Source organism: Autumnicola lenta (assembly GCF_031846515.1).
GTDB classification, from domain to species: Bacteria; Bacteroidota; Bacteroidia; order Flavobacteriales; family Flavobacteriaceae; genus Autumnicola; species Autumnicola lenta.
The window spans coordinates 1-57,671 of the sequence record NZ_JAVRHO010000006.1; the positions used below are offsets into that span (position 1 = coordinate 1).

General features: G+C 37.9%; 59 protein-coding genes and 1 pseudogene (1 of these 60 running past the window's edge). 36 read left to right on the forward strand and 24 right to left on the reverse strand.

Features of this window, described 5'->3' with window-relative positions; all coding sequences use genetic code 11:
• Window positions 1-37 precede the first annotated feature (37 nt).
• The 11 genes and pseudogenes from RM545_RS05170 to RM545_RS05220 form a co-directional block, all read right to left on the reverse strand.
• Complete coding sequence (locus tag RM545_RS05170; protein ID WP_311494257.1) at window positions 38-2,374, reverse strand: GumC family protein; 2,337 nt, start codon at window positions 2,372-2,374, stop codon at window positions 38-40.
• An 11-nt stretch (window positions 2,375-2,385) separates the two neighbouring features.
• Window positions 2,386-3,162 (reverse strand): polysaccharide biosynthesis/export family protein, encoded by a 777-nt coding sequence (locus RM545_RS05175; RefSeq protein WP_311494258.1) that lies wholly within the window; start codon window positions 3,160-3,162, stop codon window positions 2,386-2,388.
• A gap of 25 nt (window positions 3,163-3,187) precedes the next feature.
• Complete coding sequence (locus RM545_RS05180) at window positions 3,188-4,534, reverse strand: exopolysaccharide biosynthesis polyprenyl glycosylphosphotransferase (protein ID WP_311494259.1); 1,347 nt, start codon at window positions 4,532-4,534, stop codon at window positions 3,188-3,190.
• A 22-nt stretch (window positions 4,535-4,556) separates the two neighbouring features.
• A complete protein-coding gene (locus RM545_RS05185) occupies window positions 4,557-5,729 on the reverse strand; it encodes a GDP-L-fucose synthase family protein (protein WP_311494430.1) in 1,173 nt (390 codons plus the stop codon).
• 3 nt (window positions 5,730-5,732) lie between these two features.
• Window positions 5,733-6,845 carry a GDP-mannose 4,6-dehydratase gene (gene gmd / locus RM545_RS05190; protein WP_311494260.1) on the reverse strand — a complete coding sequence of 371 codons (1,113 nt, stop codon included), beginning with the start codon at window positions 6,843-6,845 and terminating at the stop codon, window positions 5,733-5,735.
• Window positions 6,846-6,913: 68 nt separating this feature from the next.
• The gene (locus tag RM545_RS05195) at window positions 6,914-7,711 is read right to left on the reverse strand and encodes a glycosyltransferase family 2 protein (RefSeq protein ID WP_311494261.1); all 798 of its coding nucleotides are present in this window, start codon (window positions 7,709-7,711) and stop codon (window positions 6,914-6,916) included.
• A gap of 78 nt (window positions 7,712-7,789) precedes the next feature.
• Window positions 7,790-8,752, reverse strand: a complete 963-nt coding sequence (locus RM545_RS05200; RefSeq protein ID WP_311494262.1) for a UDP-glucuronic acid decarboxylase family protein — start codon at window positions 8,750-8,752, stop codon at window positions 7,790-7,792.
• A 56-nt stretch (window positions 8,753-8,808) separates the two neighbouring features.
• A pseudogene (locus RM545_RS05205) lies at window positions 8,809-9,809 on the reverse strand (mannose-1-phosphate guanylyltransferase).
• An 87-nt stretch (window positions 9,810-9,896) separates the two neighbouring features.
• The gene (locus RM545_RS05210; RefSeq protein ID WP_311494263.1) at window positions 9,897-11,339 is read right to left on the reverse strand and encodes a UDP-glucose 6-dehydrogenase; all 1,443 of its coding nucleotides are present in this window, start codon (window positions 11,337-11,339) and stop codon (window positions 9,897-9,899) included.
• 1,367 nt (window positions 11,340-12,706) lie between these two features.
• Window positions 12,707-13,417 (reverse strand): outer membrane beta-barrel protein, encoded by a 711-nt coding sequence (locus RM545_RS05215; RefSeq protein WP_311494264.1) that lies wholly within the window; start codon window positions 13,415-13,417, stop codon window positions 12,707-12,709.
• A 208-nt stretch (window positions 13,418-13,625) separates the two neighbouring features.
• Window positions 13,626-13,943, reverse strand: a complete 318-nt coding sequence (locus RM545_RS05220) for a rhodanese-like domain-containing protein (RefSeq protein ID WP_311494265.1) — start codon at window positions 13,941-13,943, stop codon at window positions 13,626-13,628.
• A gap of 173 nt (window positions 13,944-14,116) precedes the next feature.
• Between RM545_RS05220 and RM545_RS05225 the strand changes: the two genes are divergently transcribed.
• From RM545_RS05225 to RM545_RS05290, 14 genes are all read left to right on the forward strand, one after another.
• Complete coding sequence (locus tag RM545_RS05225) at window positions 14,117-14,566, forward strand: MarR family winged helix-turn-helix transcriptional regulator (protein WP_311494266.1); 450 nt, start codon at window positions 14,117-14,119, stop codon at window positions 14,564-14,566.
• Between the two features lie 35 nt (window positions 14,567-14,601).
• Window positions 14,602-15,234, forward strand: coding sequence for an NAD(P)H-dependent oxidoreductase (locus RM545_RS05230; protein ID WP_311494267.1), 633 nt, complete (start codon window positions 14,602-14,604; stop codon window positions 15,232-15,234).
• 85 nt (window positions 15,235-15,319) lie between these two features.
• The gene (locus RM545_RS05235) at window positions 15,320-15,820 is read left to right on the forward strand and encodes a YceI family protein (RefSeq protein WP_311494268.1); all 501 of its coding nucleotides are present in this window, start codon (window positions 15,320-15,322) and stop codon (window positions 15,818-15,820) included.
• A gap of 331 nt (window positions 15,821-16,151) precedes the next feature.
• A complete protein-coding gene (locus RM545_RS05240; RefSeq protein WP_311494269.1) occupies window positions 16,152-17,546 on the forward strand; it encodes an anthranilate synthase component I family protein in 1,395 nt (464 codons plus the stop codon).
• 108 nt (window positions 17,547-17,654) lie between these two features.
• Window positions 17,655-18,269, forward strand: a complete 615-nt coding sequence (locus tag RM545_RS05245) for an anthranilate synthase component II (protein WP_311494270.1) — start codon at window positions 17,655-17,657, stop codon at window positions 18,267-18,269.
• Between the two features lie 57 nt (window positions 18,270-18,326).
• Window positions 18,327-19,319, forward strand: a complete 993-nt coding sequence (gene trpD / locus RM545_RS05250; protein ID WP_311494271.1) for an anthranilate phosphoribosyltransferase — start codon at window positions 18,327-18,329, stop codon at window positions 19,317-19,319.
• A gap of 44 nt (window positions 19,320-19,363) precedes the next feature.
• Window positions 19,364-20,149 (forward strand): indole-3-glycerol phosphate synthase TrpC, encoded by a 786-nt coding sequence (trpC, locus tag RM545_RS05255; RefSeq protein ID WP_311494272.1) that lies wholly within the window; start codon window positions 19,364-19,366, stop codon window positions 20,147-20,149.
• An 80-nt stretch (window positions 20,150-20,229) separates the two neighbouring features.
• Window positions 20,230-20,475, forward strand: a complete 246-nt coding sequence (locus RM545_RS05260) for a DUF6364 family protein (protein WP_311494273.1) — start codon at window positions 20,230-20,232, stop codon at window positions 20,473-20,475.
• The gene (locus RM545_RS05265) at window positions 20,472-20,897 is read left to right on the forward strand and encodes a type II toxin-antitoxin system VapC family toxin (protein ID WP_311494274.1); all 426 of its coding nucleotides are present in this window, start codon (window positions 20,472-20,474) and stop codon (window positions 20,895-20,897) included. Before RM545_RS05260 ends, RM545_RS05265 begins: the two co-directional genes overlap by 4 nt.
• Before the next feature lie 73 nt (window positions 20,898-20,970).
• Entirely contained in the window at window positions 20,971-21,597 is a 627-nt protein-coding gene (locus RM545_RS05270) for a phosphoribosylanthranilate isomerase (RefSeq protein ID WP_311494275.1), read from the forward strand.
• Window positions 21,598-21,649: 52 nt separating this feature from the next.
• Window positions 21,650-22,831, forward strand: coding sequence for a tryptophan synthase subunit beta (trpB, locus tag RM545_RS05275; protein WP_311494431.1), 1,182 nt, complete (start codon window positions 21,650-21,652; stop codon window positions 22,829-22,831).
• Window positions 22,832-22,885: 54 nt separating this feature from the next.
• Complete coding sequence (gene trpA / locus RM545_RS05280) at window positions 22,886-23,647, forward strand: tryptophan synthase subunit alpha (RefSeq protein ID WP_311494276.1); 762 nt, start codon at window positions 22,886-22,888, stop codon at window positions 23,645-23,647.
• An 83-nt stretch (window positions 23,648-23,730) separates the two neighbouring features.
• Complete coding sequence (locus RM545_RS05285) at window positions 23,731-23,883, forward strand: hypothetical protein (RefSeq protein ID WP_311494277.1); 153 nt, start codon at window positions 23,731-23,733, stop codon at window positions 23,881-23,883.
• On the forward strand, window positions 23,883-24,020 hold the full coding sequence (locus RM545_RS05290; RefSeq protein WP_311494278.1) for a 30S ribosomal protein THX: 138 nt from the start codon (window positions 23,883-23,885) through the stop codon (window positions 24,018-24,020). Before RM545_RS05285 ends, RM545_RS05290 begins: the two co-directional genes overlap by 1 nt.
• A gap of 2 nt (window positions 24,021-24,022) precedes the next feature.
• Here RM545_RS05290 and RM545_RS05295 read toward each other — a convergent pair whose 3' ends face one another.
• From RM545_RS05295 to RM545_RS05320, 6 genes are all read right to left on the reverse strand, one after another.
• Entirely contained in the window at window positions 24,023-24,682 is a 660-nt protein-coding gene (locus tag RM545_RS05295; protein WP_311494432.1) for a uracil-DNA glycosylase family protein, read from the reverse strand.
• A gap of 192 nt (window positions 24,683-24,874) precedes the next feature.
• Window positions 24,875-25,636 (reverse strand): peroxide stress protein YaaA, encoded by a 762-nt coding sequence (yaaA, locus tag RM545_RS05300; RefSeq protein ID WP_311494279.1) that lies wholly within the window; start codon window positions 25,634-25,636, stop codon window positions 24,875-24,877.
• Window positions 25,637-25,729: 93 nt separating this feature from the next.
• Window positions 25,730-26,011: a type II toxin-antitoxin system RelE/ParE family toxin gene (locus RM545_RS05305; protein ID WP_311494280.1), complete on the reverse strand. Its 282-nt coding sequence runs from the start codon at window positions 26,009-26,011 to the stop codon at window positions 25,730-25,732.
• On the reverse strand, window positions 25,989-26,234 hold the full coding sequence (locus tag RM545_RS05310) for a hypothetical protein (RefSeq protein WP_311494281.1): 246 nt from the start codon (window positions 26,232-26,234) through the stop codon (window positions 25,989-25,991). The genes RM545_RS05305 and RM545_RS05310 overlap by 23 nt, the downstream gene beginning before the upstream one ends.
• A gap of 54 nt (window positions 26,235-26,288) precedes the next feature.
• A complete protein-coding gene (locus tag RM545_RS05315; protein ID WP_311494282.1) occupies window positions 26,289-27,341 on the reverse strand; it encodes an RluA family pseudouridine synthase in 1,053 nt (350 codons plus the stop codon).
• Window positions 27,341-27,961 carry a PASTA domain-containing protein gene (locus tag RM545_RS05320; RefSeq protein ID WP_311494283.1) on the reverse strand — a complete coding sequence of 207 codons (621 nt, stop codon included), beginning with the start codon at window positions 27,959-27,961 and terminating at the stop codon, window positions 27,341-27,343. The genes RM545_RS05315 and RM545_RS05320 overlap by 1 nt, the downstream gene beginning before the upstream one ends.
• A gap of 99 nt (window positions 27,962-28,060) precedes the next feature.
• Between RM545_RS05320 and RM545_RS05325 the strand changes: the two genes are divergently transcribed.
• Together RM545_RS05325 and coaD are read left to right on the forward strand one after the other, a co-directional pair.
• Window positions 28,061-29,038 carry a D-alanine--D-alanine ligase gene (locus RM545_RS05325; protein ID WP_311494433.1) on the forward strand — a complete coding sequence of 326 codons (978 nt, stop codon included), beginning with the start codon at window positions 28,061-28,063 and terminating at the stop codon, window positions 29,036-29,038.
• A gap of 33 nt (window positions 29,039-29,071) precedes the next feature.
• Window positions 29,072-29,527: a pantetheine-phosphate adenylyltransferase gene (coaD, locus tag RM545_RS05330; RefSeq protein WP_311494284.1), complete on the forward strand. Its 456-nt coding sequence runs from the start codon at window positions 29,072-29,074 to the stop codon at window positions 29,525-29,527.
• A 178-nt stretch (window positions 29,528-29,705) separates the two neighbouring features.
• On the opposite strand, the gene RM545_RS05335 is transcribed toward coaD, so the two are convergent.
• Together RM545_RS05335 and RM545_RS05340 are read right to left on the reverse strand one after the other, a co-directional pair.
• The gene (locus tag RM545_RS05335; protein ID WP_311494285.1) at window positions 29,706-31,997 is read right to left on the reverse strand and encodes a TonB-dependent receptor domain-containing protein; all 2,292 of its coding nucleotides are present in this window, start codon (window positions 31,995-31,997) and stop codon (window positions 29,706-29,708) included.
• Window positions 31,998-32,009: 12 nt separating this feature from the next.
• Window positions 32,010-33,293: a PQQ-dependent sugar dehydrogenase gene (locus tag RM545_RS05340; RefSeq protein WP_311494286.1), complete on the reverse strand. Its 1,284-nt coding sequence runs from the start codon at window positions 33,291-33,293 to the stop codon at window positions 32,010-32,012.
• 233 nt (window positions 33,294-33,526) lie between these two features.
• Here RM545_RS05340 and RM545_RS05345 point away from each other — a divergent pair, with 233 nt between their 5' ends.
• Complete coding sequence (locus RM545_RS05345) at window positions 33,527-35,278, forward strand: M14 family metallopeptidase (protein ID WP_311494287.1); 1,752 nt, start codon at window positions 33,527-33,529, stop codon at window positions 35,276-35,278.
• Here RM545_RS05345 and RM545_RS05350 read toward each other — a convergent pair.
• Window positions 35,246-35,869: an NUDIX hydrolase gene (locus RM545_RS05350; protein ID WP_311494288.1), complete on the reverse strand. Its 624-nt coding sequence runs from the start codon at window positions 35,867-35,869 to the stop codon at window positions 35,246-35,248. The genes RM545_RS05345 and RM545_RS05350 overlap by 33 nt on opposite strands.
• Window positions 35,870-35,876: 7 nt before the next feature.
• Here RM545_RS05350 and pyrE point away from each other — a divergent pair, with 7 nt between their 5' ends.
• Both pyrE and RM545_RS05360 read left to right on the forward strand, forming a co-directional pair.
• Entirely contained in the window at window positions 35,877-36,518 is a 642-nt protein-coding gene (gene pyrE / locus RM545_RS05355) for an orotate phosphoribosyltransferase (protein WP_311494289.1), read from the forward strand.
• A gap of 2 nt (window positions 36,519-36,520) precedes the next feature.
• The gene (locus tag RM545_RS05360) at window positions 36,521-36,913 is read left to right on the forward strand and encodes an SRPBCC family protein (protein WP_311494290.1); all 393 of its coding nucleotides are present in this window, start codon (window positions 36,521-36,523) and stop codon (window positions 36,911-36,913) included.
• A 111-nt stretch (window positions 36,914-37,024) separates the two neighbouring features.
• Here RM545_RS05360 and RM545_RS05365 read toward each other — a convergent pair whose 3' ends face one another.
• Entirely contained in the window at window positions 37,025-37,756 is a 732-nt protein-coding gene (locus tag RM545_RS05365) for a biotin--[acetyl-CoA-carboxylase] ligase (RefSeq protein ID WP_311494291.1), read from the reverse strand.
• Between the two features lie 95 nt (window positions 37,757-37,851).
• Here RM545_RS05365 and rsfS point away from each other — a divergent pair, with 95 nt between their 5' ends.
• The 6 genes from rsfS to RM545_RS05395 all read left to right on the forward strand — a co-directional run bounded on the left by rsfS (window position 37,852) and on the right by RM545_RS05395 (window position 42,736).
• Window positions 37,852-38,223, forward strand: a complete 372-nt coding sequence (rsfS, locus tag RM545_RS05370) for a ribosome silencing factor (protein WP_311494292.1) — start codon at window positions 37,852-37,854, stop codon at window positions 38,221-38,223.
• A 23-nt stretch (window positions 38,224-38,246) separates the two neighbouring features.
• Window positions 38,247-40,292, forward strand: coding sequence for an ATP-dependent zinc metalloprotease FtsH (gene ftsH, locus RM545_RS05375; RefSeq protein WP_311494293.1), 2,046 nt, complete (start codon window positions 38,247-38,249; stop codon window positions 40,290-40,292).
• A gap of 99 nt (window positions 40,293-40,391) precedes the next feature.
• Window positions 40,392-41,003: an LUD domain-containing protein gene (locus RM545_RS05380; protein WP_311494294.1), complete on the forward strand. Its 612-nt coding sequence runs from the start codon at window positions 40,392-40,394 to the stop codon at window positions 41,001-41,003.
• Between the two features lie 3 nt (window positions 41,004-41,006).
• The gene (locus RM545_RS05385; protein ID WP_311494295.1) at window positions 41,007-41,810 is read left to right on the forward strand and encodes a phosphatidate cytidylyltransferase; all 804 of its coding nucleotides are present in this window, start codon (window positions 41,007-41,009) and stop codon (window positions 41,808-41,810) included.
• Window positions 41,800-42,456, forward strand: a complete 657-nt coding sequence (locus RM545_RS05390; RefSeq protein ID WP_311494296.1) for a phosphatidylserine decarboxylase family protein — start codon at window positions 41,800-41,802, stop codon at window positions 42,454-42,456. The genes RM545_RS05385 and RM545_RS05390 overlap by 11 nt, the downstream gene beginning before the upstream one ends.
• 7 nt (window positions 42,457-42,463) lie before the next feature.
• On the forward strand, window positions 42,464-42,736 hold the full coding sequence (locus RM545_RS05395; protein WP_311494297.1) for an acyl-CoA-binding protein: 273 nt from the start codon (window positions 42,464-42,466) through the stop codon (window positions 42,734-42,736).
• Between the two features lie 34 nt (window positions 42,737-42,770).
• Here RM545_RS05395 and RM545_RS05400 read toward each other — a convergent pair whose 3' ends face one another.
• Window positions 42,771-45,401: a valine--tRNA ligase gene (locus tag RM545_RS05400; protein ID WP_311494298.1), complete on the reverse strand. Its 2,631-nt coding sequence runs from the start codon at window positions 45,399-45,401 to the stop codon at window positions 42,771-42,773.
• 134 nt (window positions 45,402-45,535) lie between these two features.
• On the opposite strand from RM545_RS05400, the gene RM545_RS05405 reads away from it, so the two are divergent.
• The 3 genes from RM545_RS05405 to murB all read left to right on the forward strand — a co-directional run bounded on the left by RM545_RS05405 (window position 45,536) and on the right by murB (window position 48,299).
• Complete coding sequence (locus tag RM545_RS05405) at window positions 45,536-45,922, forward strand: DUF1573 domain-containing protein (protein ID WP_432264573.1); 387 nt, start codon at window positions 45,536-45,538, stop codon at window positions 45,920-45,922.
• Between the two features lie 171 nt (window positions 45,923-46,093).
• Window positions 46,094-47,284: a pyridoxal phosphate-dependent aminotransferase gene (locus RM545_RS05410; RefSeq protein WP_311494299.1), complete on the forward strand. Its 1,191-nt coding sequence runs from the start codon at window positions 46,094-46,096 to the stop codon at window positions 47,282-47,284.
• Window position 47,285: 1 nt separating this feature from the next.
• Complete coding sequence (gene murB / locus RM545_RS05415; RefSeq protein WP_311494300.1) at window positions 47,286-48,299, forward strand: UDP-N-acetylmuramate dehydrogenase; 1,014 nt, start codon at window positions 47,286-47,288, stop codon at window positions 48,297-48,299.
• Window positions 48,300-48,362: 63 nt separating this feature from the next.
• Here murB and RM545_RS05420 read toward each other — a convergent pair whose 3' ends face one another.
• The gene (locus RM545_RS05420; protein WP_311494301.1) at window positions 48,363-48,977 is read right to left on the reverse strand and encodes a fasciclin domain-containing protein; all 615 of its coding nucleotides are present in this window, start codon (window positions 48,975-48,977) and stop codon (window positions 48,363-48,365) included.
• 163 nt (window positions 48,978-49,140) lie between these two features.
• On the opposite strand from RM545_RS05420, the gene RM545_RS05425 reads away from it, so the two are divergent.
• The 6 genes from RM545_RS05425 (at window position 49,141) to RM545_RS05450 (ending at window position 55,272) form a co-directional block, all read left to right on the forward strand.
• Window positions 49,141-49,347 carry a membrane or secreted protein gene (locus RM545_RS05425; RefSeq protein ID WP_311494302.1) on the forward strand — a complete coding sequence of 69 codons (207 nt, stop codon included), beginning with the start codon at window positions 49,141-49,143 and terminating at the stop codon, window positions 49,345-49,347.
• Window positions 49,348-49,352: 5 nt separating this feature from the next.
• On the forward strand, window positions 49,353-50,453 hold the full coding sequence (locus RM545_RS05430; RefSeq protein WP_311494303.1) for a glycosyltransferase: 1,101 nt from the start codon (window positions 49,353-49,355) through the stop codon (window positions 50,451-50,453).
• Window positions 50,444-51,016 carry an RNA polymerase sigma factor gene (locus tag RM545_RS05435; protein WP_311494304.1) on the forward strand — a complete coding sequence of 191 codons (573 nt, stop codon included), beginning with the start codon at window positions 50,444-50,446 and terminating at the stop codon, window positions 51,014-51,016. Before RM545_RS05430 ends, RM545_RS05435 begins: the two co-directional genes overlap by 10 nt.
• Window positions 51,017-51,090: 74 nt before the next feature.
• The gene (lipA, locus tag RM545_RS05440) at window positions 51,091-51,969 is read left to right on the forward strand and encodes a lipoyl synthase (protein ID WP_311494305.1); all 879 of its coding nucleotides are present in this window, start codon (window positions 51,091-51,093) and stop codon (window positions 51,967-51,969) included.
• Between the two features lie 18 nt (window positions 51,970-51,987).
• Window positions 51,988-52,995, forward strand: coding sequence for a type I glyceraldehyde-3-phosphate dehydrogenase (gene gap, locus RM545_RS05445; protein WP_311494306.1), 1,008 nt, complete (start codon window positions 51,988-51,990; stop codon window positions 52,993-52,995).
• Window positions 52,996-53,034: 39 nt separating this feature from the next.
• Window positions 53,035-55,272 carry a tetratricopeptide repeat-containing hybrid sensor histidine kinase/response regulator gene (locus RM545_RS05450; RefSeq protein ID WP_311494307.1) on the forward strand — a complete coding sequence of 746 codons (2,238 nt, stop codon included), beginning with the start codon at window positions 53,035-53,037 and terminating at the stop codon, window positions 55,270-55,272.
• Window positions 55,273-55,370: 98 nt separating this feature from the next.
• Here the strand turns inward: RM545_RS05450 and lpxK are convergent, their stop codons facing one another.
• Entirely contained in the window at window positions 55,371-56,375 is a 1,005-nt protein-coding gene (gene lpxK, locus RM545_RS05455) for a tetraacyldisaccharide 4'-kinase (protein ID WP_311494308.1), read from the reverse strand.
• A gap of 82 nt (window positions 56,376-56,457) precedes the next feature.
• Between lpxK and RM545_RS05460 the strand changes: the two genes are divergently transcribed.
• Both RM545_RS05460 and RM545_RS05465 read left to right on the forward strand, forming a co-directional pair.
• Entirely contained in the window at window positions 56,458-57,552 is a 1,095-nt protein-coding gene (locus tag RM545_RS05460; RefSeq protein WP_311494309.1) for a Nif3-like dinuclear metal center hexameric protein, read from the forward strand.
• Between the two features lie 2 nt (window positions 57,553-57,554).
• Window positions 57,555-57,671 carry the start of a zinc ribbon domain-containing protein gene (locus RM545_RS05465; protein ID WP_311494310.1) on the forward strand. It continues 663 nt past the right edge of the window, so 117 of the gene's 780 nt are visible here — the first part of the coding sequence; the start codon lies at window positions 57,555-57,557; its stop codon lies off the right edge, out of view.

Genomic DNA, 57,671 nt, shown 5'->3' on the forward strand with positions numbered 1-57,671 from the left:
TTTTTTATATAATTCTTCACTCTCTCTACTACTCACATTAGGTTTCTGCAGTTCTAACTTTGTATGCTGTACTCTGTTTCTCCCTGGCACCATAGCCATAGCCATAGGCTTCTTGTGTTTTAATACCATTAAGAACCACCATTGGACGTTTCAGTTTGCCTGTTCTGTAAATGTCATCTAAAGTTTTAAGTTGTCTTCGACGGGTAACATTGTGCCGAACTATATATATTGTTGAATCCACATAAGGCGCCAACGCAAAGCCATCAGCCACTTTACCGACCGGAGCAGAATCGATCAGGACATAATCATATTCCTTTTTTAACTCATCAATAAGAACTTCTATCCTATTGCTGAGCATCAATTCTCCTGCATTTGGAGGAATGGGTCCTGAGCCTATAAACGACAAGCCTTTGATTTCCGGAGAGGGAACCACAATTTCGCTAGCTTCAATATTTTCATTTATGATAAAATCGCTTATTCCAAAATCATCAGATAAACCTACTGTTCTCATCAGTTTTGGAGCTCTCAGGTCAAAACTTAGAGCCACTACTTTTTTCCCGGATATCGCGAGACTGGCTCCGAGATTAAGGGTGAAAAAGGTTTTCCCTTCGCCTTTCATTCCGGAAGTAACGAGAATCACCTTATTTGCTTTACCCGCAGAAACGAACTTTAGATTGAAGCGAATTAGCCTGAACAATTCGGCCACCGGCGTAGTATTCCTTTCTCCCACCACCATTTTCTCCTTCTCACGATTATGAGCTATTTCTCCCAGGATAGGAGTATCTGTTAATTCCTGAATATCTGAAGTATCTCCAATTTTATCATTTATTTTCTCCTTTACATAGATTACTGAGAACGGCAGAAATAGTCCAAAGATCAAAGCTCCTAAATAAATAGAAGTTTTATTAGGACTTACCGGGTAATTGCCTGCCTTGGGTGCATCTATAATCCGCGAGTTGGAGACGGGAGCAGCCATAGACAGTGCTTCCTCTTCCCTCTTCTGTAAAAGGTAAAGATAAAGTCCTTCTTTAGTGCTCTGCTGCCTGTTAATCTCCAGTAAGCCGCGTTCTACAGTAGGAACCTTAGCAATTTGTGATTCATATCTCCTCGTATTTGCCGCCAGGTTTCTACTTGTAATAATAAGTCCGTTTTTAATATTTCTCAAATTTTCAAGAATATTGCTTCTTAAACTAGTAAGCTGCCTGTCGATGTCTACAACAAGCGGGTTACTTTTAGGAGTGGTCTGTAGCATCCTTTTGCGCTCCAGCTGCAAATCGTTAAACCTGGAAATAAGACCTACCAGAGTGGGATCTTGAATATTTAAAGAACTGGGAACCATGGCACCATCACCATCCTCAGTGCTTAAATAACTTTCAATAGAATTTAAGACATCTATTTGTGTTTGATATTCTGCCAGTTGCCGGTTGTATTCACTCGCTTTTTCTAAGTAAAGTTCAGCATCAGAATTTACATTTGTAAGGGCGTTTTCCCTCTTGAATTGCTCAACATTTTTCTCCACATTCGATAATTCCCCAGTGAGAAAATCAAGACGCTCATCAATCATTGCAATTGTACTTGATGCTAGTTCGTTCCTGTAAGCGACTGCTTCTCGCCTGTAGGCTTCAATTAATTGCGCAAGTATTTCTTCACCCTGTTCGGGAACAGGATGGACAATGCTTATTTCCAGAAGCCCTCCTGCCTGGGTGAGTTGCAAGACAGTTAATTGCTTGCTGTAATAATCTGCGATGGCCGCAATGTCCTGAAAATAGAAGCTTATGGTACTGTACCAATTAGAAGCGGGGATAGCAGTGGATTTTACCACGGTAAAAGTTCCCCAGGGTTTTCTTATTTTTTCTTGAAAACTATGCACGCTCTTGTCACCTCCATTCGTCTCATAAAGTTCGAAAGTCTTTTCATCCTTCATTTTTATATAAATAGGGACATTATACTCCAATGTTTCCGAATCATCTACCAGAATGGTTACTGGAAGGTTTTGTAGAAACTTTTCTTCAGATATATTTTCAGGCACCGAATATTTTACCTGCATTGACAGGTCCTGCAGAGCCTTTTCCATTAAACTGGAAGATTTTAATATACCTATCTCATCTTCAACATTTCTTATAGGTTTCACCAAACCCAGGTCAGCAATAGCCTCCATGTCTGAAGCGCCAGAACCCTTATCTTTATCTTTAACCAATAAGGTGCTGCTAATCCTGTACTCCGGCACAGCCTCATAGTTGACATACCAGTAGGCAATACCGATACATAAGATGATACCAATTAAAAACAGATACCAATATTTGGAGTAATATGAAATTACCTTATTCATATCTTTGTTTTCACTTCCTCCTGATATTAATTTATTTTCCGCCATAAGTGAAAATTTTAATTTAGATAAATAATAAATATTGATAGAACAGAGATAACCGACAGAAGGAGAGATATATTATTCCTGGTTACACTTGCCTGTTCTTTTTTGGATTTAACCGGTTCTACATAGACTACATCGTCCGGCTGTAGATAAAAATATGGAGAATTAAGCACATCCTTATTATTCAAGTTAAGTCTAATCATGCTTCTTTCCCCTTCTGCTTCCCTTATTACAAGAACATTATCTCTTTTCCCGTAGACGGTCATATCTCCCGCCATGCCTAAAGCCTCCACAATGCTGATTTTTTCTGAAGGCACTATGAAAGTGGAAGGATTTTTAACTTCACCTACTACGGTAATACTATAATTGAGATACCTGATATTGATTACCGGCTCAGTTAGATAATCCGTCAGCATTCCCCTAAGCTTCTCCTTTACCTGAGATTTTGAAAGTCCGGCGACTTCAATAGAACCAAGTACTGGAAAATCGATTCTTCCACTGTAGTCTACCAGGTATCCCTGTGTAGTGTTTTCTGACGAAGCAGTATTTCTTGCACTTCCCACTGAAGGAAGTGTCCCTCTGTTAAAAGGAGCATTTGCCAGAGGGTTAAGACTTGTAACAGTTATATCTAGAAGATCACCTGGTTTTACGTTTGGCTTTTTTGCATTGGATGTTATTCTTTCAGTATAAACTGACTCCCCTCCCAAGTCACTAAAGTAGACTAGATCTCTTGAGCCCGAACAGGAAAAGATTAATATTAAAAGACATATAAGAGCGGGTACTTTTTTCATATAGTAAAATAAATTAGTTTTTAATTTAATAAGCTTTGTCATCTCCTCTGAAAGCATTGACAACAGTTTGGAAAACTATTCTAATATCCAGAAGTAATGACCATTTTTCAATGTAAAAAATATCGAATCTTACGCGATTAATGATATCGGCTTTCCTCATAATCTCTCCACGGTAGCCTTTAATTTGTGCTAAACCGGTAATTCCCGGTTTTACGAAATGCCTCACCAGATACTTATCCACTGAAGATTCATACTGACTGGTATGGTATTTCATATGTGGACGTGGTCCTACAACGCTCATATCACCAAAAAATACATCAATAAACTGCGGTAATTCATCTATACTGGTCTTTCGCATAAATTTCCCGATTCTGGTGATTCTTATATCATTTCTTATGGCCATGGAGGTATGGGCATTACTGCTAGTAGTCATAGATCTAAATTTATGACACCAGAATACTCTCCTTTTAACTCCGTTTCTTTCCTGCTTGAAGAAAAGAGGGCCGGGAGATTCCATTTTTATTAAGACATATAGAAGTGGAGTAAGCCATGAAAGAATAAAAATTAGTACTAGTGAAGAAAAAAGAATGTCGAATGTACGCTTAGCTAAAAGAGCGAATTCGGTTTCCATTGGCAGCTTTCTCATGTTTAGTACCGGTATAGTATCGTAAAGTTCAATAGTCATTGCATGTGTGAAGATTTCTTTGTTATCTGGGATTATCTTAAGCTTTATCAAACTATTGTCAGCGAATTTCATAAGCTGCTTAATTTCATCATGAGAAAGTTTAGACACCATACAGTAAATTTCATCTACCATATTTTTTAAAACATATTCATAACAGGCCTCAATTGGTCCGAGGTAGGTAGGGCTACTGGAATAATTATGATCAAAGTAACCTTTATAGCGATACCCTAATTCAGGCTCTTCAAACACCTTTCTAATTTTCTTTAAATTTTTATCTCTTCCTATTACAATTACATTAACGTAATTACCTCCCCCCAACCGATATTTACTTCTTAACCAATAAAACATCCACCTGTATAAGGTGAGAAAAGTAAATATTACACATAAAACGTACAGCTGAAATCTTGGTGATATTCCCTGATTTTTTTCAAAACTAAAAAGAGCAAAGTAAGACAGGCCGAAAATGATATATAACTCAACCATTTTAATGAAGTTATGCATAAATTTCTCTTTTCTAGCGGTTGGATAGAAGTTGAGACTATAGGTGATAAGCAACCAAACAATGTTATAATAAAAGATATGAAATGTGTCCAAATAAGTTTCAGAAGTAAGCATGAGAAGAGTTCCATTTAATATTATTAAATGGATAGCTATAGAAATTGGAATAATGAAAGCGGACTTTTTCATTCTTGTATTATTCAATAGTTACTCAAATAGTTCTTGAATCTTCAATGGGAATTTTGGTGGAATACCAACCGTATAATCTATTTATACCTTCTGTAAGCCCCACCTGATATTTCCATCCTAAATGTTCCAATCTGGAAGAATCAGTTAACTTTCTCATTGTTCCGTCGGTTTTATTTTTGTTAAAAAATAAGTATCCCTGAAAACCTGTAATTCCCTTAATTAGATAAGCGAGGTCGTATATTGAAACCTCCTTACCGGTACCTATATTAATATGTGTATTTCGAACTTCTTTTTGAATTTGCCTTCCTTCTTTAAAAGCAATGTCTTCAAGAATGTTTGTGAATCTTTTTTTCATCATCAAAAAAATGCAGGCATCCGCCATATCCTCGCTCCATAAAAATTCTCTTTTTGGATCTCCACTTCCCCATATTTCTATATTTACCTGTCCCCCAGTTTGCTGAACTCCATATTTGTGCAGCTTTTCGATTATTTCATTTTTAGAAGATCTATCAGAAACACCTTCTATAGGCCTATAGAAAAGATCCTGTCTTAGAATTTCCCAGTCATTTTGTTCCAAAGCTTTGCCAAGGTGCATTTTTCTTATTAGTGCTGGAAGAACATGGGATCTTTCCAGGTCAAAATTATCGTTTGGACCATAGAGATTAGTAGGCATTACAGAAATGAAATTAGTACCGTATTGCAGGTTGTAGCTTTCGCACATTTTTATTCCTGCAATTTTAGCAATGGCATAAGGCTCATTAGTATATTCCAGAAGGCCGGTCAGGAGGTACTCTTCCTTCATAGGTTGGGGACATTTTTTAGGATATATGCACGTACTTCCTAAAAAAAGAAGTTTCTTAACTCCATGTAAGTAGCTATGATGTATAACATTATTCTGAATCATTATATTTTCATACATGAAATTTGCCCGATATTTATTATTAGCCAATATCCCTCCCACTTTCGCAGCCGCCAGAAAAACATAATCTGGTTTAACATTAGAGAAAAAGGCTTCTACGGCGACTGCATCTGTTAAATCCAATTCCTCACGAGTGCGGGTAATAATATTTTTATACCCTTTCCTCTCCAGATTAATCTTTATAGCGCTACCTACCAAACCTCGGTGTCCTGCTACAAAAATTTTAGAATTCGTTGCATGTCGTCTTAGTAGTTTTAATGAACCACTAGCATTAATTGATTATTCATAATAATTATACACCTCATAACCTCCATTCTGGATATGTTGGTTTTTTTGCATAAGTCTAACATCGCTTTCCATCATCTCCTTTATTAAATCCTGCAAATTATATTCTGGCACCCAGCCTAATTTCGTATTTGCTTTAGTAGCATCTCCTATAAGAAGTTCTACTTCTGTTGGCCTAAAATAACGAGGGTCTACAACTAAGATTTCTTTACCAGCTTCCAACTGAAATTGAGGATTTAAACATGATTTTACAATTCCCTTTTCTTTTACTCCCTCCCCTATAAATTCTAGTTCTATTCCTACCTCATTAAAGGCCAATTTCACAAAATCTCTTACGGAAGTAGTTCTTCCTGTAGCAATTACCCAATCTTCAGGCTCCTCTGCCTGAAGAATCATCCACATCATTCTTACGTAATCCCTGGCATGCCCCCAATCACGCCGTGCGTTAAGATTTCCCAGAAAAATTTTTTCCTGGAGTCCAAGAGCAATACGCGCAGCCGCGCGGGTTATTTTACGGGTAACAAATGTTTCTCCCCTAATCGGGGATTCGTGATTAAATAAAATTCCATTGCAGGCAAACATTCCATATGCTTCACGATAATTAACTGTTATCCAGTAAGCATACATTTTAGCCACAGCATAGGGGCTTCTGGGATAAAACGGTGTTGTTTCTGTCTGAGGAGTTTCCTGAACCTTTCCGTACAATTCTGAAGTTGATGCCTGATACACTTTTGTCCTTTTTTCAAACCCCAATAAGCGAACTGCATCCAAAATACGTAGCGTTCCAAGACCATCTGCATTTCCTGTGTACTCAGGTGTCTCAAAGGAAACCTGCACATGACTCATAGCGGCCAAGTTATATATTTCGTCTGGTTTAATTTGCTGAATAAGACGGATAAGATTTGTGCTATCGGTCATATCACCATAATGCAAAACAAAATTTCTGTTTTCTACATGAGGATCTTGGTATAGGTGATCGACCCTGTCTGTATTAAAAAGTGAAGCTCTTCTTTTCAATCCATGCACGATATATCCTTTTTTTAAAAGGAACTCGCTTAGATAAGCGCCATCCTGCCCGGTGACTCCTGTAATAAATGCTACTTTCATATTAGATAATTAATTCTTTACAATTTTCAAACCCCACCTTTTTCTGGTAATAAGAAATTCACCGTACCTTAGCTATTAATGTCATCTCCTTCGACTCTAAAAAATTTCCCGGTAGGAGATAATCTGGGAATGAGATAATGGGGTACTTTTCTAGCAATTTTAAAACAAAGAGTAAATAATCCCAAAAGGTGGTTTTTTCTAATAATCTGAAGGTCCTCCATTGATTTTTGCTTCTGAAGGTCCAGAGTTGTACTTCTGCCACCCAGGCGCATTCTTACCACCCATTCATCGAGATAAGTTTTTTTTATGTGCTCATTTCTAAACCATCTGAGAGACATCTCATAATCACCTGCTATTTTATACTGCTGGTCATAAAAACCGTACTTTTCATAAATCTCCCGACGCACGTAAATAGTTGGGTGCAGAGGAATCCAGCCAAAGAGCAGATAATTCTTTTTAAATGGATTTGAAGGGTAAATCCGCTTTACATCAAAAGTTTTTGTTTGATCTACAAAAATGCCTTTGCCGTATACCAGGTCTGCACCAGACTGTTCGAATTTTTCCACGATCTTTTCTACAGTATTTTTTCGGTAGAAAAAATCATCCGAATTGAGAATACCTATAATATTTCCCGTGGCCATTTTAATGCCTTTGTTATAAGCATCATATATCCCCATATCTTTCTCAGAAACGAAATAGGAAATATTTTTCAAAAAAGGCCGAATCTTCTGTTGTGTTCCATCAGTGGAGCCTCCATCAATAACAATGTATTCGATGTCAGAATATGTTTGATGAAATACGGAATCAATACAATCTATAATAAAATTCACATTATTATAGACTACGGTAATTATCGAAACTTTCATTGTTTAAAAATCAATTTATAGGTAGTAAGAAAGAGCGGCAGATTTTGCAAGAATTACTTGCTGCCTAAGCAAATATGTTTAAAGCGTCGGATTAGAGAATGATTTTTGTCCTAGCAGAGCATCAAAATATTGAATCGTTTTAAATAACCCCTCTCTTAATTCTATCTTTGGCTCCCAGCCATTAAGATGTTTCTTAGCTAGTGTAATATCCGGTTGCCTTTGTTTAGGATCGTCCTGGGGCAAATCCTTAAATATTAATTTGGAAGAAGACCCAATTATATTTAAAATATGTTCTGCTAATTCCAACATCGTAAATTCGTTTTGATTACCAATATTCACTGGTCCGGTAAAACCTTTTGTAGTCATCATCCTTATCAGACCTTCCACCAAATCATCTACATACTGAAAAGATCTTGTTTGTTTACCATCACCGAAAATGGTAATATCCTCTCCTTTTAATGCCTGTACTATAAAATTTGATACTACGCGACCATCGTCAGGATTCATATTCGGACCGTAAGTATTAAAGATGCGAACAATTTTCACATCAACATTATTTTGATGGTGATAATCCATAAATAACGTTTCCGCACATCTTTTTCCTTCGTCATAACAGGAACGAGGACCTATTGGATTCACGTTACCCCAGTAACTTTCTAGTTGAGGATGAATTTCAGGATCACCATACACTTCGCTGGTACTTGCCTGTAAAACCGTAGCTTTAACCCTTTTGGCCAAACCCAACATATTTATAGCTCCCATTACGGAAGTCTTTATAGTTTTAATGGAATTATATTGGTAATGTACAGGTGAAGCCGGGCACGCTAGGTTATAAATTTCGTCCACTTCAATCATAAAGGGAATGGTCACATCATGCCGAATAGCTTCAAAATAGGGGTTATCCATCAGAGGAACAATATTTTCTTTGCTTCCTGTAAAATAGTTATCCAGACAAATGACCTCGTTACCTTCATCCAGTAATCTTTTGCAAAGGTGAGAACCTATAAAGCCCGCACCTCCAGTCACTAAAATTCTTTTCATTTTATTATTTTTTTAAAGAAGAACACATAAGAGCATCCAAACATCAACCTTCTTAATTATCGTATTAAATCCGGGCAATTTTGCTCTAGGTAGGAATAGATCATTTTTACATCCTGAGAAGCTTCTTTAGATATCACTAAATTCGCATCTTTCGTAGAAATAAGAATACAGTTATTTACTCCTACAAAAAAAGTGGGTTTAATTTCTCCAAGTTGCATATTTGCATTTGAGTCGGTAGTATATCCATGAGACTTAAAATATTCATAAACAGCCTCAAAGGATCCCATATCGCTCCATTGAAAATTAGCTGGAACTACTTTAATCCTGTCGCTTTTTTCCATTACTGCGTAATCCACGCTTATAGAAGGAATATCCATCGAAGTATCAAAATCAAGACAACCTTCTTCGCTCGCCTGCCAAGCCTGGGAAGATCTCTGATAAACTTCGGGAGCAAATTTTTGTAGTTCATTAAGGAAAACACCGGCTTTAAAACAAAACATTCCACTATTCCACAAAAAATTACCTGCCTGCAGAAAGGACTGAGCACTTTGCTTATCTGGTTTTCCCGAAATGAAAGCACTTCATCTCCATCAAATTCAATATAACCATATCCTGTTTCCGGGGCAGTCGGCTGTACTCCAAATGTTACTAAAAAGTCTTTTTCAGCCAGCTCTATAGCTTTCTGAACAGCTGTAGTATAGCTTTCACCTTCCTCTATAATATGATCTGCCGGGGTTACCAGTAGGACGTCATCAGGGTCTGCGGAAAGAGCAGCAAAAGCGATTGCCGGTGCAGTATTGCGTGGAGTCGACTCAACAATGTTTAAAAAGTTATTGAGATTTAACTTTCTCAGTATTTTTTTTGAAAGCTCTTGATTAACCCTATTTCCGACTACAATTAACTGTTTTGAAAAAAGTCTATTTCTTTCGATCGCCAGTTCGAACAAAGATTTCTCCGAAAAGATTTCAAGATATTGTTTAGGTTTGGACTGTCTGGATAAAGGCCATAATCTACTTCCAATTCCTCCAGTTAAAATTACATGCGAAACTTCTTTCATAGGAAAACATTTTAGAGAATTGGCTATTAAGTAAATTGCTTATTTCACAAAATTTTTTCAAAAGGGGTGGAGACATTTTTAGATTTGCTAACTAACTAAAGCCGGCTTGGAAACAACGGAATTTTTTGTAGGCGCTGGCTTCCCAATACTCTTTATTACAAAACCAATTTTAGTGAGTTCCTCTATATTAAGTAAATTACGACCATCAAAAAGAAATGCTGGCTTCAACATATTTTCGTATATCTTTTCCCAATTATAAGTCTTAAATTCTTCCCATTCTGTTAGTACTGCAATAGCATGCGAATCTTTGCATGCCTCGTAAGGATCATTAGTTACATTAAGATTTAACCTATTGGCTTCTTTATTTCTACTTTCCAGATAATCCAAATCCTTATAAATTTGTTCTGCCTGAACTTTTGGATCATAAACCGCTATCTCTGCCTCCTCATTTAATAAATGATCTACTACATAGATGGCTGCTGATTCCCTCGTATCATTAGTATCCTTTTTAAACGACCACCCGAGAACAGTTATTTTTTTTCCAGAAACGGTATTATAAAGAGTCCTAATAATGTTTGCCGCAAATCTTTTTTTCTGGTGATCATTCATAATAATCACCTGCTCCCAATATTCGGCTACTTGCTTTAGGCCAAAAGATTTCGCGATGTAAACGAGGTTGAGGATATCTTTTTGAAAGCAGGAGCCTCCAAAACCTACAGACGAATTTAAAAACTTTGGTCCAATCCTGGAATCCATTCCAAGGGCTTTTGCGACTTCGGTAACATCTGCCCCTGTTACTTCACAAAGTTCTGACATTGCATTTATGCTGGAAACACGTTGAGCAAGAAAAGCATTGGCAGTAAGTTTCGAGAGTTCTGAGGACCAAACATTAGTAGTCAGTATTTTTGATTTTGGTACCCACTTCTCATATATATCCGATAATGCCGAAATTGCTTCTATACCGTCTTTTGTCTCAATGTCCCCTCCTATTAGCACCCGGTCTGGATGTAATAAATCCTGAATTGCAGTTCCTTCAGCCAGAAATTCCGGATTAGACAAAATTTGATACTTCACCCCATTTCCTGTATGCTTCAGTATTTCCTTTAGAGCAGCAGCAGTTCGCACGGGAAGTGTAGATTTCTCTACTACAATTTTGTCGTTCCTGGATATGCGTGCTATTTGTCGTGCACATAATTCTATCCATTTAAGATCTGCTGCCATTCCCTTGCCTATTCCATATGTTTTTGTGGGAGTATTAACCGATATAAATATCATTTCAGCTTTATCTATAGCAGTATCAACATCGGTAGAAAAAAATAAATTCCTACCTCTTCCTTCCTGAACTACAGCGGGCAAACCCGGTTCATAAATCGGTATTCTTTCTACATCCTCATTATTCCAGGCCGCAATACGTTCTTCATTAATATCCACAACAGTGACCTGAATATCAGGACATTTTTGGGCAATAACAGCCATTGTTGGTCCACCGACATAACCTGCTCCTATACAGCATATATTCTTGATTCTCATGTTGTTTTATTTGATACTTATTTCTAAATTTTTTTTCGAAGACAACTTCATAAAACAATATCTTAGATTAATCCTTTCACAAAACTTTGCTCACGGGGAGGAAATCCTAAGAAATTTATATTTACTGGTTCCTGGTTGGTGGAAAATAGGATCTCCATGGCTTCGCCGCTGTAAGTCCCATATTGGTCTTACAAGTTACAATTGCTCTGTGGGGAATATCTTAAATATAAGGACCGAAAATACAATGTGTGGGGTATAAAAAATTGATCATTTTCTTCATTACTAAGATTGTAAATTTTCCTAAGGTTCGTTCAGAAGAAATGTTAAAATTTTTTAAATATAAAAACTAGAAGAACAGATAAAATGTCATATAGCAGTAAATGTTGATATTTATTGATCAAAAACGATGATTTTATAAATATTCTATAATTTTAGAAGCTATAACACTGTTAATAAAAATAGAATAGCAATGTGTTAAAATCAAAAAATTACGCCCAATATGAAGATTTTTGCTTTGAAAACTTAATCCGTAAGAATACCTTTCGATGAAAGGTATATTTTTAACTATGAGATACTTACAAAAAATTTACAATTATTCTTAAAAATGCAAATTCCTTCAGAAGCGTAGCTAAAAGAGAACAGTTTTCTTTATTTTATTTTTGAGAATTTCAGTTGGGGCAGAGGTTTTTTATGAAGTAGGAAACCATTCCAAAAGTCGATTTATTTTGTATTTTCCCGAAGAGAATCTGAGACACTTCTTACCTATATTACATCTAAGTGTGCCTCAAATCAAGCAGAAGGAAAAAGCTGTTCTGGGTAAAGCTGCAAAATTAACCACCCAAAAATTGAAACTCTCCGGAGCCCGAATAAAGAACCTCGGGGCAAGCCCATGAGGTATGAATTGGAAAACTATTTTATAATTTCGAGGCAAGCCTCAAGAATTAAATCCTGCTTGAGGGACTAAAAGTAAGTTTAAATTTAGAATCGAAAATACTTCACAGATATTGCCCCCCAGGCAGAATAAACTTTATGCCTGGATGAATAAATCATCACACATGTCCAAATAATTTAGTATTCACTAATGGTGGAGTAGAAAAGACAGTTAATATGATGGGTGAAGATGATACCAGTGAACACTAAAGATCAGAAAGAGGTCATTGGGGGCCTCTTGAAACTTTCTGAATCTTTCGAGAAGGTAAAATCATCAGCTAACATAATTGATAGAGAATAATGAAAATAATAAAGATTTACTGTGGAGGGTGAAGTATGGTTTTACCATAGTTACATCAAAAAAACGTACTACCTATTTCTTTCCTTATGAGTCTAGATAAGAATTATGCAGTAACCATTCAGAGAATTCTTATAAGTTAAAAATAACAACCTCCACTCCTTCTGCGTGGACTAGCGGAGCTATCAAATAATTTAAAGCTAAGACTCAATAAAACATGGTGCAACCTGCCGTCGAAACTGGCCAGATTTACTCCATCTCTCTGGTTCACACCACCCGTTACTGTATTATCATTATCAACATCTATTGATTGATTTTCAGCAGTAGCCAAGCTTCGCGAGTAACGTAAATCAAGTTCAAAACGTCCTACCCCTGCCTTTAAACCAGCCTGAGCGGCTAAAGGTGAATTTTGCACTACTATAGGGTCTTTCGTATTTTGTAAGGCTCCTTCTATAATATTATTATACGCCGGCCCTGCATAAACATCTATGGGACCATACACATTATAGCCAACTAATAAAGGAATAGTGAGCTGATCAACAGTATAAGAAGATGTACTGTTCACCAAAGTAAATTCTGTCTCAGCTGAAATATACAATGCCTCTGGCCTTATGAAAAACTTACCAAACCTCATTTCAATAAAAGCACCTCCATGAAAACCAATATTGGAATCTGGAGTGAAAGTGCCAGTACTATACTGAGGAGTACCGTCAACATTAGATGACCGGCCAATAATCTCGCCCCCCATAGCATAGTTAAGCCCACCTTTTATTCCGAAGCTGAATTCCTGAGCCTGAGAAAAAGAAAAAAAGAAAAGACAAAATAGAAGTGGTAAAAAAAACTTGTTCATAAATATTAGGTTTATAAGATCCTGACTTGGGCCGTAAATATATCAATTATTCAAAATAATAGACAGTCTAAGTTTCTTTTTAACGACAAAAGAAAAACTATAGTATCTGGCGATACCTTTTTTCCGATCTTCTGTCAAAATCTCTACCAAAGATGAATAAAATAAAGCCAAAAGAGACCTTCATAGTGGGTTTGGTTAAATATCATTTTTACTCATCTCCCTCAACATCCCCTTCCCATTCCATAAAACCACCTTCAAGGTTATATGTATTTTGAAAACTTTTCTGATCCAGTATAGAACATGCCTGTGCACTACGCTTTCCGGAACGGCAATAGATATAGTAATTTTTGGATTTGTCGAGTTTTTCTACTTCATCTATAAATCCCTGTCCTTTATATATATCAATTTTCTTGGCGCCGGGAATAAAACCCTCTTCTATTTCTTCCTCTGTTCTTACATCAAGAATAACTGCATCTTTGTCCTTTTGTAATTGATCTCTCCATTCTTCCTGTGAAAGCTCTTTCATTATTTCTATGTCTTTAAAATTTCAGGTTTAAAAGTACTAAAAGCTGTAAAGATACTGAACGTTTCGTTTGACGATTTTTGTGCTTAAGAAACTTCTTTAAAATTTTAACCTTTTTTTATACGCTCATATCAAGAATGCGATATATATTTGTATATACAAATGTTGTTTAGACAATGGATATTGAGAAAATCTTAAAAACGAATAAACCCTTACCGGAAAATAAAAAACTGGTAATAAACATGATGTTGGCTACCACCAAGGCTATTACCTTAATGGCTGATGTTTTAAAACCTTTTGGAATCTCCAATCAACAGTTTAATGTATTACGAATTTTAAGAGGACAAAACGGTAAGCCCGCAAATTTGAATACCATTCAGGAAAGAATGGTCAATAAAATGAGTAACACTACACGTTTGGTAGATAAGCTCCTCGAAAAGAACCTGGTTCACCGCTGTGTTTGTGAAGAAAATAGAAGAAAAGTTGAGATAGTGATTACAGGAGAAGGCTTAGAACTACTAAAAGAGTTAGATCCTATTGTCGAAGAAGTCGAGAACAAATTCGTAAAAACTTTAAGTCCGGAGGATATTGAACAACTTAATATCCTGCTGGAGAAAATCAGATAAAAAAATTTAGTTTAACAATTGTATATACAACAGTTATGAGTACTTACATAGAAGATTTAAAATGGCGCTACGCCACAAAAAAGTTTGACAGTACAAAGAAAATCAGTTCCACAGATCTGGATAAAATCCTTAAGAGCATTCAGCTTTCAGCTTCTTCCTACGGGATGCAACCTTATAAAATATTGGTAATTGAAGATCAGGAAATAAAAGAAAAACTGAAGCCGGCAGCCTGGGGACAACCTCAGATCACCGATTCCTCACATCTGGTCGTTTTTGCCAATTACCGGACTATAGACGAGGATTATGTGGACTCCTATATCGAAAATATTAGTGCAGTACGGAACATTGCTGTAGATAAACTCACTGGCTTAAGAGATAAACTTATAGATAGTATTGTTACGCTTCCGACTGAAGATCAACATGTATGGGCTCAAAAGCAGGCTTATCTCGCCATGGGCAACCTCCTTTCAGCAGCAGCCAGTTTCCGAATCGATACCTGTCCTATGGAAGGATTTGATGCTGCTAAATTTGATGAAGTCCTTGGACTTCAGGAAAAAGGCTTGACCACAGCTGTTATAGCAACATTAGGCTATCGCAGTAAAGAAGATCCGGCTCAGGATGCCAAAAAAGTTCGGAAAAGAAAAGAACAACTTTTCGAATTCATTTAAATAAAAAATTGTCTGAAAAAAAGAATTGGCTGGAAGCCACGACTGGTACTAAAAAACTCAATAATTATTATTCAAATTTTATACTATGAAAAAGGAAATTAAAACTCAGGAAAGTAATGTAATCTGGAAAGGTAAAAAATTAGCAGGTTCTCACTCAGGAACTATAAATCTTAAAGAAGGATATTTCAACATCGAAAATAACGAGCCTACAGGAGGCGAATTTATTATGGACATGACTTCTATAAAAGTAACCGACCTCTCCGGAAAAAACAAACAACAACTGGAAGATCATCTGAAGAATGAAGACTTTTTTGGCGTAGACAAGTATCCTACGGCAAAACTGGTAGTACGAAATGTTGTAAAACAAGAAGATGGAACCTATGGCGTATCGGGTGACCTTTCTATAAAAGAAAAAACCAATCCTATAACATTCGAACAAAAATTAAACGAAGATTCAGCATCAGCAAAAGTCGTTATTGACAGATCCAAATTCAACGTGCGTTATGGCTCGGGAAGTTTCTTTTCTAATCTAGGAGATAACACTATCCACGACAATTTTGAATTGGATGTAAATCTAAAGTTCTAACAACAGAATATTTTTAAACCGCGCAAACCCAAATTGCGCGGTTTCTTTTTTCTGAAAAAGTAAAAAGAGAAAAATCTTTGTCAATTAAAATTTCATCTCTATATTTGAGGCAATGAAAACTTTTACAGTACATACTTGGTGGTGGAGCAACTTACGTCAAACGTCGTGAAGTAACATTGCTATAGTATAAAACATATACAAAAGGCTTGTCTCACGACAAGCCTTTTTTTGTTTCTTTTCTTCCTTTGTCAATATTAGTTCTTGATTTAGTGCAGGAAAAAAATAACTAACATAAAATTTACCGGATTTCCGGAAATGCAAATATTTATAGATGTACCAGCTAACTACAACCCATACAAAACTACTTGCCGATACGATCACACCTGTGAGTGTATATTTAAAGGTGCGGGATAAATATCCAAACAGCCTTCTCCTGGAAAGTAGCGATTACCACGCCAGCGACAACAGCTTTTCATATATCTGCTGTAATCCAATAGCTTCTATTAAGATCCAAAATGAAAAAATTTTTGAAAGTTTTCCGGATGGCACCCAGAAAACGACAAATATCGATCAGGACGTAAATGTCCCGCAAAAAATTCAGCAATTTTCGCAACAGTTTAAAGCTGAAAATTCAGGATTTAAATTTATCAATAATGGGCTTTTTGGTTACATCGCCTATGACGGAGTAAGATATTTTGAAGACCTGGAAATCACTAAAAAGAAAGGAGATCTCGGATTGCCGGACATGTACTATGCGGTATACCAAAATATAATTGCCATTAACCACTTCAATAACGAAGCTTATATTTTTGACCATACCTATAATACAGAAAGTAAAATTGAAGAAATAAAGCAGCTTATTAAAGTTCGTAATTTTGCTACCTATAATTTTACGCGTCAGCAGGAGCCTGTCTCTAATTTAACCGACGAAGAGTTTATAGAAAATGTGAAGTTGGGCAAAAAGCACTGTTATCGTGGAGATGTTTTTCAAATTGTGCTTTCCCGCCGCTTTTCCCAGGCATTTAAGGGAGACGAGTTCAATGTTTACAGAGCACTTCGCAGTGTGAATCCTTCTCCATATTTGTTTTATTTTGATTATGGCGATTTTAAAATCTTCGGAAGTTCTCCCGAAGCGCAGCTTGTGGTAAAAGATGGCCAGGCAGAAATTCACCCGATTGCCGGAACATTTAAACGCACCGGAAATGATGAACAGGACGCCGAACTGGCAAAAAAGCTCGCTGCAGACGAGAAGGAAAATGCAGAACATGTAATGCTTGTGGACCTTGCGAGGAATGACCTCAGCAGGCACGGCAGCAATGTAAAAGTTGAAAATTACCGTCAGATCCAGTTTTTTTCTCATGTCATTCACCTGGTAAGCAAAGTCACCGGCACAAAACATAAAAATACACCAACCATGCAGGTCGTGGCAGATACTTTTCCCGCCGGCACCCTTAGTGGCGCTCCCAAACACAGCGCGATGAAACTTATCGAGAAGTACGAAAATGTGAATCGTGATGCCTATGGCGGCGCAATTGGATTTATGGATTTCGACGGCAATTTTAACCACGCCATTATCATTCGCTCCTTTGTGAGCAAAAATCATCAATTACATTACCAGGCCGGCGCCGGGGTGGTTTCAGAATCTGTAGAAGAAAACGAATTACAGGAAGTTTATAATAAATTAGGAGCATTAACCAAAGCACTGGAAATAGCAGAAGATATTTAATTTGGGCGTTACCCTGCGGGTCGGGCTTTCGGCAGTCGCTTTTTTAAAGTAAAAACTTTAAAAAGAGCTTCACAAAGCCTCAATCCCTAACGCAAAAGAATAAACAAAATGAAAAAGATATTAGTCATAGACAATTACGATTCTTTCGTTTACAATTTAGTTCATTATTTAGAAGATCTGGATTGTGAAGTAACTGTAAGAAGAAACGATCAATTAGAACTGGAAGACGTGGAGGAATTCGACAAAATCCTGCTGTCTCCCGGTCCTGGAATTCCTTCAGAAGCAGGCCTTTTAAAGCCAATTATCGAAAAGTACGGAGCTACCAAAAGTATTTTCGGCGTTTGTCTCGGCCAACAGGCAATAGGCGAGGTTTTCGGTGGAAAATTGGGAAATCTGGATTCGGTGTACCACGGAGTTGCCACTAATATCAACCTTTGCGTAAAAGATGAACCTCTTTTTAAGGATTTACCTAACGGATTTATGGTGGGACGTTACCACTCCTGGGTAGTACTAAAAGAATTACCCGATGTTCTTGAAGCAACTTCTTACGACGAAAACGGACAGATCATGTCCCTTCGCCACAGAGAATTTGATATTAGAGGAGTTCAGTTTCATCCGGAATCTGTCCTGACTCCTGAAGGGAAAAGAATTATTAAAAACTGGGTAGAAAGTCCCTCCTTTAATCTTACCAAAGGGAAGAAAGTAGCAGACACAAATGCATAAGTTTAACCTTAAAATTGCCTCGACATTGTTCTCATTTTTGGGAGACAGAGGAGAATTATGAAAGAACTACTCAACAGACTTATCAACCACGAAACGATTTCCAAGGAAGAGGCGAAGCATGTTATTTTCAACATTTCAGATGGGGAATATAACAGCAATCAGATCGCGGCTTTTCTCACTGTTTATATGATGCGGAGCATCACAATAGAGGAGCTGGAAGGTTTTCGTGATGCGCTTCTGGAACTTTGCATTGCTATAGATTTAAACGACTATAACCCTGTAGATCTTTGTGGAACCGGTGGAGACGGGAAAAATACTTTTAATATTTCCACAACGGCCTCTTTTGTTACGGCAGGCGCAGGTGTGAACGTAGCCAAACATGGAAATTATGGGGTGTCCTCAGTAAGCGGAAGTTCCAACGTGATGGAGCACCTGGGAATAAAATTCAGTAATGATCCTGACTTTCTGGAGCGGTGTATAGATAAAGCCGGAATATGTATTTTACATGCTCCCCTTTTTCATCCTGCGATGAAAAACGTAGCACCAATCAGAAAATCTTTGGCGGTAAAAACCTTCTTCAACATGTTGGGACCAATGGTAAATCCTGCTTTTCCACGGAATCAGCTGGTGGGCGTTTTTGACCTGGAACTGGCAAGAATGTATGGATATTTATATCAAAATACCAATAAAAATTTTACAATTTTACACGCTTTGGATGGTTACGACGAAATTTCGCTTACTGGAAAAACAAAAATTATTTCCAATCATTCTGAAGCTATGGTGGGTCCGGAAGATTTTGGTATTCCGACTTTAGATCCATCAGAAATTGCCGGCGGAGGTTCCGTTGAAAGTTCTGCAGAAATTTTTATGGAAATTCTGAAGGGAAAAGGAACCGAGGCTCAAAACAACGTGGTTTGTGCAAACGCGGGGATGGCCATTGCAACTACCCAAAACGTTTCACCACAGGAAGGATTTGCAAAAGCTAAAGAATCCCTGAATTCCGGATACGGACTCCAGGCTTTAAAGAAGTTACAGGAAATAAGTCGATAATTGTCACTTTAGAGGCACGACCTGGAATTAACAGCATATAAAAAATGAATATTTTAGATAAAATAATAGCCGATAAACGCAAAGAAGTTGCATTAAAGAAAACTATAGTACCTGTTTCACAGTTAGAGAACACTGCGCTTTTTGAGCGGGAAACAATCTCTCTTGCTGATGCCCTGCGAAGCAGCAAAACAGGAATTATTGCAGAACACAAGCGAAGATCTCCTTCAAAATCTGTTATAAATCAGGATTTGAACGTTCAGGATGTGGCTTCGGGATATGAGGACGCCGGAGTTTCAGGAATGTCTGTTCTTACCGATGGAAAATACTTTGGTGGATCCCTGGAAGATTTGCTTTTTGCAAGAGCAAGTGTCAAAATGCCAATTCTGAGAAAGGAATTCATTATTGATGAATATCAGTTACTGGAAGCAAAAGCTTATGGTGCCGATGTGATTCTACTAATTGCTGCCGTTTTGGAGAAGGCTCAAATAAAGCAATTATCGGAGTTTGCAAAGAATTTAAAGCTGGATGTCCTACTCGAAGTTCACAATGAAGAAGAACTTCAGAAATCCATTATGCCGAGTTTAGATATGCTGGGAGTAAATAATAGAAATTTAAAGACTTTTGAAGTAAGTACCGACATAAGTAAAGAGCTTTCAAAAAAAATTCCAGAGGATTTCGTAAAAGTTTCTGAAAGCGGAATAAGTTCTGTAGAAGCTATTAAAGACTTGAAGAATTATGGCTATCAGGGCTTTTTAATCGGTGAAAACTTTATGAAAACTGATGATCCCGGCAAAAGTGCAAAAGAATTTATCAGGCAATTAGCACAATAAGGCTTTTTCTACTTAAACAGGTAAAAATAATTTGTAACTTTACGTAGTGTATTTTATATTCTGCACGTAAAACTTTAGAGATGGATACGAAATTAACATTGAGCCTAAATAAGACGGTGATTGAAAGAGCTAAACAATATGCCAAAACGCAAAACGTAAGCCTGTCAAAAATGATCGAATCATACTTGGCTGCTGTCACAGAGAAGGAAGAAAAAGAGAAGCAAAACACTCCGTTGGTGGAGAGTCTAATGGGAGTTATTGATTTGGACGCAGATTTTGATTATAAAAAAGGCTATAGCGATTATTTACTGAATAAATACAAATGAGTAATTTATTTGTAGACACAAATATTGTGATTGATTTATTGGCCAAGCGTGAACCTTTTTGCCAACCAGCCGGCAGACTTTTTTCACTGGCAGATCAGGGAAAGCTTGACCTTACAATCTCTTCCCTCTCCTTTGCTAATACAAATTACGTCCTGTCCAGGTTAAAATCTGCTAAAGAGGCACGGAGAATACTTAGAAAATTTAAAGTGCTGGTGGAATTACTTCCGCTAAACGATAAAATAGTAGAATTGGCATTGAATGATGAAAATTTTGCAGATTATGAAGATGCTTTACAATATTATACCGCGCTGGAGTTTAATCAAACAATCATTATCTCCAGAAATCTGAAAGATTTTAAAAGTGCAGAAATACCCGTGATGACGGCAGACCAATACTTAATACACAGAAAAAGTAGCCAATAGACGTTTTTCTAGTAAATAAAAAAATTAAAGCGAACCTCATAAAATGACAAATATCAAGCTTAAAATATGCGGAATGAAGCAACCGGAAAACGTTCGGGAAATTGCTCTGCTTCAGCCAGATTATATGGGGCTTATATTTTATGAACAATCCCCTCGATTTGTTGCTTCAGAAGTTCCGGAAATTTCTTCAGCAATTAAGAAAACAGGTGTTTTTGTAGATGCATCGCTGGATTTTATTCTGAAAAAAGTACAGTCATATAAATTAAAAGCCATTCAGCTTCACGGGCAGGAAACCGCGGAATTTTGCAGGAAACTATGGGACAACCTAAAGGACGATAATGTTGAAGTAATCAAGGTCTTTTCAGTGAAAGGAGGATTTGACTTCAGCAAATTAAAGGAATATGAAGAGGTTGTGGATTTCTTCCTTTTCGATACCAAAGGAAAAAATAAAGGCGGAAATGGGGTCACCTTTGATTGGGAAGTTCTTAAAAACTACCCCTCCTCTACTCCATTCTTCCTTAGCGGCGGAATTGGCCTTGAAGAAATAGAAGAGATTAACGAGCTGATGACGTGGTTTCAGAAAAATGGAAAGGAAAATCTGCTTTATGCAATTGATGTAAACAGCAGGTTTGAAGATGAACCGGGACTAAAAAATGTCGAAAAACTGCAACTTTTTAAAGATCGTTTCTCGAATAAATAATAAAAATAACCCAAAAAGTCTTTTAGACTTTGCAGGAGAAATAGAAAATAAAATGACTTACCAGGCAAACGAAAAAGGATATTACGGCGAATTTGGAGGCGCTTTTATTCCGGAAATGCTTTATCCAAACGTTGAAGAACTGCGCTCGCAGTATCTTGATATTATGAAAGAGGAATCCTTTCAGAAAGAATTTAAAGATCTACTCCGGGATTATGTAGGGCGCCCTACTCCACTCTACTATGCGGAACGTTTCAGCAAAAAATACAATGCGAAAATTTACCTGAAAAGGGAAGATCTTTGCCATACCGGTGCCCATAAAGTAAATAATACTGTGGGCCAGATACTCATGGCAAAGCGACTTGGCAAAAACAGGATTATCGCCGAAACCGGCGCCGGACAACATGGTGTAGCTACAGCCACTGTTTGTGCCCTTATGGGGATTGAATGTATTGTTTACATGGGAGAAATAGATATTGAACGCCAGGCGCCAAACGTGGCCCGTATGAAAATGCTTGGTGCGAAAGTTATTCCTGCAAAATCCGGAAGCCGTACGCTTAAAGATGCCACTAACGAAGCTATCAGGGACTGGATTAATAATCCGGTTGATACTCATTATATAATAGGATCTGTTGTTGGTCCGCATCCATATCCCGATATGGTCGCACGATTCCAGGCAGTTATTTCTGAAGAAATAAAAGTGCAGCTTCAGGAAAAAGAAGGTCGCGAAAATCCTGATTATGTAGTAGCTTGTGTAGGAGGCGGAAGTAATGCTGCCGGTGCTTATTTTCATTATATAGATAATCCTGAAGTTGGCATTATCGCTGTGGAAGCTGCCGGAAAAGGAATTCAGAGCGGTGAAAGCGCAGCAACCTCAGCTCTGGGAAAAGAAGGAATCATCCACGGAAGTAAGACTTTGCTGATGCAAACTGAAGATGGACAAATTACCGAACCTTATTCAATTTCTGCCGGGCTGGATTATCCGGGAGTGGGACCTATGCACGCAAATTTATTCAGAAGTGGCCGCGGGGAATTTATTTCGGTTACCGATGAGGATGCCATGAAAGCCGGTTTACATCTTGCTAAACTGGAAGGAATTATCCCTGCTATCGAAACCTCCCATGCGCTTGCAATATTTGAAGACCGGAAGTTTAAAAAGGATGATATTGTTGTGGTCAACCTTTCAGGACGCGGCGATAAAGACCTTAATACGTATATCGAATATTTTAATTTATAAACATTAGACCTCACAGGTTTTGGAAACCTGTGAGGTCTCTTTTACTACCTTTAGATGAACAGAATTACCAAAAAACTGCAGGAAGACAAAAAGCTGCTTTCCATATATTTTACCGCCGGGTATCCAGAACCTGAAGACACGGTACAGATCATTCAGGATCTTGAAAAAAGCGGGATCGATTTTATTGAAATTGGTCTTCCCTTTAGTGATCCTTTAGCCGATGGCCCAACAATTCAGGAGAGTTCTACTAAAGCCCTGAAGGCTGGAATGACTACAAACCGACTCTTTCAGCAACTGGAAGGGATCAGGAATTCTGTGGAAATTCCGTTGATCATCATGGGATATTTTAATCCGATACTTCAATACGGTGTGGAAAGATTCTGTCAAAAATGTGAAGAATCCGGTATTGACGGACTCATTATTCCCGATCTTCCGGTAGATGTATATAATGAAGAGTACAGAGCAATATTTGAAGCTCACGGACTTCAGAATATCTTCCTGATCACTCCGCAGACTTCCGAGGAAAGGATCAGGTTTATAGATTCTGTTTCCGACGGTTTCATATATATGGTAAGTACAGCGAGTGTCACGGGTTCTACCAAAGGTTTTAGCGAGGAAACAAAAGATTATTTTAAGAGAATTGATAGTATGAACCTGAAGAATCCGCAAATTGTCGGTTTCGGAATTGGAGATCATGAAACTTTTGAGCAGGCTACCCAATATGCCAAAGGAGCAATTATCGGCAGCGCTTTTATAAAGCATCTCAACCAGCACGGGATTGGAAAAACTGCGGAATTTGTTAAAAGTATTCGCTAAGCTTTAACCAAAGTCTAACATGGTTTTAATACAGTTTTATCCGGTCTTTACGTATCTTAATTCAGAATTAAAAAAGGAAAATTATGGGACGTATAGATGAAAGTAGAAATAAGAGGAAAGAACAGAGACGGAGCGATAATGATCCTCTAAGTGGTGAAATTGGAAACCGCGATACCGAAACCAATGACTTTGATATTGATGACAAAACCATCAAAGACCAACAAAATAAGAAGTAATGGGTAGAGGTGATAAAAAGACCAAACGCGGAAAAATTGCTATCGGTACACATGGAAAATTAAGACCTAAACGTAAAAAGTTTAAGGTAAAACCAACCACCATGGCCGACACACAAAAGAAAAATTTGGAGCAGTAGTTTTAGAAATGCTCCTTGTATTGGAGAACCCTGAAATCAATTGTATTGAATTCAGGGTTTTTCTTTTTTAGATGTTTATAAAGCTCCATACTGCCGATAGCTCGATTGGCAGATCCGGAAGGCGCGGTTAAAGAAACTGTTTTGATCAGCCTGCCGTCAAGCACAAACTGATAAATTTTAGGAACATCATTGGAAATTACTTTCAGCCGTATGTCGCTTCCTATTTCTCTTAAATGTCTGCGGAAAAAATATTCCGGCCCATTTTTGCTGTTTCCGCCGGTGAACAACAGCGTATTAATTTTTGGATGATCCCGAAGAATCTGTACCATATCGCGGAGTTCCACCTGTTGCATTCCAAGATCTGAAGCATCAATTTTTTCCCTCCGGCTGCTTTCCACCATATCACAAATCCCGATACCGCGGCTTTTTAACCATTGCTTCCGATGCTCCACAGCTTCTTCAGTGGTTTCAAAACTAAGGCCAATGTCAAAGATTTTATCCAGCACCCGCCAAAGCAGTCCGTCACGACTTCCGTAGCAAAAATCTACATCACCTTCCTTTAATTGCCGTTTCGTAAATCGCGGTGGTGGCAATGTCCCAACGATCAACTTCGTGGCATTTTCAGGAATGAAAGGGCGATATGGATGCGTGTGGTGGAAGATGTCCTTTGTTTATTGTTTATTGTTTATTGTTTATTGTTTATTGTTTATTGTTTAAAAATAAAATACCAGCCCTAAAAAGGCAATTATCGACTATTAAATTATTTTAAGAATCTTTGCTCTCGTAACGAAGTGGTCTTTTTTCTTGTTTCTGTTCAACATCAATCTTGTCGAAAATCTACAATTGTTTATAGTCTATCGGATAAAGACCGGCTCATTTTCCTTTTCAGTATGTTCTTCGCTAAAGCGATAATTATCATAATCATAGCCCTTTATATCGTCCAGAGACTGCGCATCTTTATCTATGATATAGCGCACCATGGAGCCGCGGGCCTTTTTTGCGTAGAAACTAATGATTTTAAGCTTTCCGTTTTTGAAATCTTTAAAAACCGGAGAAATAACCGGAACTTTTAAAGCTTTAGTATCAACAACCTTAAAGTATTCATTACTGGCAAGATTCAGAAATATTTCATCTTCCTGAAGTTCACCATTTAACGCCTGAGTCAATTTCTCCTGCCAGACTTTGTATAAGTTCTTTTTTCTTTCAATACCGATGGAAGTACCCATCTCCAACCTGTATGGTTGCATAAGGTCGAGCGGTCTTAGAATTCCGTACATTCCCGATAAAATCCTTAAGGTATCCTGCAGCCGGTCGATTTTCTCTGTCGGAATTGTATAAGCATCCAGACCGGTGTAAACATCTCCAGCAAAAGCATACATTGCCGGGCGGGCATTCTTCTTATTGTGGTCTTCTTCAAATTCCTGATAGCGGGTATAATTTAGATCAGCCAGTTTATCACTGATTCCCATTAATTCTGAAATCTCAGCTTTTGTCATTCTCGCCAGTTTACGGTTTAGTTTGGCGGTTGTTTCCAGGAATTGCGGCTGTGTGCCGCGTGTAGTTGGTAATTTTGAATCATAATCCAGGCTTTTCGCCGGGGAAATTACAATTTTCATATTCTGAAGATTTTATTCAAAGATAAGCCGAATGAGATACAATGAAAAAGCATGTTCTATTACTTCTTTATTGAATAATAGAGAAGGTTTATTTCATTTAAACAAAGTATACTTCGTGAAACCAAAGACTTCAATCAAATGCAATGTACTATTTATTCTAAAAGTAATGCAATAGCCTTTAAAAGTCAGATCACGAACTTCCTCGTTATCAAAATAAATAGATTTTCTGAAAGAATAGGGATTAGAAGAAATTTTTCTTATTTCTAAAAAAAGGTCATTTTTAAACTTCCGGGCGGCTAAAGGTTTATCTTTTGCAATGTACCGTATCTGCTTTTCAAGGTTAAACCTAAATTTACCTGATAGTTTTATCTTCATATTGAGAAATAATCCTATCCAGTTCAATATCTACTTCGTCTAAATCGGATAGTGTTGAAGTTCCATTTTCAACAGCCTCCAATTCCTGATGCAACTCTGCTTTCTGCTGCTCAAAAACATTGTCTGAAATTATTTCAATTTCATTTTGATCAATTTTCTTAAGCAGGCTTAGTAGTTGATCATAAGCCTCTTTGCTTTTAATTTTTAATAAAATGTTTTCCATGGTACTGCAATCTGCAACTAAAGATAATTAATTAAAAGGCAAAAGTTCTAGATCCTAATCCAGAATTTCCTTCTGATTCTTTGCGTAGCTCTCCCACTTTGCGATGCAATCCTGCATATCCTGCGGAATCTCGGTATTAAAGCTCATCCACTTTTTAGTTTCCGGATGAACAAAGCCAAGGGTTTTGGCATGTAAAGCCTGTCTTGGCAATACTTTAAAACAATTTTCGACAAACTGCTTATATTTTGTAAATGTCGTTCCCTTTAAAACTCTGTCTCCACCGTATCTTTCATCATTAAAGAGGGTGTGGCCAATGTGTTTCATATGCACACGAATCTGATGCGTTCTGCCTGTTTCCAGCTTACAGGAAATGAGCGTCACATAACCATAACGCTCCAGCACCTTGTAATGAGTAACGGCCGGCTTTCCTTTCTCTGCATCCTCACCTTCATAGACGGTATTCTGAAGTCGGTTTTTTGGGTGTCTTCCAATATTTCCTTCTACAGTACCTTCGTCTTCTTCTACATTTCCCCAAACAATCGCAACATACTCGCGTTCGCTGCTTTTATTAAAAAACTGCTTGGATAAGTGCGTCATTGCCTGCTCTGTCTTAGCCACGACTAAAAGTCCGCTGGTATCCTTATCTATTCTATGTACTAAACCGGGGCGGTCACTGCTGTTATTTGGCAAATTTTCGAAGTGGTAAACCAGCGCGTTAATCAAAGTTCCGCTGTAATTTCCGTGGCCGGGATGTACCACCATTCCGGCCGGTTTATTTACAACCAGCAATGTATCGTCTTCATAAACCACATCCAGCGGAATATCTTCCGGAGTTAGCAAAAATTCATATGGTGGATGTTCAAACATCACCTGAACTACATCTCCAGCCTTTACTTTATAATTTGATTTTACAGCAACTTCATTTACGTAGATATTCCCCGTCTTTGCTGCCTTCTGAATCTTGTTACGGGTAGCTTTTTCGATATAATTCATCAAATATTTGTCCACCCGCAACGGATTCTGTCCCTTTTCGGCTACAAATTTATGATGCTCATAAAGTTCATCATCCTGCTCTTCAATATCGTGACCTTCTTCTTCTTCTTTCATTAAAATTCAATTTCTTCTTCTACACCCGTCTCGCTCTCCTCCTCTTCTTCGCCTTCCTGCCTGTACCTGCCAGAGCCATCACCCAATACAAGGTCGATAACTGACGTTTTCATGAGTTCATCTCCCGGCTCTACCAGCTCTCCTCTGTGTCGCATTTCCAGCACTGCATCTTCGGCAATATCTGGTTTATAGGTAACTTCACCAATTTCAAATCCCAGGGAGCGCAATGTTGGCTCTACCTGTCTTCTTGTTTTCCTGATTAAATCATTCGGAATAGTTACTTTTCGATATCCTGAAGGGTTTAGCGTTAAATAAATTTTCCGGTCTTCTTTTACAAATTTCCCAGGCTCCGGCACCTGTTCTATTACTGAATAGCGGGGAAAGTCCGGATTAAAATTGGCAGAATCCAGAATTTCAAACCGAAGATCCAGTTCATTAAGTTTGTCGTCTACATTATCTAAAGACATTCGCGCCAGGTCAGGTACTTTTATACGTTGATCCTGGTTAGTAGAATATTCCAACCACTGAAGTGCCAGAAAAACAATAACCACAATGGCTATTGCGGCCAAAACTAATTGTATCAAAAAAGTTTTGCTGAAGATAAATCGTATTATTCCCATAGATTGGTTTAAAAAACAAAGATATAAAACCCAACGGTTTTGGATGCACCCGTTATTAGTGATATTTTTGATAACGATTTTAATCTCTACATATTGAACATGAAGAAAAAAATTGCCATCGCCATGGGCGGCTATTCCAGTGAATATCGTATTTCCATCAACAGTGGAAACATGGTGTATCAACATCTTAGTCGCGAATTATATGAACCTTACCGAGTTCATATCTTAAAAGGTGAATGGTTTATGGTTGCAGATGATGATACACCTTATCCTATTAATAAAAGTAACTTTACCGTAAGAATTCAGGATAAAACAATTTCTTTTGACTGCGTTTTCAATACGATTCATGGCACCCCCGGTGAAAATGGACTTTTGCAGGCATACCTTGAACTTCTCGGGATTCCGCAAACTTCCTGTGGTTATTATCAGGCCGCTCTTACGTTTAATAAACGGGATTTAATCAGTGTTTTAAAGCCCTACGGAATAAAAACCGCCACTAATTTTTTTCTGAATAAAGAGGACACTATTAATCCGGACGAAATTGTGGAAAAAGTAGGCCTGCCTTGTTTTGTAAAAGCGAATCGTGCGGGAAGCAGCTTCGGAATTACAAAAGTAAAGACGAAAGAGGAGCTTATTCCGGCTGCAAAAACAGCTTTTAAAGAGGATGATGAAGCAATAATTGAATCTTTTCTGGATGGAACCGAAGTTTCTGTTGGCGTGGTCACATATAAAGGAGAAGTTATTGCCCTGCCGGTGACGGAAATAATTTCAGAGAACGAATTCTTTGATTACGAGGCTAAATACCTCGGAAAATCGCAGGAAATCACTCCCGCAAGAATTTCTGAAGAGCAAACTAAGAAGGTGCAGGATATTTCAATTCTTATATATAAAAAGTTGAAGATGAAAGGTCTTACCAGATCAGAATTTATTTTTCATGATGGTGAACCTCATTTTATTGAGATGAACACAACGCCAGGGCTTAGTAAAGCTAGTATTTTACCACAACAGGCAGCAAAAGCAGGAATTAGCCTGCAGGATCTCTACGGAAGCGCTATTGAAGCCGCTCTGGAAGAATAATTTTTTTCAACAGAAATTTTTACCTTTAGGCTTATGAGAAAAGCAGTTTTTCCGGGATCTTTTGATCCGCTTACTTTAGGACACATAGATATCATTGAGCGCGCATTGCCCCTCTTTGATGAAATTATACTGGCGATTGGCACCAATTCTGAAAAGAAGTACATGTTCTCCCTCGAGGAAAGACTTTCTTTCTTAAAAGAAGCATTTAAAGAAGAAACTAAAATAAAGGTCACCACTTACAGTGGACTGACTGTCGATTTTTGCAAAAAACAGGAGGCCGCCTTTATCCTTCGGGGATTAAGAAATTCTAAGGATCTGGAATTTGAAAAAACCATTGGTCAGACTAATTTTCAAATGGCCGGAATAGATACCATTTTCCTGGTAAACTCTCCGGGCAAAAGCCATATCTCTTCTACTGTAGTAAGGGATATCATCAGGCACGGTGGGGACTACAGTTTTATGGTTCCGGATGTGGTAAGGAAAAAGTAACAGGTAAGAGACGAATATTCTCCTTAAAATTCGATCAGTTACGTTTTCCAAAGCATTGAAGACAATACCTAAAAACGTCAATTATAAATCTACTGTTTTTTTAGACCTCACAGGTTTTGGAAACCTGTGAGGTCTGATATCAAAACTGGCAATTATCGGAATACTATCCCGTTATTGATTAAAAATTATACCTCACTCCTACTCCGCCAAAATAGTTCCTCGGATTACCTGGGTAATAATATCTTGGAGCGGCACCTCCAAAGCCTACAGCATTGGTAACCACACTGGCCGCATAATGTTCATCTAAAACATTATTGATGCCGGCGTTAAAATTAATTTCAAAATAATCTGAAACATTTAAACTATAGACTGCCTTTAAATTTACCAGCTCATAGTTATCTGTATATTCTGAATTACTATCATTCAGCGGAATTTCCCCCACCGCTCTGTAGTTACTGTAAAACGTAAGGCCCCAATCTGTAGAAAGATCAAAACCTAAATTCAATGTAGATTTTGGAACTCCCGGCAGCTCATTTCCCGAATTATCCACATCCTCATTTATAAATTCATCGAATTCAAAAAAGTTAAAAGCTGCATTAACATAAGGTTTTCCGGTTATTCCTGCTCCAAGATCAAAATTGTATTGTGCTAAAAATTCAATTCCGTTATGATCTGTTTTTCCGGCATTCACTCCTACGTATTGGTCATTATCTATTCGCTGCGCAACAAGCAGATTCTCTATCTGGATGGAATACAGCGCAATTTCGGTATATAAACGATTGTTTATCCAGTTTCCTTTAAACCCGATTTCGTAATTTATTTCCGTTTCGGGCTCCAGGTCTGTATTAATTTGCCCTTCAGGAGTCAGGGTTTCTGCTACAGTGGGAGTAGAAAATCCGTGGCTTATTGATGCATAGATATTTTTACCAGGAGCAACTTCATAGGTTGTTCCTATACGTGGAGAAAAAATAGTATTAAAACGGTAATCCCCGGTTTGATCAACCTCATCTTCAGCATATAAATCGGTTAAAGTATATCCTGTGGTATTAATATTAAAACCTGCTTCGACATTCCAGTTTTCGGTTATTTCCAGGCTTAGCTGTCCGAAAAAATTAGCATAGTTTCTTACCTGCTCATTGTTACTTAACCGTGCTCCCCGCACACTTCCCTCATCTGGAAAATCTTCATAAAGATTTTCAAAAGTGCCAATCTCATACCATTCATTATAATACTCTGCACCAAAGCTAAGTTGAGAAGCCATATCTCCGATATTAGTATCGAGGTTGAATTTTGTACGTGCACCGGCCGAAAGGCGTTCCTCTTTCAAAATATCGAATGGCCTTGGCTCATAACCATTTCTGAAGTTCATATAAATACTCGTGGTATTACTGAAGTTTTCAGAAAACTGACGCGTGTAAGCCAAACCTAAAAGTCCCCGGTCGTAAGATTCATAACCCTGTGCAGCACCCCAGGTATATGCGGCTGTTTCAGGATCATTGAGAAAATCCTCTTCATTTAAAGAACTTGGAATAAAAGCCTTTAGTCGGGTGAAATTTGCCAAAAATGAGAGGCTGTTATTTTCAGAAGTCAAAAGTTTCGCATTTACAAGAGCCGATTTCCGGTCATATTCTCCATTTTCACGATACCCATCGCTCTTTAAATGAGAATAATTGGCAAAAAAGCTTGTATTTTCTGAACTGTGTGAAGCCAGAACTGTTTTTTTAGAAGTATTAAAGCTGGAAAGCTGATAATTGACCTTTCCGGTGGTTCCCTGTGCTTCAGGATTAGCAGAATATAGATTTATTGAACCTCCCAGACCAGCTCCATAAATACTGGAAGTAGGTCCTTTGATAATTTCTACCCTTTCCAAAGATTCCTGATCGATATCATCCAACGTGAGTTCACCTTCTGCTGTAGTAAGCGGAATTCCGTCGAAATACGCCTGAATTCGATTTGTACTGTACTGAGAGCGCGCTCCAATTCCGCGAATATTGATCTTGTTAGTATTTAACGCACCCTGATTCACGTACATTCCCGGGACATAATTAAAATTGTCCATTAATGCCGTGGCATCTGTACGCCGGAGATCATTTTCTGTGAGCAAACCTACTGAAGCAGGCACTTCCTGAAGTTCATTAGGGATAATTGTGCTTCTAATAACAACTTCAGAAAGATTATCCCGAACAGGATCCAGCGTAATTAGTAGCGTTTCATTATAAGATGTAACTGTTCTGTAATTATTCTGAAAACCCAAATAGCTTATTTCCAGGCTAACCGGAAGGTCCTCAGCTTCCAGAGAAAATTCTCCATTTTCACCTGAAAAAACTACAGCATTTGAAGTAAGATTTTTAATTCTCGCATCTACAATTGCTTCAGAATTCTCTGAATTGATAATTCTACCCTCTATGTTCTGACCAAAAACTTTTCCGAAGCAGACAAAAATTAAAGCTGCTAATATTCTTTTTTCCAATATGATTATATTTTATTCCGCAGAAACTTTCCATAGTACATTCCCGTCATCATCGTTAACCAGCAAAGACCCATCTGGTAAAGTGGTCACCCCAACAGGTCTTCCATATACCTTACTTGAATCTTCATTGGCAAAAAAGCCGGTAAGGAAATCCTCCGGCTCCCCGGGTTTTCCATTTTCAAAAGGTACAAATACTACTTTGTAACCAGAAAGATTCGCACGGTTCCAAGATCCATGCTGTCCTACAAAAGCTCCGTTTTTATATTTTTCAGGAAATTGATCTGCTTTATAAAATGTAAGGCCCAGAGAAGAAGTGTGGGCGCCCAACGGAACATCTGGCACGATAGCTTTTTCAACAAGTTCCAGGTGCGGATCTTCTGCCCATCTCGGGTCTTTTATATCCCCAAAATATGAAAAAGGCCAGCCATACCAGCCATCTTCTTTTACACTGGTGAGATAATCTGGAACCAGGTTATTTCCAATTTTGTCACGCTCGTTCACAGATGTCCATAGCTCCCCGGTAACAGGATTCCAATCCATTCCCACAGGATTTCTTAGACCTGCAGCATAAATTTTTTCACCAGTTCCATCAGGATTAATTTCAATAATGTTAGCTCTACGTTCCTCCTTTTCCATTCCATGTTCTCCTGCGTTACTGGAAGAACCTACAGATATATAAATTTTGCTACCTTCATTATTGGTAATTATATTTCTTGTCCAGTGGTGATTGTAACCTCCGGCAGGGAGCTCAACAACAGTTTCCCCGCTTGCATCTATTGAAGTTTGTCCCTCTTTATAAGGAAACCTTTTAAGACCATCCACATTTGCAACGTAGAAATAATCATCCAAAATCAGCATTCCGTAAGGCTGATTAAGCCCTTCCATAAACACATATCGCTCATCGGGCATTCCGTCTTTATCTGTATCTCTAAACATGGTGATACGATCGGCGCTTTTTTTGGCGTCATTAGATTCTACCACAAAGACATCATTATTTGGAGCTACATAACTTCTGCGGGGATGTTGGAGATCTTCAGCATATAATGTCACTTTAAAACCTTCAGGTGCTTTGGGCCTATTTCCGGACCATCCTATAACTTCACTTTCATTAGTGACAGATTCCGAAGAATAAGGAGGAGGAAGTTCTAAAGAACCTACAGCTGTTTGAACCACATTTGCCGGCCTGTTCGCTATTTCGTCCTTCTTTTCTTCACTCACTTCATTAAACTGTGCAAGTGCCGTCATGCTCATCCCAAGAGCCAAAAGAATACTTAATAAATTCGATTTTCTTTTCATTTTAAAGCAATTTTCTCAAAAATACTCCGAAATTTGTGCCGAGGAAAGTTTTAGAAGCTGATTAAGTTTCCTTTAACAAGGGTTAAATCAGGCATACATATCTGCATATATTGTAAGCTATAGCAGTTTTACCTATGTTTACTAATAATTATATAAGAAGCTTTTAAAAATTTTGAAGCAGACATCACAAGAGATTATTTAATGTGTGATGTCACTCTCTTAAATTCGCTCAAATGAGAAAAGCAATAGTAGTTTTACTTTTTTTAATCCTACTTGTTTCCTGTGATTTATCCAAATACCGCCTGGTGGTAGATTATGATTTTGAAACAAAATTTGAAAAATCTGAAGGTAAAGAGACCGCAACATATTCTGAAGTTATTGATTTTTACGCTCAACTGGATAAAGCTTACACAACTATCAGCTTTACAGAATTTGGTTCTACAGATAGCGGTAAACCTCTGCATCTGGCGGTTTTCAGTCCTTCCGGAGATTTTGATCTGGAAAAATTAAGGCAGGAGAAAACTGTTATATTAATAAACAATGGTATTCATCCCGGGGAAAGTGACGGTATTGATGCTACGATGATGCTGTTCAGGGACCTGGCAGGTGATTCTATTGGTGTACCAGAAAACACAATTATCGCCACTATTCCTATCTATAATGTTGGTGGGGCGCTTAATCGGAATTCGACCACGAGAACTAATCAAAACGGCCCCGCAGAATATGGTTTTAGGGGAAACGCCCGTAACTACGACCTCAACAGGGATTTTATAAAAGCAGACACAAAAAACACACGAAGTTTCTATGAAATTTTTCATCTACTGAAACCTGATGTTTTTATTGATAACCATGTAAGCAACGGCGCAGATTATCAATATACCCTCACCCATTTATTTACTCAGCACAACAAATTAGGAGGGGAACTGGGAGAGTATCTAAACAAGAAAATGATGCCCGCTCTGGAAGATTCGCTTAAACAGAAAGAGTGGGATATCACGCCCTATGTAAATGTGTTTAATGAAGTTCCTGAAAATGGATTTAGTCAGTTTTTAGATTATCCAAGATATTCTACCGGCTATACTACGCTTTGGAACACTCTGGGAATGATGGTAGAAACCCATATGCTAAAACCATACAACCAAAGAGTTGCGGGAACTTATGAACTCATGCGTTCTATGATAAATATTACAGATGCTGAAAGTGCAACCATAAAAGAACTCAGAGAGGCAGAAACGAAGAAATATTTGACAGAAAGATGGTACCCCACAAATTTTCAACCAGATATGGAGAATCCCAGCACAAGGGAATTTAAGGGTTATGCAGGAGAAAGAATTGACAGTGAAGTTACCGGGAAAGATCGCTTAAAATATAACCGGAACCAGCCGTTTACAACAGAAATAGAATATTTTGACAACTTTACAGCACAAGACAAGATAGAAATTCCCAGAGCATATATAATTCCGCAGGGATGGTGGGAGGTCATCGGTCTTTTACAGCTCAATCAAATCAAATTGGAGCCTCTGGCGCGGGATACCGTAATTTATGTAGAAAAGTACAAAATCGAGGAATTCGAAACTGTAGAATCACCCTTTGAAGGTCATTATCTTCACCAGAATACGCAGGTGAGTAAAACCACGGATTCCGTTAGCTTTAGAAAAGGAGATTTTTATGTGACCACTTTTCAGGATGGTGCGAGGTACCTACTGGAAACTCTGGAGCCTACTACAGTAGATTCGTTCTTTAACTGGAACTTTTTTGATGCTGTCCTTCAGCAAAAAGAACATTTTTCACCTTACGTTTTTGAAGATATAGCCAAACAGTTATTGGATACAAACCCCCAATTAAAAGAAGAATTTGAAGAAAAAAGAGATTCAGATTCAGAATTTAGAAACGATTCTTATGCACAACTGGAATGGATCCATAGAAGATCAAATCACTATGAGGAAGCACATTTACGCTATCCGATCTTTAGAGTTCCCAGATAAATATTTATCAGAAAAAAGAAGTTTTATATTTGCGTAGGATTTTTTAAGTGCTTTCTGACTCTTTTCAAAATTTTTCCATTTCGCTTTTTCTATCCCCTCTTTTTGTTCCGGTTTTAACTCTCCGTCGTAGGATGTCCGCATTTCATACCAATGCGTTACCTTAAGCCTGTATTTACCCTTGCGCTTAAAGACGTGATACGTTTTTTGAATAAATTTAGTTATCTCCAAATCCTGAACACCAGTCTCTTCTTCTACTTCACGAATAGCAGAATCTTCGATGCTCTCCTTTTTTTCAGTCTTTCCTTTAGGAAGATCCCACCTTTTATTACGGTAAATAAACAAGATGTCATCCTTATCATTTAAAACCAGCCCACCCGCAGCGGTAACCACCCGCAACTTTTTGAGTAAAAACTTCAGAAGTTTTTCCTCGTCTTCATGATAAAGGTTCACGTAAAGCAGTTTTCCTTTATTGATCTTCTTTATCAACTTCTTCAGTCTTACGGTTTTAATAGGGTAAGAAGTATATGCTTCACCAATTTCTTTTTTTGTGGAAAGAATAATTGGGACATCATTTACAAAAACTTTATACATTTGTACTATGATTTTAAATAAAGAAACAGCAAAACAAACCGCTGAACTATTATTGCAAATTAAAGCAATAAAATTAAACCCGCAAGAGCCATTTACATGGGCCAGCGGATGGAAGTCCCCGATTTACTGTGATAATAGGGTGATATTGTCTTACCCCCCAATCAGGAACTTTATACGCGAACATTTTGCAAAACAGGTAGAGGAACTCTATGGAAAGCCAGATGTAATTGCAGCGGTGGCTACAGGGGCAATCGGCATTGGTATGCTCGTAGCAGAATATTTAAGCCTACCTTTTGCCTATGTAAGGCCTGAAGCCAAGGGTCACGGAAGAAAAAATCAAATTGAAGGTAATATTGAGGAAGGTCAAAACGTAGTTGTTATTGAAGATCTTATCAGCACAGGAAAAAGCAGCCTGAATGCTGTAAAAGCGATAAGAGAAGCAAAAGCGAATGTAAAAGGAATGCTGGCTATCTTCACTTACGATTTTATTGTTGCCACGGAAAACTTCAAAGAAGCAAAGGTAGAGCTTCATACTCTAAGCGATTATGATTACCTGATTGAAACGGCACAAAAAACAAAATATATTAATGGTTCTGAAGCTGAAATTCTAAAAGAATGGCGTCATGATCCCGCTAATTGGAATAAATAGTTATGAATTTAGAAAGTCCAAAAGTAACCGCAAATAAAAATCAGCAGGAAATGTTTGAATTTTTGACCAATGTCGAAAATTATGAACAGCTAATGCCAGAGAGCAAGGAAAAATTTAAAGTATTAGATCAGGAGACTTTTTTGTTCGCCCTAAAAGGCATGCCAGAGATAAAATTGAAAATTCAGGAGACCGAAGAGCCGAAATTAGTGGTTTTAGGCTCTACTTCAGATAAATTGAATTTCTCCCTCAATATTCATATCGATAATTTGAATGAAAATAAGAGTGAAAACCAGCTTTTCTTTCATGGCAAGTTCAATGCAATGATGAGTATGATGGTTAAAAGTCCGCTACAGAAGTTTATAAATAGCCTTGCTGAAAATATAGCGAAATTATAGGCTGCACCTCAGATAAAATAAGAGAGCATCAAAAAATGGCAAATATCGACCTGCAGAGTTCGCAAACCCTCATCAGTTAGATTAATTGCCATTAAAATAGAATTATTTTCTTCAGAAGAGAAGTTTTATCTCCTTAAGATCGAAAGTTTTATAATCGGAATCTTCTGTTTCCACGAATAATCTTCCTTCGCGCGTTACCCCTCGTATAATTCCGGTTAAATGGCTACCGTCTGGAAATTCAAAGGCAGAAACCTTGTCTTTTCTAAACATTTTGGAGATATATTCGTCCAAAAGCAGTTGTTTTTGACGAGCTGCCAATGTTTGAAGCCTTTTTTCGATAGAATCCAATAAGTTTTCCAGCAGCCTGTCAAGGTCAAAATTCTGACCTGACATTTGCTGCATAGAACCTGCCTGGGGCAGGTTGTGGAATTCTATTTGATTTACATTCAATCCTATTCCCAGTACAGATGCCGATATATTGGCATTTTTAAGAATGTTTTCAATTAAAATCCCGCAAAGCTTAAAATTTGCTGACATTATGTCGTTAGGCCATTTGACTGATAATTTAGGAATTTCATATTTCTCTAAAACATCTGCAATCGCCAAAGCCACCGCCGCACTTAAAAAAAATTGATCTTCAACCGCAAAATCAACATGAGGACACAACACACTAAACGTAAGATTTTCACCGGGGTTTGAAACCCATCCTGCACCACGCTGCCCTTTACCTTTCGTCTGACAATGAGCCACTACACATACAGGCTCAAAAGTAGATTTGCCGTGGTACAAATCACGTGCAAATTCATTTGTAGAATTGGTGGCATTAACTTTGATTATACGCATGTAGAAACTAAAGGCGCAAAGGCATTAAAATGTTATAATATAACAGGCTTTAAAAAGACTAAAAAGTAATAACTTTGCGTAAAGAAATAAATTTAATGGCAAAAAAAGAAACGAACAGCGATGAACTTATTGCTCAAGTTATAAAGGGAATTGAAGAAGTAAAGGGAAATAATATAGACATCCTGGACCTAAGGGAAATTGAGAATACTGTTTGTGATTACTTTATCATCTGCAATGGTACTTCTAACACGCAGGTAAATGCCATAGTAAATTCCGTACAAAAATCTGTTAGTAAAGCTCTTAAAGACAAACCCTGGCATATTGAAGGTAGCGAAAATGCCGAATGGGTACTTATGGACTACGTAAATGTTGTAGTTCATGTTTTTCAACGACATATAAGAGAGTTTTACGACATTGAAAGTCTTTGGGGTGACGCAAAGATCACCAGTATTGAGACCAATTATTAAATCTAATCCAGAAGTAAGCAAGAATGGCGAAAGAGCAACCCAAAAAGAAACTAGATCCTAAAAAGCCTAAATTTAGTGCGTATTGGATCTATGCGGCTATAATCATTATTTTCTTAGGAATTCAGTTTTTCACCGGCGGCGGCTTTAACGAGCCAGCCAAGATCACACCAAACCAGTTTGAAGAATACCTGAAAGATGGTGATGTTCAAAAGGTCGTAATTGTTAATAGTCAAAAGGCAAATGTCTATCTCACCGAGGAGGCAAAACAAGAAGACCAACATCAATCCAAAACTAACGAAGAAATGTTTGCTGCGGGAGATACCCCTGCCTATACCTTTAATCTTGGGAGCCTTGAGAAGTTTCAGAATGACGTAGAAGATATTGAGCAAGAATATGACGTTTCAGCAAACGTGACCTTTGAGAGGGAAACTAATGTTTGGGGCGAAGTTTTCTTTACACTTTTACCTTTTATCCTAATTATTGGTATTTGGATCTTTATTATGCGAAAAATGAGTTCTGGTGCCGGTGGTGGTGCCGGCGGGCAGATTTTTAACATTGGAAAATCCAAGGCAAAGCTTTTTGATCAAAATACCGACGTGAAAACATCCTTTAAAGATGTTGCCGGATTGGAAGGAGCAAAAGAGGAAGTACAGGAAATCGTAGACTTCCTGAAACAACCAGAAAAATATACCGCTTTAGGTGGAAAAATCCCAAAAGGAGCTTTATTGGTAGGTCCTCCGGGAACCGGTAAAACTTTATTGGCGAAAGCCGTAGCTGGAGAAGCTAAAGTTCCGTTTTTCTCACTGTCGGGCTCAGATTTTGTCGAGATGTTCGTAGGAGTTGGAGCTTCCAGAGTACGTGATTTATTTAAACAGGCAAAAGAAAAATCTCCTTCCATTATTTTTATTGACGAAATTGATGCCATTGGAAGGGCGCGGGGGAAAAGTAACTTTTCAGGATCTAATGATGAACGTGAAAATACGCTTAACCAGTTGTTAACAGAAATGGACGGATTCGGGACTAACACAAATGTTATTGTGGTTGCAGCAACAAACCGTGCAGATGTTCTGGATAAAGCCTTAATGCGTGCAGGACGTTTTGACCGTCAGATCTACGTAGACCTTCCCGATCTAAATGAACGAAAGGAAATTTTTGAAGTTCATTTAAAACCATTGAAAAAAGTTGCAGATGAGCTGGATACAGAATTTCTGGCAAAACAAACCCCTGGATTTTCGGGAGCCGATATCGCCAATGTTTGTAACGAGGCTGCTCTTATAGCCGCAAGAAAAGGAAACAAAGCAGTAGGAAAACAGGATTTTCTTGATGCCGTAGATAGAATTGTTGGTGGACTTGAGAAAAAGAATAAGATAATAACTCCTGAAGAAAAAAGAGCAATTGCTTTTCATGAGGCAGGACATGCAACGGTTAGCTGGATGTTGGAACACGCAGCTCCTCTTGTTAAGGTAACAATTGTTCCCCGTGGCCAGTCTCTGGGTGCAGCCTGGTATTTACCGGAGGAACGCCTAATTGTAAGGCCAGAACAAATGCTGGATGAAATGTGTGCAGCTCTAGGTGGACGTGCAGCAGAAAAAGTTACTTTTGATAAAATATCTACTGGCGCACTTAGCGATCTTGAAAAAGTGACAAAACAGGCACGTGCAATGGTAACAATATATGGTCTTAATGAGGCCGTAGGAAATCTTACCTATTACGACTCTTCAGGGCAAAGTGAATATAATTTCACAAAACCGTATAGTGAGCGTACTTCAGAACTTATAGATAAAGAGATTTCGGGACTTATTGAAGCTCAGTACCAACGGGCCATTGCTCTTCTTACAAAGAACAAAGATAAGCTTACACAATTGGCGGAAATCCTGTTAGATAAAGAAGTTATCTTTAAAGATGATCTTGAGAAAATTTTTGGAGCGCGCCCGTTTGCTAAAGATCGGGAGGAGCTTGCTAAAGCCACTAAAAACGTAACTCCGGAAGAGGAAGTAGCCCAGGCTAATCCCGATTCTGATAATTTTGATGGAGATACTGTTGCTAATAGCGATTCCGTTAAAAAATAGTTTTTTAAGCATCTGTAAAAAATCTTAATTTGACCTAAGGTTAGATTAAGATTTTTTTATCTTTGAGATAATGACGTCGAGAACCACACATAACACTTTATGAGTCTATTTAGCAGATTCCTGAACCCCAAATCTAAATCAGACAAAAAGCAGGAAGGTCCTGAAAAAGCTGATAGGGGAAAGTATATGCCTGAGGTAAAATTACCGACAGACGAGAGATTTATGCTTAACTTCAGGAATAATGGGGGAAAGTTTCTCTATTGTGAGAGTAACGATGAAGTTCTTGAGGCTTTTGACAACATCCTGCTGGAAAACGACTGGTATGAGAAAGAATGTTTTTGTTTTGACCAGGGGCTTCAGGATAAGTTTAATAATTTTAACCTTGATTTCAACAGATCTTCCCAGGCAGCTTTCCTCCTTTCTACCTGTGAGTACCTTATTGCCAATGATGGGTCTATCCTTATATCTTCAAACCAGATAAAGGAAAGCAAACTGCATGATTTACCCGCTAATTTTGTCATTCTAGCCTCCACTAGTCAGCTTATTGACACTATAGGGGAAGGATTACGAGGTATAAAATTCAGAAATAAGCAACATATTCCCTCCAATATTACCACCATTAAAAATTTCGAAACGCAGAAAGAAGGTGATTTTATGAGCTATGGAAGTAGCGCTAAAAACCTATATTTGCTACTTCTTGAAGATCTTTAATCTATGAGGGAAGCCATAATCAGAACTATTTCAGGATTACTGTATATATCCATTTTGGTAGCTTCTATCCTCTCTTCTGAATTTGTTTTTATTAGTTTATTCTATTTACTTGGCCTCGTTTGCCTTGTTGAAATGCAGAAACTACTACACCTTAAAAGTTATGCATTATATGCAGTCCAGGCCTTGCTTTTCTACCTCTTCAGTTATTTAAAATTTGATCAGGACGCTACAATCCTTCTTCTCTTTATTACCATGTTCGTTAATTTGTTTCTTGTTAAGGATTTAATGGTGGTTAATAAAATTCCGGTGTTTGAAAAGAAGAAATATATTATCATTATATTCTATCTTATCTCCTCCGTCATTTTTCTCACACTTATTCCAACTATTGCCGGAGTTTTTATTCCTAAACTGGTCGTTGGAATTTTTATTTTGATATGGACTAATGATACTTTTGCCTTTATTGTGGGCAAAAATTTTGGTCGTAGAAAACTTTTTGAGCGCATTTCTCCAAAGAAAACTATTGAAGGTTTTTTAGGCGGACTCATTTTTAGCTGCGTAGCCAGCTATTTTATTCACTTTTACACGGAATTTTTAACTTTCCCAATTTGGTTGGGATTAGCTGTAATATTGAGTATTTTTGGTACTCTGGGCGACCTGATTCAGTCTAAGTTCAAAAGACAGGCAGGCGTAAAAGACAGCGGAAAACTAATGCCGGGACATGGCGGCCTCTTCGATAGGCTTGATAGTATTATTTTTGCCAGTCCCTTTGTTTATGCATATTTATACCTATTAGATTATGTTTCATAAAGAAGGTTATAAGATAATGATCATTACTGCAATATTATTAATTGCAATAAATGTTCTTAGTTACAGTTTAATAAACACGTACTGGATTAAATTTTTAATCCTTATCGTCACGATCCTACTTTTCCTACTCGTCATCCAATTTTTCAGGAATCCGAAGAGAAAAACTGAAATTAATAATCAAAATGTGGTAGCACCAGTAGATGGAAAAGTTGTCGTAATTGAAGAAGTTTACGAAAAAGAATATTTTAAAGACAAAAGATTACAGGTTTCTATTTTTATGTCCCCCATAAATGTGCATGTTACCCGTCACCCTGTGGGAGGAAAAGTAAAATTTAGTAAGTACCATCCCGGGAAGTTTCTCGTAGCATGGCACCCTAAATCCAGTGAAGAAAACGAAAGAACTACAGTGGTTGTAGAAAATGAAGTTACAGGAGAAATCCTGTATAGACAGATTGCCGGAGCTATGGCCAAACGAATTGTGAATTATGCCGAAGAGGGAGAGGAAGTTGTTCAGGGAAGTGATAGTGGCTTTATCAAATTTGGCTCCCGTGTAGATGTTTTTATGCCTCTAGGTACGCCATTACATGTAGAACTAAACCAGAAAGTTAAAGGCGGCATAAGTGTGATTGGAAAAATTCAGGAATAATTGAATTATGCCAGAAGAAAAGAATACAAAGTTTTTAAAGGCCTATAAAATGGCAAGTACAACAGATCAAAGGTTTCCACCAGATGTGTTACTTCATTTTTATGCCTACTATAAGCGCGCCACTTCAAAAAATGGCTTTTATCTGCCACCTACCAGTGTTGGAGATTTACGCTCCGCCTTTAAAGTAAATGCTTTGGTTCAGGTTAAAGATTTGACAAAACAAGAGGCTCAGGAAAAATATATTGACCTGGTAGAAGAATATATTGGCAGCGTAGACTAAACTCCACTGCCATTTTTTTTAACTCTTCCCTCTTCTATTTCAAACTTTTCAGACTCGCTTTTAAAGCCTCTATTTTCGATTCGGCATCTGCTTTCTTTGCTTTCTCTATAGCCACGACCTTTTCCGGAGCATTATTTACAAAACGTTCGTTGGATAGCTTTTTGTCTACAGATTTAAGAAAACCTTCAGTATAAGTTAGCTCCTCTTCCAGTTTCTTTATTTCAGCATCAACATCTATGGCTCCTGAAACAGGAACAAAATAGTCATTCGATTTTACCCGGAAGGACAATGCGCCTTCAACCTGCTTCTCCACATACTTTAGTTCCGAAAGGTTTCCCATTTTTATAATAACAGGGTCAAAGAATTCTGAAGTTTTTTCGTTGTTTAAAACTTTAAATTCAATTTCATTTTTGAAGGAAATATTTTTTTCTTTTCTGATCTTTCTGATTCCCGTAATCACTTCTGAAGCAACTGAAAAATCTGAAATAATTTTTTCATCGAAAGAACTTAATTCCGGCCACTTAGCTATAATTAAAGCTTCCTGCGGAGTTCTTCCTGTTATTTCCTGCCAGATTTCTTCGGAAGAAAACGGCGTAAAAGGATGCAAAATCCTTAAATTATCTTCAAGAATAGCAATAACTTCCTTGAAAGTAGTCGCATCTATTGGCTCTCCAAAAGCAGGTTTTACCATTTCGAGGAACCAGGAACAGTAATCGTCCCAGATGAGCTTATAAGTGGCCATTAAAGCATCGCTAATCCTGTATTTATCGAAATGATCTTCTATTTCATTCAAAACCTTTTGAAACTTCGCCCTATACCAGTCAATTGCAATTTTTGAGGTTTTACCCTGTTCTTTTTCTTCGGAAATTTCCCAGCCTTTTACGAGCCTGAAGGCATTCCAGATCTTATTTATGAAGCCACTCCCCTGTTTGCAAAGATCTTCATCGAACATAAGATCATTCCCGGCAGGAGAACTTAACAACATCCCCACCCTAACGCCATCTGCACCGTATTGCTCAATTAATCCCAGTGGATCTGGAGAATTTCCGAGAGATTTTGACATCTTCCGGCGCTGTTTATCCCGAACAATCCCGGTTAAATAGACGTTTTTAAAGGGTCGTTCTCCCCGGTATTCATATCCTGCCATTATCATACGCGCTACCCAAAAAAAGAGGATTTCCGGCGCTGTCACGAGGTCATTTGTAGGGTAATAATACTGAATCTCCTTATTTTCCGGCTCCAGAATGCCGTTGAAGACACTCATTGGCCAAAGCCAGGAAGAAAACCAGGTATCTAAAGCATCCTTATCCTGACTAATGTCCGATAATTGCCATTTTTGACTGCCCGTCTTTTCTTTAACCTTTTCAAGGGCTGCTTCCGGATTTTCAGCAACAACAAAATCTTCTTTTCCGTCACCATAGTAATAAGCCGGAATCTGCTGTCCCCACCATAACTGACGGGAGACATTCCAGTCCCGCACATTTTCCATCCAGTGCTTGTAAGTATTTAGAAACTTATCCGGAACAAGATTTATATCGTCACCAACAACCGCTTTTATTGCAGGTTCGGCAAGATCTTTCATTTTTAAGAACCATTGATCACTCAATTTTGGTTCTATAACCGCCCCTGTACGTTCGCTGGTGCCTACTTTGTTAATATGCTCTTCAGTTTTTACTAGAATTCCCAGCTCTTTCAATTCCTCTGTAATTTCCTTCCGAACAACAAACCTATTTTTTCCTTCGTAATGCATTCCGTAGGAATTCAAGGTAGCATCATCGTTCAAAATATCGATAACTTCAAGATTATGCTTGTCACCCAGCATTTTATCATTCTCATCATGGGCCGGTGTCACTTTTAAACACCCTGTACCAAACTCCAGATCTACATATTCATCTTCAATAATTGGGATTACACGATTGTTGATAGGAACAATAGCTTTCTTCCCTTTGAGGTGAAAAAATCGTTCATCATTAGGATTTATACAAATAGCCGTATCTCCAAGAATAGTCTCAGGCCTGGTGGTGGCGATCGTCAATGTATCGTCACTCCCTTCGATTCTGTATTTAAGGTAATAAAGATTCCCCTGTTTTTCCTGATGAATAACTTCCTCATCAGATAAAGTGGTTTTCGCTTCAGGATCCCAGTTAACCATTCGGTAGCCCCGATAAATTAACCCTTTTTCATAAAGATCTATAAAAACTTTTATTACTGAAGCAGACATCTCTTCGTCCATAGTGAACTTTGTCCTCTCCCAGTCACAGGAAGCTCCCAGTTTCTTTAACTGTTCCAGAATAATTCCACCATGCTTATGGGTCCACTCCCAGGCATGTTCCAGAAATTCTTCCCGGCTCAGGTCATTTTTATTGATCCCTTCAGCCTTAAGTTTTGCTACAACTTTAGCTTCCGTAGCAATAGAAGCATGATCTGTCCCCGGCACCCAGCAGGCATTAAAGCCTTTTAGGCGAGCGCGTCTTACCAATACATCCTGAATGGTATTGTTCAGCATATGTCCCATATGCAAAACACCAGTCACATTAGGCGGAGGGATTACAATGGTGTACGGTTCTCTCTCGTCTACTTCTGAATGGAAATAATTATGATCCATCCAGTATTTGTACCACTTATCTTCTACTTGTTGGGAATTGTATTGGGAAGCAATAGCCATAACTTGGTCTGATTTTTGAAATAAAAGCAAAAGTAATTATAACTAAAGGATTTTGAAAGAAGTTGAATTGAATAAAATTTGGTGTAATTTTTAATTCAGAGTATCTTTACAAGATCTATCTAAACCCAAAAAACATGAAAAAATTAGTACTAATTGCCACTTTTATTTTAGCCGGAATAGGAACCACAATGGCACAGGCCAAGATCGTATTCCAATCTGAGACAATTGATTATGGCGAAATAAAAAAAGGAAGTGATGGAGTTCGTGTGTTTGAATTCACAAACACAGGAGATGAACCACTTGTAATTAAAGAGGTATCTTCCAGCTGTGGGTGCACTATTCCGAAAAAACCTGAAGGCCCTATTGCTCCGGGAGAAACCGGAACTATCGAAGTAAAGTACGATACTAAAAGAGTGGGACCAATCAGAAAAACAGTTACTGTATACTCTAATGCTGAAGAGACTATAAAAGCCCTTAAGATTAAAGGAAAAGTTTTACCGGAAGAAGTTACCGAGATTTAAAACTAAATTTTAAAAAAACAAAAACCTCCCAACTGGGAGGTTTTTTGTTTTTTAGAAATGGTAAAAAGGCCAATTTATTGTTGTGTTTAAAATCCTTCTATATATTGGCCGCAACCTTATTAATTCTACTATTATTTTTGCATTTTTGTATTCTATAAAAAATTGACAGTTATGCCTAGTATTTCCCAGAAGGGTCAAAATATGCCCCAATCCCCTATTCGAAAGCTTGTTCCATATGCAGAAGCCGCTATACGGGAGGGAAGGACGATTTACCAGTTAAATATTGGCCAACCGGATATAAAAACTCCGCAGATAGCATTAAATGCTATAAAAAATAATAACATAGAGGTTCTCTCCTACAGTCATTCGGCTGGTTTTCTTAGCTACAGGGAGAAGTTAGCAGGATATTATAAAAAGCATGATATCCCAGTAAGCAGCGAAGATATTATAATTACAACAGGAGGGTCTGAAGCACTTAATTTTACAATGGGAAGTATTACAGATCCTGGAGACGAAATAATCATTCCGGAACCTTTTTACGCCAATTACAACGCTTTTGCAGAAACTTCAGGTGTGAAAATTTTGCCTATACAGGCTTCTTTTGAAAACAATTTTGCTTTACCTCCCGTAAGTGAATTTGAAAGCCTCATTACAGAAAGAACAAAGGCTATCCTTCTCTGTAATCCTGGAAATCCTACCGGCTATCTTTATACGAAAGATGAAATTCAGCAGATAGCAGATCTTGCTATAAAGCATGATATTTTTGTCGTGGCGGACGAAGTTTACCGCGAGTTCGCCTATGACGGTGTAAAACATCATTCCATTATGAGTATAGCAGGATTGGAAGATCACGCTATAATGGTGGATTCTGTTTCCAAAAGATACAGTATGTGCGGTGCCAGGATTGGTTGTCTTGTTTCCAAGAACAAGGATGTAATAGCCGCTGCTATGAAGTTTGCACAGGCAAGATTAAGTCCGCCTACTTTTGCTCAAATAGCGAGTGAAGCAGCACTGGACACTCCGCAGGAATATTTTGATGAAGTAAATAAAGAATATACACTTAGAAGAGATATCCTTATAGAAGGCCTGGAAAAAATTGAAGGTGTAAAAGTAGCGAAACCCAAAGGGGCATTTTATTGCATAGCCGAGCTTCCGGTAGAAAATGCCGAAGACTTTGCAAAGTGGCTTCTGGAAAATTTTCAGCATAACAATGAAACAATAATGGTTGCACCAGCGGCCGGCTTCTACTCTACTCCAAATACCGGATTAAACCAGGTGAGGATTGCTTATGTTCTAAAAAGGGATAATCTGGAGCGGGCAATAGAAATTCTTGAAGAAGCCCTTAAGCAATACAACAAATAACATGCAGTTTCTGCATAATGCCTCTTTAAAGGAATATAATACGTTTGGAATTGACGTTAGCGCCAGGCGCTTTATCTCTGTTACTAATGTAGAAGATCTAAAGGAGGTGCTCGCTCAAACCTATGCGTCAGAACTTTTTATTCTTGGCGGCGGAAGCAATATGCTTTTAACAAAAGACATTGAAAAAACCGTTCTTCATATTGATCTGAAAGGGAAGGAATTAACTTCAGAAAACAAAGATGAAGTTCTTGTAAAAGCCAGTGCCGGTGAAAACTGGCATGAATTTGTGCTATATACGCTCGAAAAAGGATTGGGTGGCCTGGAAAACCTCTCCCTTATTCCCGGAAAAGTGGGAACTGCCCCTATTCAGAATATTGGAGCTTACGGAGTGGAACTTAAGGACGTTTTTGAAGAATGCGAGGCCATTCACATTCAAACCCTGGAACAGAAAACCTTCAGTAAAGAAGCATGTAAATTTGATTACAGAAATTCAGTTTTTAAGAATAAGTTTAAAGGTCAGTATATCATTACCAGTGTCACCTTCAGGTTGACAAAAAATCATCATGTTTTGCATACTGATTATGGGGCAATAAAAAATGCGCTTGATCAAAAAGGCATTAAGGATGCAGGAGTCAAAGAGATTTCTGATGCCGTAATATCTATAAGGCAGTCAAAGTTACCCGACCCCAGGATCCTTGGAAACAGCGGAAGTTTTTTTAAGAATCCTGTTATTTCAGTAGAACTTTTTGAAGAGCTGCAACGGGCTTATCCTGAAATGCCTTCTTATCCTGTTTCACGCCAAGAAGTTAAAATTCCTGCAGGCTGGCTGATAGAAAAGGCGGGATTAAAGGGATACAGAAAAGGAGATGCCGGTGTGCATAAGAATCAGGCGCTTGTATTGGTGAATTACGGAACCGCAACGGGTATGGAAATTTTACGATTATCGCAAAAGGTTCAGGAAAAAGTAGAAGAAAAATTTCAGATCAAGCTTGAACCCGAGGTTAATATACTCTAATTAGAAAAGAGGCTGTCCTAAAAAAAATAGCCTCTTTCTTCTACTTCACTACTAGACGACTAATCAGGACTTTTTTTTCATCATCACGGCATCAATAACATGCACAACTCCGTTAGAAGCATCCAAATCTGCCTGTGTAATGGTTGCAATATTTCCACTATCGTCCCGAAGCACAATATTATCACCACTCATCATAGCGGTAATTTCTTCACCTGCCATGGTATTAAAAGTATATTCTCCATTATTGCTCTGGATTTGCTGACTCAGTTCATCTGCAGTAATTTCATCTTCAACAACATGGTATTCCAACAAATCTAAAAGCTGATCCTGATTTTCACTCATCATTAAACTATCCAGCTTTTCCTGACTTAACTCGTTAAAGGCTGCATCTGTTGGCGCAAAAACAGTAAAAGGACCTCTGTCTGTTCTCAGTGTTTCAGAAATGTCTGCCTTCTTTAGCGCATTGCTTAATGTGGTGAGGGAATCTGCCTCCATAGTTTTTACAACAATGCTGTTACCCTCAAGTTCCCTTTGCTCTTCATCTGCCAATGCTTCCTCTCTTTCGGTTTCCACCTGCTCAGCCCGCGCCCGCTCCTGTTCCTTCTTCTCATTATTTTCACAAGCAGTGAATGTAAAAACTGAAAAACCACTTATAAATAATATTGTCTTTATTTTCATAACTAAATATTTAAATACAACACCGAAGGTATCACCTAACTGTTAATCATACAGTTAATTACATTTAAATTTTAGTTAAAGACCGCTAAGATTGGCATAAATTATCTTCACATTTCCCCAGACCTATTTTTATTCTTATTTTTGCATTAGAAAAAGGAAAATCATGGAAGTTTTTATAATTAGCTTTATACTCATAGCACTTGCTTTTGCCGGAATTGCGATTAAAATCTGGGGAAAAAAAGATGGAAAATTTGCAGGTACGTGCGCCAGCCAAAATCCTTTCTTAAATAAAGAAGGTGAGGCTTGTAGTTATTGCGGAAAATTGCCTGACGAGATTGGCGACTGTTCTACTACTGAAAAGGCCGGGTAAATTTAATGTCAACAATTTTACTGTTCTTTTTCCTGCTGATTGCAGCAGTTAATCTTGCCTATTTTGTTAGCTTTTTCAGTTTTGCCTCCGCGAAGAAATCTTCATTTGCACCTGCTGCCCAACCAGTTTCTGTTATTATTTGCGCAAAAAATGAAGCACAAAATCTCAATTCTTTTCTTCCCTCGATATTAGACCAGGATCATCCCGATTTTGAAGTCATACTCATTAATGACGCGTCAATGGATGAAACTCTGGAAGTAATGGAGAAGTTTAAAGAATTGGATCCACGAATTCAAATCGTAGATGTAAAGAACAACGAAGCATTTTGGGCAAATAAAAAATATGCGTTAACCTTGGGTATAAAAAGAGCCAAAAACACACATCTCCTCTTTACTGATGCCGACTGCGCGCCTCAAAGCAATTCCTGGATTAGCGAAATGTGTAGAAACCTGCAGGAGGAGACATCTATTGTTCTGGGCTATGGAGGCTACTTTAAAAATAAATCTTCCTTCTTGAATAAATTGATCAGGTTTGAAACTCTGCTTACTGCAATTCAATACTTTTCCTATGCAAAATTAGGGAGTCCTTACATGGGAGTTGGTAGAAATCTTGCCTATACATCAGGACTATTTTATCAGCAAAGCGGGTTTGCCAGTCATCTGCACCTTAGATCGGGAGATGATGATCTGTTTGTTAATGAAGCCGCCACCAGCATTAATACTTCCATCTGCGATTACCCCGCTGCTTTCACCAGAAGTGTCCCAAAAAGCACATTTAGCGCATGGATTAAGCAAAAAAGAAGACATGTTTCCACAGCTAAGAATTATAAGAAAAAGCACAAACTTCTTCTGGCGCTCTTCTATTTTTCCCAGGTTATGTTCTGGACTTTGTTCCTTATACTACTGTTTGCCGAAAATTGGCAAATTTCGACAGTCACCTTTGGAATTGTAATTTTAATAAAGGCTGCGCTGTACTACAAATCTGCGGAGAGGTTAGATGAAAAAGATGTAGTTTGGTTATTTCCCATTCTGGAATTATTTTTAATCTTTACTCAAAGCGGTATCTTTATAGCTAATATTTTTTCAAAACCTACTCATTGGAAATAAAACCAGAAAGGCTTCTAATCAAAATAAAGGAAGCAAAAGGCGGTAGTCAGGCAGCCTTTAACTATCTTATGGACACTTTCTGGAATGACGTCTACGGTTTCCAGCTAAAAAAAACCAGGAACGAATACGAAGCTGAAGATATTAGCATTCAGACTTTTTCGAAGGCATTTAACAAGATTGAGACTTTTGATGAAAAATATTCCTTTAGCACCTGGCTTATAGCAATTTCCAAAAATATTCATGTAGATCTTATAAGGAAGAAGAATTCTTCAATTCGTTCCCGAACAACAAATCATGATGAAGAAAAGGTTTATGCCATTGCAGATGAAACTCCTTCAATTGAAGATAAACTTATAAGTGAGCAGAACCTTGCTCAATTATTAAGAGATATCAAGCAATTAAAACCACATTATCAGCAGGTCATTAATCTCAGGTATTTTCAGGAAAAATCTTATAAGGAAATTGCAGAAAACCTAGATGAACCAATGAATAATGTTAAGGTCAAACTACTGAGAGCCAGGAAACTGCTGGCAGAAATTATTAAAGACCGCAAACATGAGTAAGGAATTTTACTCTCTACTGTCTAAATTTATGCAGTTCGCTATAATATCGTATCTTTGAATAACAGAATTTTGCTATGAGTACAGACACTATCGCACCCATAAAAACTAAGCCTCAAGCCAAGCCAAAATGGCTAAGAGTTAAACTTCCAACAGGTAAAAAATATACTGAACTACGCAATTTAGTGGATAAGTATGATTTACATACTATTTGCACCTCGGGAAGCTGTCCTAACATGGGAGAATGCTGGAGCGAGGGAACAGCCACCTTTATGATCCTTGGGAATGTCTGTACACGATCCTGTGGATTTTGCGGAGTAAAAACCGGAAGGCCGGATACCGTAGAATGGGATGAACCTGAAAAAGTGGCCCGTTCTATTAAACTTATGAAAATAAAACATGCGGTGGTTACAAGTGTAGATCGTGATGATTTAAAAGATATGGGTTCTATTATTTGGGCTGAAACCGTCAAGGCAATTCGCAGAATGAATCCTGAAACTACTTTAGAGACTCTTATTCCTGATTTTCAAGGAAATGAAAGGAATTTGGATCGTATTATAGAAGTAATGCCAGAAGTGGTTTCACACAATATGGAAACCGTAAAGAGACTGACCCGTGAAGTAAGAATTCAGGCAAAATACGAACGCAGTCTGGAGGTCCTGAGGTATCTTAAAGATCAGGGAATTAACCGCACCAAATCTGGAATTATGCTAGGTCTGGGCGAGCAGGAAGAAGAAGTTATACAAACGCTTCATGACCTTAGAGATGTTGGCGTGGATGTAGTGACTATTGGACAGTATTTACAGCCCAGTAAAAAACACCTTCCTGTAAAGCAGTTTATCACTCCAGATCAGTTTAAAAAGTACGAAGCCATAGGATTGGACCTGGGATTTCGTCACGTCGAAAGTAGCGCGTTAGTTCGTTCTTCCTATAAAGCACAAAAGCATATCAATTAACAAAGTTTCTTTAATGTTATGGCGCTACCGGCAAATATTGCCATTAACGGGTTTGGCAGGATAGGTCGTAATTTTTTTCGACTTCTCATCAACCATCCAGATTATAACGTGGTGGCGATAAATGATGTTGCCGATGCTGAAACGCTTACTCATTTACTTAAATACGATAGCATCCACGGCAAACTTTCCGAAGAAGTTATAGGAGTGAATTCTACAATTACCATAAAAGATAAGTCTACAGCCGTTCTGAATTATTCCCATCCCCGGGATATCCCATGGGATAAATATGATGTGGATTATGTGGTTGAATGTTCCGGAAGATTCAAGTCTACTAAAGATCTTAGAGAGCACCTGAAACCAGGAGTTAAAAAAATTGTACTTTCTGTTCCCCCCGACGATCCAGCGATTAAAATGGTTGTGTTAGGAGTAAATGAGCATATCCTCGACGGAACAGAAAGAATTATTTCTAATGCCTCCTGCACAACAAACAATGCTGCTCCTATGCTTAAACTCATTCATGAGAATTTTGTGGTTGACCAGGCTTACATAACTACTGTACATTCCTTTACCTCAGACCAAAGTCTTCATGATCAACCCCACCGGGATCTTAGACGTGGCCGGGCTGCAACACAGTCTATTATTCCTACGACCACGGGCGCAGCAAAAGCTTTAACCTATATTTTTCCTGACCTAAACAAGGTAATTGGAGGCTGCGGAATAAGAGTTCCCGTGCCCAATGGTTCTTTAACAGATATGACGCTGAATATTGAAAAGGAAACTACCATCCAGCAGGTTAATGAAGTCTTTCGAGCTGCTTCTGAAACGAATCTTAAAGGAATTTTGAATTACACCGAAGATCCTATGGTTTCGGTTGATATTTTGGGAAATAGCGCATCCTGTGTATTTGATTCGCAAATGACCTCTGTAATTGGCGGAAAAATGGTAAAATTGATTGGATGGTATGACAATGAAACAGGATATTCTAACAGACTTTTAGATTTAATTGCAATGATTAATGATAAATAACTATATTTAACTCCGTTAAGTTGCTACCTACAAGCCCAAATGAAGAACTTAAGCATTTTTATTCTCTTTACTTTCTTTTATACCTCCACCTTTGCCCATCAGGATCAGGAAGTAAAAAATGAAGACGAAATAAGTGAGCAGATTCAACAATTGCTTAGCGGAGCTGAATCCTCTATCTTACAATATAATTTTGATGCTGCAATTAGAAAACTGGATTCTTCCATGGTTCTCTCTAAGAGCATCAACCACAAAAGATACATTGCTTTATCCAGTAACATCCTTGCTAATTTACGGTACATAAAGCACGAATATGAAAGCTCAAATGAGCATATAAAGAGGGCAATTTCCATTCAGGAGGAAATCGGGGACGATATTGGTCTTGCCTACAGCTATATCCAATACGCAAAAACACTAGACCTTCAAAAGAAATATTCAGAAGCTGAGGACTATCTGGATCTTGCGGAAAAGATATATACTAAAAATAATAACAGAGAACAGCTCGGGCTGGTCGCTCTCAACCGGGGAATTGTAGAACTCCACCACGAAAATGATTATGGACACGCATTAACACATTTCAATAATGCGGAAATTTACCTCAGCAACAGTGAAAATGAATATGAGAAGAGTCGCCTTAATTATTACAAGTCTTCTGCTCATTTATCTCTTGGAAATCTAGATGAAGCTGAAGAAAGTGCTAAAAAAGCCCTGACTCTTGCTTATGAAAATAGCTTTGCAGGAATGATTATTAGCGGCAACAGAAGATTAAGTGTCATAAATGAAGCCAAAAACCAGCCAGAAGCAGCACTTGCTTACCTAAAAACCAGTTATAAGACTAATGATTCTGTATACGATTTAAACGAAGCAGAATTGGCCCGTGAAGCAAATAGCAGATATGGACAGGACGCATTAAAGAATACCCTAAGCGCATTAACCCTTCAGAATGCTGAACAGGAAAAATCGCTTAAAGTCAACAAACTCACTACTATTTTAAGTGTAGCACTTATTACCATCCTATCGCTTTTAACGTTATCATTATACAAAAACAATAATCTTAGAGCACGCGCTAACGACTTGCTGCAAAAAAAGAATTCTGAACTTACACTTGCCAAAGAGAATGCAGAAAAAGCATCCCTTGCAAAAGCACAATTTTTAAGCACAATAACACATGAGCTTCGGACGCCATTATACGCTGTTACCGGCCTCACCCATTTACTGTTGGAAGAAAGTCCTACAGAGAATCAAAAGGAACACCTTAATTCGCTTAAATTTTCGGGAGAGTACCTGCTTTCTTTGATAAATAACATCCTGGATTTAAATAAACTAGAAGCCAATAAAGTTGAAGTAATGCAAACGACCTTCAATTTAAAAAGGAGGATATCAGATGTTCTTGTCGCTTTAAAAAATTCCGCAGACGAAAAAAACACCAGTATACATCTTAGCTTTGATAATTCCATCCCTACTAAATTAAAAGGAGACCCGCTTAAGATCTCTCAAATCCTTATCAATCTAATAGGCAACTCCATTAAATTTACTGAAAACGGGGATATCTGGATAAGCGTATACAAAATAAAACAGCTGAACGAAACAGTTTATCTTTCTTTCCAAATTAAAGACAATGGTGAAGGAATTAGCAAAGAAAAGCAGAAGGCAATCTTTGAGAACTTCACCCAGGGCTCCACGCAGATAAATAGAAAATTTGGAGGAACAGGTCTTGGATTATCCATTGTAAAAAACCTTTTAAGTTTGCTGAACAGCGAAATTAAACTGGAAAGCGACTTAGGAAAAGGATCTAAATTCACCTTTGAGCTAAAATTTGAAGCCCTGGAAAATCCAGCCATAGGACAGCCTAATAAATTAAAGGAAGAAAAGCCGGTAATACTCTCCAATGACATTATGATTGACAAGCGTATTTTGATTGTTGAGGACAATAAAATCAATCAAATGATTACCAGAAAGATCCTGGAGAAGAATAAGGTTATTTGTGATGTAGCCGATAATGGAACCATTGCGATTGAAAAAGTACACAATAATCACTTTGATCTCATCCTGATGGATATCCATATGCCCGGGATAAGTGGAATTGAAGCCACCATTGAGATAAGGAAGTTCAATGAAAACATCCCAATCATTGCCTTAACAGCGGTCACACTCGATGAAAACCTGGATGAATTTTACTTAAATGGATTTAATGACATTATCCCAAAACCATATAAAACCGAAGAATTCTTCAACAAAATTAACAAATACCTTGCTGCAAATGCAGAAAGTACAGTCTAAGGTTTTATGGAAAGGACCTTTGAAGAGATTAGAATCGATGCAGCTTATCAGATAATACATTCAGAATTATTTATGTAATAATGAGGTATAATTGCACCTCATATATTTTTCACAAAGTTTAATATCACCCGATTAAAATCTTTTTCTCGCTCAATAAATTTTGTCTCAATTGGCAGGTAAAATAGTTTTGAAGGCGAAAGCCGTTCCTTTAGTCTCACAAAATCTTTTTCTGTAGCAAGCACCAGGTTTTCCTTTATTAAACGCTGTATTTCATCTTCTGAGAAATGATGATGATCTGGAAATTTCCGATGCTGGAACTTTAAATCTTTATCCTTCAAATAATCTATCAGCGGCTTTGGATTTGCAATTCCTGTGACGAGCACAAAATCTTTTCCTTTCAACTCATCTAAGGTTAATTTAGAGCTTTCTGAAGTAACTTTTTCAGCATAAGAAATATAGCTAAAGAACAGCTTCTGATTTTTATTCAGTTTAAGAAATACCTTTATTTTTTCCATCTCTGCCGCTTTAATATTGGGCGGACATTTTGTTACCACCACGATATTTGACCTTTTTGCACCTTCTCTGGATTCACGCAAATTTCCGGCAGGCAATATTAGATCTGAAGCATAGAGATTATCATAAGAAGTGAGCAAGATATTAAGCCCTGCCTGCACTTTACGGTGTTGAAAAGCGTCGTCCAGCAAAATAACCTCAGCCTGCTCCCCAACCAATTGAGCAATTCCGTTTCTTCTGTCTGCATCTACAGCTACAATAGCATTTGGAAATTTTCTTTTGAACTGAAGTGGCTCGTCCCCCACTTCTGCCGCAGTTTCTTTGCCCGATAATTGCCAAAATCCGCTGGTCTTTCTTTTATAACCCCGCGAGAGCGTTGCAATACGAAATTGTGAAATAAGAAGTTGTACCAGGTACTCGATCATAGGAGATTTCCCTGTACCACCGGTGTTCAGATTTCCCACGCAAATCACCGGAAGATCGTATTTTTCCGATTTTAGTATTCTCTGATCGTAAAGTTCGTTCCTGGCCCGTGTAATCCCATCATATATCAGGGAAAACGGAAAGAGTAATTTTCGAATTATCGCCATGGAACCAAGGTATAATATTTATATTTGAAACGCTTTTACTTAAGCCGATAGTAACCAAATCGGAAGCCAAAAATAGGAAATTATGCTTATAAAGGAGATTATACAACACCTGGAGGAATTTGCCCCTTTAAATTATGCTGAAGATTTTGATAATGTTGGATTATTGGTAGGCGATGCCGAAACAGAAGCCACGGGTGCTTTAATTACTTTAGATACTCTTGAAGAGGTTGTAGATGAAGCTATTGCCAAGAATTGCAATCTTGTTATCAGCTTCCATCCTATTATTTTCTCCGGACTCAAAAAATTAAACGGAAAAAATTATGTGGAGCGGACTGTCATAAAGGCGATTCAGCATAATATTGCCATATATGCGATCCATACTGCACTGGATAATCAGCATAAAGGTGTGAACGACATGATCGCCGAGAAGCTGAACTTAATTAACCGAAAGATTCTAATTCCCCGAAAAAAAAGTATCAAGAAACTCACCACCTTTGTTCCTAATAAAGATGCTGAAACATTGAGAATTGCACTTTTTGAGGCCGGAGCAGGAAGCATAGGAAATTACGATAATTGCAGTTTTAACGTGCAGGGTTTGGGTAGCTTTAAACCAAATGATGAAGCCGACCCTACCATTGGAGAAAAGGGCCAACTTCACTTTGAAGAAGAAACGCAAATCGGAGTTACTTTCCCGGTTCATCTGGAATCAAAAATCCTTCAGACGTTATTTAAGAACCATCCTTATGAAGAAGTTGCACATGAGATCACAACTCTGGAAAACGCACATCAACATCTGGGAATGGGAATGATTGGCGAGCTCGAACAGGGAATCTCCGAAGAAGATTTCCTCAAATCTGTAAAAGAAACCTTTAATGCTGGAGTAGTTCGACATTCTGATTTGCTGGGAAGAACCATAAAAAAAGTAGCAGTGTTAGGCGGTAGTGGAAGTTTTGCTATTGAAAATGCGAAACGTGCCGGAGCAGACATTTATATTACTGCAGATTTGAAGTACCATGACTTCTATAAGGCTGAGAAACAGATAATTTTAGCAGATATTGGTCATTATGAAAGCGAGCAATTCACAAAAAATTTACTATGTTCTTTTCTTAGCAAAAAAATTCGTAATTTTGCACTTATTTTAGCAGATACAAACACCAATCCTATCAAGTATATATAACTATGGCAAAAAAAAACGATGTTACTGTAGAAGAGAAGTTAAGAGCATTGTACGATCTTCAGTTAGTCGATTCCAGAATTGATGAAATTAGAAACGTACGCGGCGAACTTCCTTTAGAA

Coding starts and splice junctions, on each gene's coding strand:
- RM545_RS05365 (WP_311494291.1), bottom strand. CDS start 37,756: ATGCGTATAATCAAAGTTAATGCCACCAATTCTACAAATGAATTTGCA.
- RM545_RS05305 (WP_311494280.1), bottom strand. CDS start 26,011: ATGAAGATAAAACTATCAGGTAAATTTAGGTTTAACCTTGAAAAGCAG.
- RM545_RS05385 (WP_311494295.1), top strand. CDS start 41,007: ATGAGGGAAGCCATAATCAGAACTATTTCAGGATTACTGTATATATCC.
- RM545_RS05390 (WP_311494296.1), top strand. CDS start 41,800: ATGTTTCATAAAGAAGGTTATAAGATAATGATCATTACTGCAATATTA.
- RM545_RS05315 (WP_311494282.1), bottom strand. CDS start 27,341: ATGAAAGAAGAAGAAGAAGGTCACGATATTGAAGAGCAGGATGATGAA.
- RM545_RS05170 (WP_311494257.1), bottom strand. CDS start 2,374: ATGGCGGAAAATAAATTAATATCAGGAGGAAGTGAAAACAAAGATATG.
- lpxK (WP_311494308.1), bottom strand. CDS start 56,375: ATGGCGATAATTCGAAAATTACTCTTTCCGTTTTCCCTGATATATGAT.
- RM545_RS05260 (WP_311494273.1), top strand. CDS start 20,230: ATGGATACGAAATTAACATTGAGCCTAAATAAGACGGTGATTGAAAGA.
- RM545_RS05195 (WP_311494261.1), bottom strand. CDS start 7,711: ATGAAAGTTTCGATAATTACCGTAGTCTATAATAATGTGAATTTTATT.
- RM545_RS05180 (WP_311494259.1), bottom strand. CDS start 4,534: ATGAAAAAGTCCGCTTTCATTATTCCAATTTCTATAGCTATCCATTTA.
- RM545_RS05345 (WP_311494287.1), top strand. CDS start 33,527: ATGAGAAAAGCAATAGTAGTTTTACTTTTTTTAATCCTACTTGTTTCC.
- lipA (WP_311494305.1), top strand. CDS start 51,091: ATGAGTACAGACACTATCGCACCCATAAAAACTAAGCCTCAAGCCAAG.
- ftsH (WP_311494293.1), top strand. CDS start 38,247: ATGGCGAAAGAGCAACCCAAAAAGAAACTAGATCCTAAAAAGCCTAAA.
- RM545_RS05210 (WP_311494263.1), bottom strand. CDS start 11,339: ATGAGAATCAAGAATATATGCTGTATAGGAGCAGGTTATGTCGGTGGA.
- RM545_RS05410 (WP_311494299.1), top strand. CDS start 46,094: ATGCCTAGTATTTCCCAGAAGGGTCAAAATATGCCCCAATCCCCTATT.
- RM545_RS05460 (WP_311494309.1), top strand. CDS start 56,458: ATGCTTATAAAGGAGATTATACAACACCTGGAGGAATTTGCCCCTTTA.
- RM545_RS05230 (WP_311494267.1), top strand. CDS start 14,602: ATGAGTACTTACATAGAAGATTTAAAATGGCGCTACGCCACAAAAAAG.
- RM545_RS05270 (WP_311494275.1), top strand. CDS start 20,971: ATGAAGCAACCGGAAAACGTTCGGGAAATTGCTCTGCTTCAGCCAGAT.
- gmd (WP_311494260.1), bottom strand. CDS start 6,845: ATGAAAGTAGCATTTATTACAGGAGTCACCGGGCAGGATGGCGCTTAT.
- RM545_RS05380 (WP_311494294.1), top strand. CDS start 40,392: ATGAGTCTATTTAGCAGATTCCTGAACCCCAAATCTAAATCAGACAAA.
- pyrE (WP_311494289.1), top strand. CDS start 35,877: ATGATTTTAAATAAAGAAACAGCAAAACAAACCGCTGAACTATTATTG.
- RM545_RS05320 (WP_311494283.1), bottom strand. CDS start 27,961: ATGGGAATAATACGATTTATCTTCAGCAAAACTTTTTTGATACAATTA.
- RM545_RS05220 (WP_311494265.1), bottom strand. CDS start 13,943: ATGAAAGAGCTTTCACAGGAAGAATGGAGAGATCAATTACAAAAGGAC.
- RM545_RS05425 (WP_311494302.1), top strand. CDS start 49,141: ATGGAAGTTTTTATAATTAGCTTTATACTCATAGCACTTGCTTTTGCC.
- RM545_RS05285 (WP_311494277.1), top strand. CDS start 23,731: ATGGGACGTATAGATGAAAGTAGAAATAAGAGGAAAGAACAGAGACGG.
- trpC (WP_311494272.1), top strand. CDS start 19,364: ATGAATATTTTAGATAAAATAATAGCCGATAAACGCAAAGAAGTTGCA.
- coaD (WP_311494284.1), top strand. CDS start 29,072: ATGAGAAAAGCAGTTTTTCCGGGATCTTTTGATCCGCTTACTTTAGGA.
- RM545_RS05310 (WP_311494281.1), bottom strand. CDS start 26,234: ATGGAAAACATTTTATTAAAAATTAAAAGCAAAGAGGCTTATGATCAA.
- murB (WP_311494300.1), top strand. CDS start 47,286: ATGCAGTTTCTGCATAATGCCTCTTTAAAGGAATATAATACGTTTGGA.
- RM545_RS05240 (WP_311494269.1), top strand. CDS start 16,152: ATGTACCAGCTAACTACAACCCATACAAAACTACTTGCCGATACGATC.
- RM545_RS05430 (WP_311494303.1), top strand. CDS start 49,353: ATGTCAACAATTTTACTGTTCTTTTTCCTGCTGATTGCAGCAGTTAAT.
- RM545_RS05395 (WP_311494297.1), top strand. CDS start 42,464: ATGCCAGAAGAAAAGAATACAAAGTTTTTAAAGGCCTATAAAATGGCA.
- RM545_RS05245 (WP_311494270.1), top strand. CDS start 17,655: ATGAAAAAGATATTAGTCATAGACAATTACGATTCTTTCGTTTACAAT.
- yaaA (WP_311494279.1), bottom strand. CDS start 25,636: ATGAAAATTGTAATTTCCCCGGCGAAAAGCCTGGATTATGATTCAAAA.
- RM545_RS05405 (WP_432264573.1), top strand. CDS start 45,536: ATGAAAAAATTAGTACTAATTGCCACTTTTATTTTAGCCGGAATAGGA.
- RM545_RS05225 (WP_311494266.1), top strand. CDS start 14,117: ATGGATATTGAGAAAATCTTAAAAACGAATAAACCCTTACCGGAAAAT.
- RM545_RS05265 (WP_311494274.1), top strand. CDS start 20,472: ATGAGTAATTTATTTGTAGACACAAATATTGTGATTGATTTATTGGCC.
- RM545_RS05175 (WP_311494258.1), bottom strand. CDS start 3,162: ATGAAAAAAGTACCCGCTCTTATATGTCTTTTAATATTAATCTTTTCC.
- RM545_RS05420 (WP_311494301.1), bottom strand. CDS start 48,977: ATGAAAATAAAGACAATATTATTTATAAGTGGTTTTTCAGTTTTTACA.
- rsfS (WP_311494292.1), top strand. CDS start 37,852: ATGGCAAAAAAAGAAACGAACAGCGATGAACTTATTGCTCAAGTTATA.
- trpB (WP_311494431.1), top strand. CDS start 21,650: ATGACTTACCAGGCAAACGAAAAAGGATATTACGGCGAATTTGGAGGC.
- RM545_RS05340 (WP_311494286.1), bottom strand. CDS start 33,293: ATGAAAAGAAAATCGAATTTATTAAGTATTCTTTTGGCTCTTGGGATG.
- trpD (WP_311494271.1), top strand. CDS start 18,327: ATGAAAGAACTACTCAACAGACTTATCAACCACGAAACGATTTCCAAG.
- RM545_RS05350 (WP_311494288.1), bottom strand. CDS start 35,869: ATGTATAAAGTTTTTGTAAATGATGTCCCAATTATTCTTTCCACAAAA.
- RM545_RS05450 (WP_311494307.1), top strand. CDS start 53,035: ATGAAGAACTTAAGCATTTTTATTCTCTTTACTTTCTTTTATACCTCC.
- RM545_RS05290 (WP_311494278.1), top strand. CDS start 23,883: ATGGGTAGAGGTGATAAAAAGACCAAACGCGGAAAAATTGCTATCGGT.
- gap (WP_311494306.1), top strand. CDS start 51,988: ATGGCGCTACCGGCAAATATTGCCATTAACGGGTTTGGCAGGATAGGT.
- RM545_RS05360 (WP_311494290.1), top strand. CDS start 36,521: ATGAATTTAGAAAGTCCAAAAGTAACCGCAAATAAAAATCAGCAGGAA.
- trpA (WP_311494276.1), top strand. CDS start 22,886: ATGAACAGAATTACCAAAAAACTGCAGGAAGACAAAAAGCTGCTTTCC.
- RM545_RS05215 (WP_311494264.1), bottom strand. CDS start 13,417: ATGAACAAGTTTTTTTTACCACTTCTATTTTGTCTTTTCTTTTTTTCT.
- RM545_RS05400 (WP_311494298.1), bottom strand. CDS start 45,401: ATGGCTATTGCTTCCCAATACAATTCCCAACAAGTAGAAGATAAGTGG.
- RM545_RS05325 (WP_311494433.1), top strand. CDS start 28,061: ATGAAGAAAAAAATTGCCATCGCCATGGGCGGCTATTCCAGTGAATAT.
- RM545_RS05200 (WP_311494262.1), bottom strand. CDS start 8,752: ATGAAAAGAATTTTAGTGACTGGAGGTGCGGGCTTTATAGGTTCTCAC.
- RM545_RS05235 (WP_311494268.1), top strand. CDS start 15,320: ATGAAAAAGGAAATTAAAACTCAGGAAAGTAATGTAATCTGGAAAGGT.